Source organism: Streptomyces sp. NPDC025784, assembly GCF_055558435.1.
The window spans coordinates 57672-115342 of sequence record NZ_JBVHMN010000004.1 but is presented as its reverse complement, the minus strand read 5'-3'; the positions used below and the strand labels follow the sequence as shown (position 1 = coordinate 115342).

The 57671-nt window shown below is 70.7% G+C and carries 42 protein-coding genes (2 of these 42 cut by a window edge); 9 read left to right on the top strand and 33 right to left on the bottom strand.

Translation table 11 applies throughout. From position 1 onward, the window contains the following. The 3 genes in view from ACZ4IF_RS12235 to ACZ4IF_RS12225 are tightly spaced (at most 55 nt apart) and all read right to left on the bottom strand, a layout consistent with a single transcriptional unit that may run on beyond the window. On the bottom strand, positions 1-861 hold the 5' portion of the coding sequence (locus tag ACZ4IF_RS12235; protein WP_467561932.1) for an ABC transporter substrate-binding protein. It extends 198 nt beyond the left edge of the window; the window shows 861 of its 1059 coding nt (coding positions 1-861); it begins with the start codon at positions 859-861; its stop codon lies off the left edge, out of view. Between the two features lie 55 nt (positions 862-916). Further along, the gene (locus ACZ4IF_RS12230) at positions 917-1792 is read right to left on the bottom strand and encodes an ABC transporter permease (RefSeq protein WP_467561930.1); all 876 of its coding nucleotides are present in this window, start codon (positions 1790-1792) and stop codon (positions 917-919) included. Then, positions 1782-2597: an ABC transporter ATP-binding protein gene (locus ACZ4IF_RS12225; protein WP_432188416.1), complete on the bottom strand. Its 816-nt coding sequence runs from the start codon at positions 2595-2597 to the stop codon at positions 1782-1784. The genes ACZ4IF_RS12230 and ACZ4IF_RS12225 overlap by 11 nt, the downstream gene beginning before the upstream one ends. Positions 2598-2758: 161 nt before the next feature. Between ACZ4IF_RS12225 and ACZ4IF_RS12220 the strand changes: the two genes are divergently transcribed. Next, complete coding sequence (locus tag ACZ4IF_RS12220) at positions 2759-3451, top strand: response regulator (protein WP_359492936.1); 693 nt, start codon at positions 2759-2761, stop codon at positions 3449-3451. A 277-nt stretch (positions 3452-3728) separates the two neighbouring features. Here the strand turns inward: ACZ4IF_RS12220 and ACZ4IF_RS12215 are convergent, their stop codons facing one another. The 6 genes from ACZ4IF_RS12215 to ACZ4IF_RS12190 all read right to left on the bottom strand — a co-directional run bounded on the left by ACZ4IF_RS12215 (position 3729) and on the right by ACZ4IF_RS12190 (position 10915). Beyond that, positions 3729-5321 carry a solute symporter family protein gene (locus ACZ4IF_RS12215; RefSeq protein ID WP_467561928.1) on the bottom strand — a complete coding sequence of 531 codons (1593 nt, stop codon included), beginning with the start codon at positions 5319-5321 and terminating at the stop codon, positions 3729-3731. Continuing rightward, positions 5318-5806 (bottom strand): DUF485 domain-containing protein, encoded by a 489-nt coding sequence (locus tag ACZ4IF_RS12210; RefSeq protein WP_467561926.1) that lies wholly within the window; start codon positions 5804-5806, stop codon positions 5318-5320. The genes ACZ4IF_RS12215 and ACZ4IF_RS12210 overlap by 4 nt, the downstream gene beginning before the upstream one ends. Before the next feature lie 104 nt (positions 5807-5910). Beyond that, positions 5911-6600 (bottom strand): response regulator transcription factor, encoded by a 690-nt coding sequence (locus ACZ4IF_RS12205; protein WP_467561924.1) that lies wholly within the window; start codon positions 6598-6600, stop codon positions 5911-5913. Further along, positions 6597-7748: a sensor histidine kinase gene (locus ACZ4IF_RS12200; protein ID WP_467561922.1), complete on the bottom strand. Its 1152-nt coding sequence runs from the start codon at positions 7746-7748 to the stop codon at positions 6597-6599. The genes ACZ4IF_RS12205 and ACZ4IF_RS12200 overlap by 4 nt, the downstream gene beginning before the upstream one ends. Next, positions 7745-8266, bottom strand: a complete 522-nt coding sequence (locus tag ACZ4IF_RS12195; protein WP_467561920.1) for a DUF1453 domain-containing protein — start codon at positions 8264-8266, stop codon at positions 7745-7747. Before ACZ4IF_RS12195 ends, ACZ4IF_RS12200 begins: the two co-directional genes overlap by 4 nt. A gap of 525 nt (positions 8267-8791) precedes the next feature. After that, positions 8792-10915, bottom strand: coding sequence for a DNA gyrase/topoisomerase IV subunit B (locus ACZ4IF_RS12190; RefSeq protein WP_095937105.1), 2124 nt, complete (start codon positions 10913-10915; stop codon positions 8792-8794). A gap of 442 nt (positions 10916-11357) precedes the next feature. On the opposite strand from ACZ4IF_RS12190, the gene ACZ4IF_RS12185 reads away from it, so the two are divergent. Then, on the top strand, positions 11358-11588 hold the full coding sequence (locus ACZ4IF_RS12185) for a DUF7455 domain-containing protein (RefSeq protein ID WP_467561918.1): 231 nt from the start codon (positions 11358-11360) through the stop codon (positions 11586-11588). A 98-nt stretch (positions 11589-11686) separates the two neighbouring features. Here the strand turns inward: ACZ4IF_RS12185 and ACZ4IF_RS12180 are convergent, their stop codons facing one another. From ACZ4IF_RS12180 to ACZ4IF_RS12150, 7 genes are all read right to left on the bottom strand, one after another. Then, complete coding sequence (locus ACZ4IF_RS12180) at positions 11687-12505, bottom strand: serine protease (RefSeq protein ID WP_467561916.1); 819 nt, start codon at positions 12503-12505, stop codon at positions 11687-11689. A 132-nt stretch (positions 12506-12637) separates the two neighbouring features. Next, entirely contained in the window at positions 12638-14173 is a 1536-nt protein-coding gene (locus ACZ4IF_RS12175; RefSeq protein WP_467561914.1) for an RNA polymerase sigma factor, read from the bottom strand. A gap of 416 nt (positions 14174-14589) precedes the next feature. Beyond that, positions 14590-15477, bottom strand: coding sequence for a FadR/GntR family transcriptional regulator (locus ACZ4IF_RS12170; RefSeq protein ID WP_467561912.1), 888 nt, complete (start codon positions 15475-15477; stop codon positions 14590-14592). Positions 15478-15639: 162 nt separating this feature from the next. Then, complete coding sequence (locus ACZ4IF_RS12165) at positions 15640-17442, bottom strand: ABC transporter ATP-binding protein (protein ID WP_467561910.1); 1803 nt, start codon at positions 17440-17442, stop codon at positions 15640-15642. Between the two features lie 125 nt (positions 17443-17567). Further along, positions 17568-18326 carry an NUDIX hydrolase gene (locus ACZ4IF_RS12160; RefSeq protein WP_028802298.1) on the bottom strand — a complete coding sequence of 253 codons (759 nt, stop codon included), beginning with the start codon at positions 18324-18326 and terminating at the stop codon, positions 17568-17570. Between the two features lie 130 nt (positions 18327-18456). After that, on the bottom strand, positions 18457-20589 hold the full coding sequence (locus tag ACZ4IF_RS12155) for a glycogen debranching N-terminal domain-containing protein (protein WP_467561908.1): 2133 nt from the start codon (positions 20587-20589) through the stop codon (positions 18457-18459). A 284-nt stretch (positions 20590-20873) separates the two neighbouring features. After that, positions 20874-22403, bottom strand: coding sequence for a DUF4192 domain-containing protein (locus ACZ4IF_RS12150; protein WP_467561906.1), 1530 nt, complete (start codon positions 22401-22403; stop codon positions 20874-20876). A 535-nt stretch (positions 22404-22938) separates the two neighbouring features. On the opposite strand from ACZ4IF_RS12150, the gene ACZ4IF_RS12145 reads away from it, so the two are divergent. Next, complete coding sequence (locus ACZ4IF_RS12145) at positions 22939-25140, top strand: RecQ family ATP-dependent DNA helicase (RefSeq protein WP_467561904.1); 2202 nt, start codon at positions 22939-22941, stop codon at positions 25138-25140. 224 nt (positions 25141-25364) lie between these two features. Then, positions 25365-25988, top strand: a complete 624-nt coding sequence (locus ACZ4IF_RS12140; RefSeq protein ID WP_359492907.1) for a hypothetical protein — start codon at positions 25365-25367, stop codon at positions 25986-25988. 551 nt (positions 25989-26539) lie between these two features. Here ACZ4IF_RS12140 and ACZ4IF_RS12135 read toward each other — a convergent pair. The 3 genes from ACZ4IF_RS12135 to ACZ4IF_RS12125 all read right to left on the bottom strand — a co-directional run bounded on the left by ACZ4IF_RS12135 (position 26540) and on the right by ACZ4IF_RS12125 (position 28711). After that, positions 26540-27166 carry a hypothetical protein gene (locus ACZ4IF_RS12135; protein WP_467561902.1) on the bottom strand — a complete coding sequence of 209 codons (627 nt, stop codon included), beginning with the start codon at positions 27164-27166 and terminating at the stop codon, positions 26540-26542. Positions 27167-27234: 68 nt separating this feature from the next. Continuing rightward, entirely contained in the window at positions 27235-27936 is a 702-nt protein-coding gene (locus tag ACZ4IF_RS12130; protein WP_467561900.1) for a ribonuclease HII, read from the bottom strand. 151 nt (positions 27937-28087) lie between these two features. Continuing rightward, on the bottom strand, positions 28088-28711 hold the full coding sequence (locus tag ACZ4IF_RS12125) for a TetR/AcrR family transcriptional regulator (RefSeq protein ID WP_467561898.1): 624 nt from the start codon (positions 28709-28711) through the stop codon (positions 28088-28090). A 171-nt stretch (positions 28712-28882) separates the two neighbouring features. Here ACZ4IF_RS12125 and ACZ4IF_RS12120 point away from each other — a divergent pair, with 171 nt between their 5' ends. Beyond that, positions 28883-30430 (top strand): MFS transporter, encoded by a 1548-nt coding sequence (locus tag ACZ4IF_RS12120; protein WP_467561896.1) that lies wholly within the window; start codon positions 28883-28885, stop codon positions 30428-30430. Between the two features lie 336 nt (positions 30431-30766). On the opposite strand, the gene ACZ4IF_RS12115 is transcribed toward ACZ4IF_RS12120, so the two are convergent. The 4 genes from ACZ4IF_RS12115 to ACZ4IF_RS12100 all read right to left on the bottom strand — a co-directional run bounded on the left by ACZ4IF_RS12115 (position 30767) and on the right by ACZ4IF_RS12100 (position 35201). Continuing rightward, positions 30767-32503: a DUF4153 domain-containing protein gene (locus tag ACZ4IF_RS12115; protein WP_467562333.1), complete on the bottom strand. Its 1737-nt coding sequence runs from the start codon at positions 32501-32503 to the stop codon at positions 30767-30769. A 386-nt stretch (positions 32504-32889) separates the two neighbouring features. Further along, positions 32890-33819 carry an ADP-ribosylglycohydrolase family protein gene (locus tag ACZ4IF_RS12110; RefSeq protein WP_467561894.1) on the bottom strand — a complete coding sequence of 310 codons (930 nt, stop codon included), beginning with the start codon at positions 33817-33819 and terminating at the stop codon, positions 32890-32892. A gap of 12 nt (positions 33820-33831) precedes the next feature. After that, a complete protein-coding gene (locus tag ACZ4IF_RS12105) occupies positions 33832-34491 on the bottom strand; it encodes a histidine phosphatase family protein (RefSeq protein ID WP_028802307.1) in 660 nt (219 codons plus the stop codon). Between the two features lie 104 nt (positions 34492-34595). Next, entirely contained in the window at positions 34596-35201 is a 606-nt protein-coding gene (locus tag ACZ4IF_RS12100) for a YdbC family protein (RefSeq protein ID WP_028802308.1), read from the bottom strand. Between the two features lie 155 nt (positions 35202-35356). Here ACZ4IF_RS12100 and ACZ4IF_RS12095 point away from each other — a divergent pair, with 155 nt between their 5' ends. Beyond that, complete coding sequence (locus ACZ4IF_RS12095; protein WP_467561891.1) at positions 35357-35890, top strand: TerD family protein; 534 nt, start codon at positions 35357-35359, stop codon at positions 35888-35890. A 354-nt stretch (positions 35891-36244) separates the two neighbouring features. Here ACZ4IF_RS12095 and ACZ4IF_RS12090 read toward each other — a convergent pair whose 3' ends face one another. Both ACZ4IF_RS12090 and nrdR read right to left on the bottom strand, forming a co-directional pair. After that, positions 36245-39148, bottom strand: a complete 2904-nt coding sequence (locus ACZ4IF_RS12090) for a vitamin B12-dependent ribonucleotide reductase (protein ID WP_467561889.1) — start codon at positions 39146-39148, stop codon at positions 36245-36247. Between the two features lie 150 nt (positions 39149-39298). Beyond that, the gene (gene nrdR, locus ACZ4IF_RS12085; protein ID WP_467561887.1) at positions 39299-39853 is read right to left on the bottom strand and encodes a transcriptional regulator NrdR; all 555 of its coding nucleotides are present in this window, start codon (positions 39851-39853) and stop codon (positions 39299-39301) included. A gap of 519 nt (positions 39854-40372) precedes the next feature. Here nrdR and lexA point away from each other — a divergent pair. Then, positions 40373-41149: a transcriptional repressor LexA gene (gene lexA, locus ACZ4IF_RS12080; protein WP_095937079.1), complete on the top strand. Its 777-nt coding sequence runs from the start codon at positions 40373-40375 to the stop codon at positions 41147-41149. 202 nt (positions 41150-41351) lie between these two features. Here the strand turns inward: lexA and ACZ4IF_RS12075 are convergent, their stop codons facing one another. The 6 genes from ACZ4IF_RS12075 to ACZ4IF_RS12050 form a co-directional block, all read right to left on the bottom strand. Next, a complete protein-coding gene (locus ACZ4IF_RS12075; protein ID WP_359492887.1) occupies positions 41352-41798 on the bottom strand; it encodes a DUF1772 domain-containing protein in 447 nt (148 codons plus the stop codon). Between the two features lie 425 nt (positions 41799-42223). After that, complete coding sequence (locus ACZ4IF_RS12070; protein WP_467561884.1) at positions 42224-44200, bottom strand: ATP-dependent DNA helicase; 1977 nt, start codon at positions 44198-44200, stop codon at positions 42224-42226. A gap of 88 nt (positions 44201-44288) precedes the next feature. Continuing rightward, a complete protein-coding gene (locus ACZ4IF_RS12065) occupies positions 44289-46310 on the bottom strand; it encodes an IucA/IucC family protein (protein WP_467561882.1) in 2022 nt (673 codons plus the stop codon). Positions 46311-46367: 57 nt separating this feature from the next. Beyond that, on the bottom strand, positions 46368-47261 hold the full coding sequence (locus ACZ4IF_RS12060) for a GNAT family N-acetyltransferase (protein WP_467561880.1): 894 nt from the start codon (positions 47259-47261) through the stop codon (positions 46368-46370). A 39-nt stretch (positions 47262-47300) separates the two neighbouring features. Further along, positions 47301-49472, bottom strand: a complete 2172-nt coding sequence (locus ACZ4IF_RS12055; protein WP_467561878.1) for an IucA/IucC family protein — start codon at positions 49470-49472, stop codon at positions 47301-47303. Between the two features lie 823 nt (positions 49473-50295). Beyond that, a complete protein-coding gene (locus tag ACZ4IF_RS12050; RefSeq protein ID WP_467561876.1) occupies positions 50296-51816 on the bottom strand; it encodes a diaminobutyrate--2-oxoglutarate transaminase family protein in 1521 nt (506 codons plus the stop codon). Between the two features lie 422 nt (positions 51817-52238). On the opposite strand from ACZ4IF_RS12050, the gene ACZ4IF_RS12045 reads away from it, so the two are divergent. Beyond that, positions 52239-53468: a trypsin-like serine peptidase gene (locus ACZ4IF_RS12045; RefSeq protein WP_467561874.1), complete on the top strand. Its 1230-nt coding sequence runs from the start codon at positions 52239-52241 to the stop codon at positions 53466-53468. 187 nt (positions 53469-53655) lie between these two features. After that, a complete protein-coding gene (locus tag ACZ4IF_RS12040; RefSeq protein WP_467561872.1) occupies positions 53656-54831 on the top strand; it encodes a trypsin-like serine peptidase in 1176 nt (391 codons plus the stop codon). A 185-nt stretch (positions 54832-55016) separates the two neighbouring features. On the opposite strand, the gene hflX is transcribed toward ACZ4IF_RS12040, so the two are convergent. Beyond that, positions 55017-56510 carry a GTPase HflX gene (gene hflX / locus ACZ4IF_RS12035; protein WP_345656110.1) on the bottom strand — a complete coding sequence of 498 codons (1494 nt, stop codon included), beginning with the start codon at positions 56508-56510 and terminating at the stop codon, positions 55017-55019. A 169-nt stretch (positions 56511-56679) separates the two neighbouring features. Continuing rightward, on the bottom strand, positions 56680-57671 hold the 3' portion of the coding sequence (locus ACZ4IF_RS12030; protein WP_467561869.1) for a M1 family metallopeptidase. It continues 505 nt past the right edge of the window; 992 of the gene's 1497 nt are visible here — the last part of the coding sequence; its start codon lies beyond the right edge, outside the window; its stop codon occupies positions 56680-56682.

The window sequence follows — 57671 nt, the reverse complement described above, 5'->3', positions numbered from 1 at the left end:
GTAGTCGGCGGGCATCTTGTCGGCGATGTCCGCGGCGCTGTGCGTGGACATCCACTTGAGGGTCTTCACGAAGGCGTTGGCCAGCTTCTGGACCGTGTCCTTGTGGCTGTTCACCCAGTCCGTCTGCATGTACAGACTCGACGAGGGGTACGGTCCGCCGAGCGCCTCCTGGGAGCCCTTCGGCGTCCGCATGTCGATGAGCACCTTGCCGAGGTTCTTCTCCATGACCGTGGCGACGGTGGGGTCGGTCGTCATGCCGCCGTCGATGGCGCCCTTCTGGAGGGCGGAGATGAACGTGGGGCCGGCGCCGACAGCGACGGGCGTGAACTCGCTGACCTGCACGCCGTTCTTGACCGCGAGGTACTTGGTGAGGAAGTCCGTCGAGGAGCCCAGACCGGTGATGCCGAGCTTCCTGCCCTTGAAGTCCTTGGGCGAAGTGATGTCGTCCTTGCGCTTGTCGGAGACGATCTCCACCTCGCCGGGCGCGTGCGAGAACTGCACGACGGACTCCACGGACTTGCCCTTGGTCTGCAGGTCGAGGGTGTGGTCGTAGAAGCCGACGGCTCCCTGCACCTGACCGGAGACGAGGGCGGTCTCGGCCTGAACGCCGGCGGGCTCGCTCAGGAGTTGGACATCCAAACCCTCCTCCTTGAAGTAGCCGAGCCGCTGCGTGAGCATCGCCGGCAGGTAGATGACCTTGTCCAGTCCACCGACCATGATCTTGACGTGCTCACCGCCGCCACCTCCGTTGTCGCCGGAGTCGGCCGTCGTGCTCGCCGCGTCGTTGGCGCATGCGGTGAGCGAGGTGAGAGCGAGCAGGCCGGCGGCTGCCAGGGCGGAGTATCTGGCGGTCTTGCGCATGGTGGTTCACGTCCTTGTGAGAGAAGAGCGGGTGCGGTGCGCGGGTGCGACGGGTTCAGCGGTCGGAGTCCGACGGCTTCCAGCGGAAGATGCGGCGCTCGGCGAAGGTGAGCAGTCCCTCGGCCAGCAGGGCGACGACGGCGAGGATGACCATCGCGGCATAGACACCGGCGGCGTTGAACGTGCCCTGCGACTGCGCGACGAGCAGGCCGATGCCCTTGGTCGCGCCGATGTACTCGCCGACGATCGCGCCGATGAGCGCGAAACCGAAACTGACGTGCAGGCTGGTGAAGATCCACGAGGTGGCGGACGGGATGACGACCTGGAGCGTCACCCTGCGGTCACTGGCCCCGAGAATGCGGGCGTTGGCCACCAGGTTGCGGTCGACCTCCCGCGCGCCCTGGAAGGCGTTGAAGAAGACGGGGAAGAAGACGAGGACCACGGCCGACGCCACCTTGGAGGCCGGCCCGAGTCCGAACCAGATCACGAAGATGGGTGCGAGGACGATCCTGGGTATGGAGTTGAGCACCTTGATGTAGGGCCCCAGGACGTCGGCGAGGAACGTGATCCGGCCCAGCGCGATGCCGAAGACGACACCGGCGACCACTCCTATGATCCAGCCGAGCAACGCCTCGTGGAGCGTGAACCAGATCTGTTCGCCGAGCGAGCCGAGCGCCGTGCCATGGGTCGTCCACGTGTAGATCTGGTCCCAGATCTTCGATGGCATCGAGAAGTTGAACGGATCGATGACCTTGGCCCGGGAGAGCCCCTCCCACAGGCCGAGCACGGCGACCAGGAGCAGCGCGCGGGCGGCGGTCACGACGATCTTGCGGCGGCGAGCGGCCCGCGCGCGGGAATGCGTACGGTCCTGCTTGGCGGGCTCGGCGTCCCTCGGGGCGACGACCGTCTCGGGAAGGGTGTCAGGCGACATGGGCCGCGCCCCTCTCCCGGGTGATGCGGACCTCTTCGCCCAGCGACTCCCAGATCTCGCGGTAGATCTCGATGAACCGCGGCTCCAGGCGCACCGACTCGACCTTGCGCGGGCGCGGCAGGTCGATGTCGAAGACGTGCTTCACGGTCGCGGGGCCGGCGGTCATGACGACAACCTTGTCCGCGAGCGCGATGGACTCCTCCAGGTCGTGGGTGACGAAGACGACCGAGGCGCCGGTGCCCTCCCAGAGTTCCAGCAGTTCGTCCGACATGAGCGCCCTGGTCTGCACGTCGAGCGCCGAGAAGGGCTCGTCCATCAGCAGGATCTCGGGGTCGTTGACGAAGGTGGCGGCGAGGGCGACGCGCTTGCGCTGACCGCCGGAGAGCTGGTGGGGATAGCGGTCCTCGAAGGCCGCGAGCCCGACTCGGGCCAGCCATTCCCGGGCCCGCTGCTTCGCCTCCGACTTGGGCACGCCCCGGAAGCGGGGGCCGGCCATCACGTTCGACAGGACCGTGCGCCAGGGGAAGGTGGCGTCCTGCTGGAAGACGAAACCGACCTTGTCGCCGACGCCCGCGACGGGCTCCCCGGCGACCAGGACCTCGCCCTCGGTGGGCTCTTCCAGTCCGCTGACCAGGGTCAGCGTGGTGGACTTCCCGCAGCCGGTGGGGCCGACGACGGCGACGAACTCGCCCCGGCCGACCGTGAGGTCCAGCTCCCTGACCGCCGTGTGCAGACCCCCCGACGGCGTCTTGAAGATCTTGCTCGCGCCCCGCAGCTCGATGGCGGGGCTGATGTCTGTGCTCATGGCCCGGGACCGTAGGTGTGGCGGGAGCCACAGCATCAGTCTTCTGGGCGCAAGGCCTTCTTCTGCTTGCAAGAGTCTGTTGTGCTCATTTTGCTCGCGCTACAACAGCGGAGCCGAAACACGGGCTTGACGCCCGCCAGGCCTTGAGGGAAAGAGGCCCGATGATTGACGTCCTGGTCGTGGACGACGACTTCCGCGTCGCCGAGATCAACGCGAAGTACGTGGGGAAGGTTCCCGGATTCCGGGTGACCGCCCGCGCGCACAGTGCTGCCCAGGCGCTGGCCGCGGTCGAACGCGCGCCCGTCGACCTGGTGCTGCTGGACCACTACTTGCCCGACCAGACGGGTCTGGAACTGGTCCACCGGATGCGCGAACGCGGCCATGGCACCGACGTCATCATGATCACCGCGGCCAGCGACGTGGTGACCGTGCAGGCCGCGATGCGTCTCGGTGCCCTGCACTATCTCGTCAAGCCGTTCACGTTCGCCGCCCTGCGCGCCCGTCTCGACTCGTACGCCGCCCTGCGCCGCACCGTGGACCGGGTGGGCGGGCAGGGTGTGGCGGGCCAGGAGCAGGTCGACCGGATCTTCGGTGCCCTGCGCACCACGCCCGTGCCGTCGTCACCAGGGCTGCCCAGCGGTCACTCCGAGCCGACCACCGACCTCATCTGCGACGTGCTGCACCGTGCGGACCATCCTCTGTCGGCTCACGAGGTGGCCGCCGAGACCGGCCTCAGCCGCTCCACGGCGCAGCGCTATCTGCGCCACCTCGAACAGGCCGGGCGCCTGAGCCTGTCGCTCAAGTACGGCGACACAGGCAGGCCGGAACACCGGTACGCGTGGGTGGCGCCCTAGACCCCGCACGTGCGGTCCGGAGCCGCCCGGCGGACGAGACTGGTGGACACGCCCGGCGGGCGGGGCCGGCGGACACACACGGACGGCGGGTGAGACGCGCGAGTGCATCGGTCGACGAGACGGTCGAATGCGGCGGCCGGGACGTCGCACGGACGCATCGCCGACGGGGGCGCGCGGACGCCCCGGCCGGCCCCGGCGGCAGCCGCCCTGGCCCCGAGGAGCCGGCAGGTACCGTCCCTGTTCGACGACGAGCAGCGGGTACGCCCCACCGGCGCCCTCAGACGGCCCCGGCGCCGGTGAGTGCCCGCACCTCGGTCTCCGCGTGCTTGGCCTCGTCCGGTTCCTCCGCCGACGTGACCGTGCCGAGCCAGCCCGCGAGGAATCCCAAGGGGATCGACACGAGCCCCGGGTTCTGCAGCGGGAAGTACTGGAAGTCCACGCCCGGGAACAGCGATTCGGGGCTCCCCGAGACCACGGGCGAGAGGACGACGAGCACCAGCGCGGGCACCAGGCCGCCGTATACGGCCCAGACCGCGCCGCGCGTGGTGAACGACCGCCAGAACAGCGAGTACAGCAGAACCGGCAGGTTCGCGGACGCCGCGACCGCGAAGGCGAGGCCCACCAGGAAGGCCACATTGAGGTCGCGAGCGAGCAGCCCCAGCGCGATCGCCACCACGCCGACGCCGACGGCAGCCGTCCGCGCCACGGCGACCTCGCTGCGCGGCTTGGCATGCCGACGCCGCAAGGACGTGTACAGGTCGTGGGCCACGGACGCCGAGGAGGCGAGCGTGATGCCGGCGACGACCGCCAGGATGGTCGCGAAGGCGATGGCGGCGACCACCGCGAAAAGAACCGTTCCACCCGTCGAGTCGGCGCCGCCGCCCAGGTCGAGCGCCAGGAGCGGGACCGCTGTGTTCCCCGCCGCGTTGGACGCGCGCACCGTCTCCGGACCCACGATCGCCGCGGCCCCGAAGCCCAGCACGATCGTCATCAGGTAGAAGCCACCGATGAGCCCGATCGACCAGACCACCGAACGCCGCGCAGCCCTGGCCGTCGGCACGGTGTAGAACCGGGCCAGGATGTGCGGCAGCCCGGCCGTGCCGAGGACCAGCGCGAGCCCCAGACTGATGAAGTCGAAGCGCGCGGTCCAGTCGCCGCCGTACTTCAGTCCGGGTGCGAGGAACGCCATGCCGTGCCCGCTGCGGTCCGCCGCCGAACGCAGCAGTTCATTGACATTCCCGTGGAACCGCGCCAGGACGAGCGCCGTCAGCGCGACGGCTCCCCCCAGCAACAGCACGGCCTTGACGATCTGAATCCATGTGGTGGCCCGCATGCCGCCCAGCGACACATAGATCACCATGAGCGCGCCGACGCCGATCACCGTCCAGTTCCGCGCGGCGTCGCTCGTGCCTCCCAACAGCAGTGCGACCAGGCTGCCCGCTCCCACCATCTGCGCCACGAGGTAGAGCACGGACACGGTCACCGAGGACGTTCCCGCCGCGATCCGTACCGGCCGCTCGCTCATCCGGGCCGCGACGACGTCGGCGAGCGTGAAACGCCCGCAGTTGCGCACCAGCTCGGCGACCAGGAACAGCACGACGAGCCACGCGACGAAGAACCCCACGACGTACAGCAGGCCGTCATAGCCGTACAGCGAGATCAGCCCCGTGACACCCAGGAAGGACGCCGCCGACATGTAATCACCTGAAATGGCAAAACCATTCTCCATCGGCGAGAACAACCGCCCGCCGACGTAGAACTCCTCCTCCGAACCATGCCTGTTGCGGCTCACCCACGTCGTGATCGCCAGCGTCACCGCCACGAACGCGCTGAACAGCAGCAGCGACAGCGTCTGATGGTTGCCGGTCACCGCTCACCGCCTCTGACGTGCCGGGTCAGCTCCTGCGTGTCCCAGCGGAGATCCAGCGCTGCCCGGTCCCGGCGCAGCCGCGCGTGGCGCGCGTAAGCCCATGCGAGCAGGAACGTCGTGAGGAACTGCCCGAGTCCCGCGAGCAATGCCACGTTCACCGCGCCGGCGACGGGCCGCGCCATGAACCCCGGCGCTGTCGTCGCCGTCACCACATAGGCCACGTACCAGGTGAAGAAGACGGCGACGGCCGGGATCACGAACCTCCGGTACCGGCTGCGCACTTCCTGGAACGCGGCGCTGCGCTGCACCTCCAGGTAGACGTCGGCCGCTCCGCCCGCGCGCGGTTCGTGCGGCGCGCGCGCCGCCGGCACCGCGGGTGCGGGCGCTCCCGTGCCGTCCAACTCACCCCAGCCGGAGGCGAGCGCGTCGTACCAGGGGTCGTCGAACCGGACCTCTCCGGTATCGCCGCCGTCGTGCTTCTCCACCGATCTCTCCTTGTCCGCGGGCCGATGTCGCCGCGTGCCCAAGGATGGGCAGATCGGGAAGATCCCGGACTCTTCTCTCCGTGCTCTTCACCCCATCAGGTGACTCAGTCCACCGGTGGACGGACGAGTCCCTTCCCGAAGGCGTAACGCACCGCCTGAGCACGGTCCTTCAGCCCCGTCTTCGCGAACAGGTTGTTGATGTGGGTCTTCACGGTGGCCGTGGAGACATGCAGCTTGCGGGCGATCTCCTGGTTGGTGAGCCCCTCGGCGATCAGCAGCAGCACCTCCGTCTCGCGCGCGGTCAGCCCGTCCGGTCCCTCCGCCGGCGGCAACGGCTCCGCTGCCGGCTCCGACAGCCGCTCCAGGAGCCGACGTTGGATGCTCGGCGAGAGCCCCGCGTCCCCCGACAGCACGCTCTCCACCGCCCGTACGATCTCGTCCCCGCCCGCGTCTTTGGTGAGATAGCCGCGCGCTCCCGCTCTCAACGCGGGAAACAGCGACTCGTCGTCCGCGTACGTCGTGAGGATGACCACCTGTGTGCCCGGGTACTCGGCCCGGATGCGGCGGGTGGCCTCCACACCGTCGCAACGGGGCATACGCAGGTCCATCAGCACGACGTCCGGGGCCAGTTCTGCGACCAGTGCCACAGCTTCGTCCCCGTCGCCCGCCGCTCCGACGACCTCGACCCCGGGCAACAGGCCCAGCAGCATCACAATGCCCTCGCGCACGACCGTCTGGTCGTCCGCCACCACGACCCGCGCCGGCTTCCTGCCCGCCTCCTCCGTCTCCGTCATACGGGCACCCTCAGCGTCACCACGAACCCCTCCTCCTCAGGTCCCGCCTCCAACGAGCCGCCCAGCAACTCGGCACGCTCCCGCATGCCCAGCAGACCGTACCCGGCTCCCGAGCCGCTGAGATCGCCCGGCGGGCCTCCCGAATCCCGTACGTCCAGCGTCACTTCGCTCTCGCCGTAGTCGAGATGCATGTGCACCTTGGCTCCCCGGGCGTGCTTGCGCACGTTCGTCAGGGCCTCCTGCGCGACCCTGCGCACAGCCTGCGAGGTCTCGGCGGACAACGGCTGCCGTTCGCCCGTCACAGTGACGTCCGCTCCGTCCGCCGTGGCGACGAGTTCACTGAGGAAGTCCTCCAGGGGGGACATCTCCCCTCGCAGAGCGGAGAGCGCCTGCCTGGTCTCCGCGAGCCCCTCCCGGGCCATCCCCCGCGCCGCCACGACCCGTTCGAGGATCGCGTCGCGGTCCGCGCCCCGCTCGATCAGCAGGCGGGCCGCTTCCAGATGCACGAGTTGCGCCGACAGACTGTGGGCCAGCACATCGTGGATCTCCCGCGCGATCCTCGTCCGCTCGGCCAGCGCCGCCGACTCCGCCTCGGCCGCTCGCGCCGCGCGCTCCTGCGCCAGCAGTCGCTGTGCGCTCCCTCGTGCCTCCGCGTCCAGGCGCAGCACATACCCGGCGAGGGCGAGTCCCGCCGTGGTGGCCGCGGTGGTCAGCCACACGTCGTCGTTGACCGCCGCGTACGCACTCAGCGCCACGGAGGTGACGGGCAGTGCCGCCGCGAGGGGCAGCCGCTCGATGGCGCTGACGGCGCAGCCGCACCACAGCACCAGGGCCGGCACTCGGAAGCCCACGCCATGCCCCAGCGTCGCGATCGCCAGCAACAGGGTCAGCAGTCCCACGGAAGGCAGCAGGCGGTGTTCGAGCGTGGTCCGCCAAAAGGCCCACAGCAGGAACACGCACACCATGATCCCTGCGATACCCGCAGCGATCTCCCACCCGCTCAGGCCCGCCTTCGTGAAGGTCGTCGCGATGAGGACGCCCAGGGCGACGATCCTCGAGACCCATCCGAGCACGCGCCTCGGCCTGGACACCCCGAGCTGCAGGAGCGCCTCGCGGGACGGCCACCGAGTCCAAGCGTTCTCGCTCACACGCGCTCCTTCCACGAGGCGGGCACGCCGTCACCGTACGCCGGGGTCTGCGTCTGCGTCGGGGCCAGGAGCTGGGTCCGCCAGGCCAGGAACCCGGCGCGGACCAGCAGAGTGGCGGCGAGGCCCAGCAGCAGCGCCGAGGACTCCTGATGCACGCCGAACAGCACGCCTGTCCCGAAGAGGCCGGCACGCAGAGCGATGCCCCCGATCCAGACGGCCACGCTGGCCTTGGTGCTCCGGCTCCACACCGAACCGTCCGGTTCCGTCCATATGCGCGTCGTCCACGCCCAGCCGGCACCGGTCGCCAGGGCCACCAGCAGCTCCGCGCCCAGCAGCACGATCGCCCCCGCTCGATGGTGCGGGTCGATCAGCCCGGGATTGCGCAGCGCCATGACCGCGAGGACGACAGGCACGATCCACCAGCGCCTGTCGTCGCTGATCCTGCGGGTGCGGAACTGGCGGCCGATCACCAGTGCGGCAACAGCGCAGATCAACAGAGCATCGACGAGCCCGGACATCGCGGCCTCCGTGGGCGAGGGGAAGCGACAGCGGGTGCTGTCGACGCCTTCGACGCTACGGAAATCTGCAGGTCAGCAGATCGGAGCCGGGGTGGATCCCGGGTGGATCTCCCACCACCTCTTACCTCCACCCACGGGTGGAGCCCCCACCGCCGGCACGGCCCGCGACAAACGCCCTTCGCCTCCTCCGCCCCTACCCAGCCCATACCTCTGGGGGGCGCCCCGGACCCCCATTCGGCCTGAACGGCTCGTCCTCAAACGCCGGACGGAATGAAGGGTGCCCCTCGGCTCCAGAGGTGTGCGTGCATCTGTGATGGACGCGACCGCACCCGCCCTCTCGCAGAAGGGGCTGCCGGTGAATCACATGCCCATTGCGGACAGCACCACGCACCCACCGAGGTCCCACCAGCCCCGTCCCGCACAATGGCTGCAACGGGCGGATCACCGGCACGGACCCGACCCACCCACCGGACAGACGGCGAGACGGCGAGACGGCCCAGCAGACAGCCCCGCCCCGCCCGCCCGCTACGCGTCGATCCGCGACCGGTCCAACGTCGCCGCCGAACTCGCGATGAACTCCTTGCGCGGAGCCACGTCGTTCCCCATCAACAGGTCAAACACCTGCTCGGACGCTTCGAGGTCGGAGATGTTGATGCGCCGCAGGGTCCGGTGGCGCGGATCCATCGTCGTCTCGGCCAGCTGGTCGGCGTCCATCTCGCCGAGACCCTTGTAGCGCTGGATCGAGTCCTTGTACCGGACGTTCTTGCGCTGGAGCTCCAGCAGCGTCTCCCGCAGCTCCCGGTCCGAGTAGGTGTACAGGTACTTGTCCTGGCCCTTCTTGGGCTGGCTGAGCTCGATCCGGTGCAGCGGCGGCACCGCCGCGAACACGCGCCCCGCCTCGACCATGGGCCTCATGTACCGCTGGAACAGCGTCAGCAGCAGAATCCGGATGTGCGCCCCGTCGACATCGGCGTCGACGAGCAGAATGATCTTCCCGTACCGCGCCGCGTCGATGTCGAAGGTCCGGCCCGACCCCGCCCCTATGACCTGGATGATCGCGCCGCACTCGGCGTTCTTCAGCATGTCCGTCACGGACGCCTTCTGAACGTTGAGGATCTTGCCGCGAATCGGCAGCAGCGCCTGGAACTCGGAGTTCCGCGCGAGCTTGGCGGTGCCGAGCGCGGAATCACCCTCGACGATGAACAGCTCACTGCGGTCCACGTCGTCACTGCGGCAGTCGGCGAGCTTGGCGGGCAGCGACGACGACTCCAGAGCCGTCTTGCGGCGCTGCGCGTCCTTGTGCTGACGGGCGGCGATCCGCGTACGGGCGGCAGCGACGGCCTTCTCGAGGACGACCCGGGCCTGCGCGGCGGCGTCCCGCTTCGTGGAGGTCAGGAACGCCTTGAGTTCCTTGCTGACGACGTTCGTCACGATCCGGCGGGCCGCGGAGGTGCCGAGGACCTCCTTGGTCTGCCCTTCGAACTGCGGCTCGGCGAGGCGCACGGTGACGACCGCGGTGAGCCCCTCCAGGGCGTCGTCCTTGACGATGTCGTCCTCGGCGACGCGCAGCAGCTTCTTGGCCCGCAGCACCTCATTGACGGTCTTCATGACGGCCTGCTCGAAGCCGGCCACGTGTGTGCCGCCCTTGGGGGTGGCGATGATGTTCACGAACGACTTCAGAGTCGTGTCGTACCCCGTGCCCCAGCGCAGCGCGACGTCGACGCCGAGCTCGCGCGTGACCTCGGTGGGCGTCATCTGGCCGTGCTCGTCGAGGACCGGGACGGTCTCCTTGAACGTGCCCTGGCCCGAGAAGCGGAGGACGTCGCAGACCGGCTTGTCGGTGGCGAGGTACTCGCAGAATTCACTGATGCCGCCGTCGAAGCGGAACGACTCCTCGCCCTTGCTGCCGCCCTCGCCGAGCCCGTACTCGTCACGGACGACGATGGTGAGGCCCGGCACCAGGAAGGCGGTCTGACGGGCGCGCTGGTGCAGGTTCTCGAGGGAGAGCTTGGCGTCCTTCAGGAAGATCTGCCGGTCGGCCCAGTAGCGCACGCGCGTGCCGGTGCGGGTCTTGGGGATGCGCTTGAGCTTGCGCAGCCCGCCCGTCGCGTCGAAGGCCGCTTCGGGCCCGTCCGCCTTGAACGTCCCCGGGGTACCCCGCCGGAAGCTCACCGCGTGGGTGTTGCCGCCGCGGTCGACCTCGACGTCGAGGCGGGCGGAGAGCGCGTTCACCACGGAGGCGCCCACACCGTGGAGGCCGCCGGAGGCCGCGTAGGAGCCGCCGCCGAACTTGCCGCCGGCGTGCAGCTTGGTCATGACGACCTCGACACCGGAGAGGCCGGTCTTGGGCTCCACGTCGACGGGGATGCCGCGGCCGTTGTCCCGCACCTCGACGGAGCCGTCGTCGTGCAGGACGACGTCGATGTGGTCGCAGTAGCCCCCGAGGGCTTCGTCGACGGAGTTGTCGATGATCTCCCAGAGGCAGTGCATCAGACCGCGACTGTCGGTCGATCCGATGTACATGCCCGGACGCTTGCGTACCGCTTCGAGCCCCTCAAGGACGAGCAGGTGCCGCGCGGTGTAGTTGGAACCGTCACGGTCTGCTCCGGTCAGCAGGGCTGTGGACGGCACGGACGTCTCGGCGGTCACGCGGTTCGCTCCTCGCTGAATTTCAGATGGGACCCATTTGGGTAAGGCCCCGGCTTCGGTCGCCGCTCAGAGGGTACCGAGGCCTGGTAGAGCCGATGTAACGCCACCCTCGCATGAACTCAGACTAGTCCAGAGTCGCATGCGTGTTCGATCCCTCGATTGAGTGAAGTACATATCACGTTCCCTTCCAGGCATGAACCATTTAGGCTCCGGGCACGTCCTCATGAACAACCGGCAACCCAGCCGGGAGGGCAGACCACCTGACAAACAGCGCGAACCCGTACGACACGAAGACTTGCGATACGGCTCATTCGCCGCCACCCGGCAGCAGACAGCCGCCCCGGAGAGAAATTTTCGAGGAAAAGCCACGAGCGGGAACGTTTTCGGCCTGGTTGGATGTTGACCCTGGTACGACAGCTCGTCGAGCTAGAGAAGAGGCGACGTGACTACTGTTCTGACCCCCGCGAGCCCACTGACGGCCGCTGACCGCTGCGACCGTTGCGGCGCCCAGGCATATCTGCGCGTCGTCCTCCTGAGCGGCGGAGAACTGCTCTTCTGCGCCCACCACGGTCGCAAGTTCGAGCCGGAACTCAAGAAGATCGCCGCCGAGATACAGGACGAGACGGAGCGGCTCACGACCGCTCCCGCAAGCGCCAACGAAGAAGAGCGCTGACACTTCGCGTCGACGACGAGTGAGTGCCGGCCCAGGCCGGACGTCGGGCGGCCACCCCCTGGACACAGGGAGTGGCCGCCCGAACTCGTAGCGCGCCGTCAGCGGCGCTTGCCGAGCACCCGTGCGACGTCCGCGACCCGCGTGTAGACGCCGGGGCTGCCAGGCTGCCCACAGCCGCTTCCCCAGGACACCAGGCCGATCAGCCTGCCCTGGGCGACCAGCGGCCCTCCGCTGTCCCCCTGGCAGGCGTCGTGGCCGCCTGTGGCCTCTCCGGCGCACAGCATCGACGCCGACCGGTACGTGCCTTCCTCGCCACCGGGGTAAGCCGCCTCACAGGCGCTGTCGGGGAGCACCTGCACCCCTGCGGCCCTCAGGCTGTGCGGATAGGTCCCGAAGCCCGTCGTGTCCCCCCAGCCGTAGACCTCCGCGTCCGTACCCGGCTGGTAGGCGGAATCCCCGGACGGAGCCATGCGGATGGCCGAGCTCTCGGGAAGCGGCGAGGCGAGTGTCACCACGCCGTAGTCCCCCGCGTTCGTATAGCTGTCGTAGTCCGGATTGACCCAGACGTCACGCACAGCGATCTCCTTGCCGCTGTCCGACAGCAGGTCGCCGCGGCCCGCGATGACCTTCAGATCGGTCACCTGCTGCGGCGGGGTCCCCAACACGTCCGCACCCAGGCAATGGGCCGCGGTCAGGACCTCGGACGGGCTGATCACCACTCCCCCGCAGAACTGTCCCGCCCGCGTACCCCCGAACCGGTCACGGCTGGACAGCGCCACCGTCCACGGACTCTTCGAGATCTCGACGGGATACCCGCCTATGACGACACTGTCGGCAGCGGCCGGGACGGGGGAAGCCAGTGGTATCACGGCCGCTGCGGCCACAAGGGCCAGCGCTGAGGCAAAAGGACGGCGCATGCGCGCTCCTCACTCTGGGATGGTCATGGGAAACCCAGGGTGATCCAGCAGCCGGAAGCACGCACTCCGCACAGACGCCGAGGGCCCGGCTCCCCCACGGGAGCCGGGCCCTCGATGACGTGGCGCCGAGGCCTAGTCGAGGTAGTCGCGCAGCACCTGGGAGCGCGACGGGTGACGCAGCTTCGACATCGTCTTGGACTCGATCTGGCGGATGCGCTCGCGCGTGACGCCGTACACCTTGCCGATCTCGTCGAGGGTCTTCGGCTGACCGTCGGTGAGACCGAATCGCATGGACACGACGCCCGCCTCGCGCTCGGACAGGGTGTCCAGCACGGAGTGCAGCTGCTCCTGCAGAAGCGTGAAGCTGACCGCGTCGGCCGGGACGACGGCCTCGGAGTCCTCGATGAGGTCACCGAACTCACTGTCGCCGTCCTCGCCCAGCGGGGTGTGCAGGGAAATGGGCTCGCGACCGTACTTCTGGACCTCGATGACCTTCTCAGGGGTCATGTCGAGCTCCTTGGCCAGCTCTTCCGGGGTGGGCTCGCGGCCCAGGTCCTGGAGCATCTGGCGCTGCACGCGGGCGAGCTTGTTGATGACCTCAACCATGTGCACCGGGATACGGATGGTGCGGGCCTGGTCGGCCATGGCGCGGGTGATCGCCTGACGGATCCACCAGGTGGCGTACGTGGAGAACTTGTAGCCCTTGGTGTAGTCGAACTTCTCGACCGCGCGGATCAGACCGAGGTTGCCCTCCTGGATGAGGTCCAGGAAGAGCATGCCGCGGCCGGTGTAGCGCTTGGCCAGGGAGACCACCAGACGGAGGTTGGCCTCCAGGAGGTGGTTCTTGGCGCGGCGGCCGTCCTCGGCGATGATCTCCAGCTCGCGCTTGAGCTTCGGGGCGAGCTTGTCCGCGTTGGCCAGCTTGTCCTCGGCGAACAGACCGGCCTCGATGCGCTTGGCGAGCTCGACCTCCTGCTCGGCGTTGAGCAGCGGGACCTTACCGATCTGCTTGAGGTAGTCCTTGACCGGGTCGGCGGTGGCACCGGCAGCGGCGACCTGCTGCGCGGGCGCGTCGTCCTCGTCCTCGTCGGACAGGACGAAGCCCTGGGCACCGTCCTCGGCGGGCTCCTCGGCTCCGGGCTTGCCCGGGGTCTCCTCGACCGCCTCGTCGTCGATCAGCTCGACGTCGTCCTTCTTGGCGGTGGTCTTCTTGGCCGCCGTCTTCTTGGCGACCGTCTTCTTCGCGACCGCCTTCTTGGCGGTCGTCTTCTTGGCAGCGACCTTCTTGGCGGACGCGTCCTCAGCCGGATCGTCGGCGGCAGGCACGGCCGGGGCGGCGGGGGCGGCGGCCTTCTTGGCGGTCACCGTCTTCGCGGCCACCGTCTTGGTGGCGGTGCGCTTGGCCGGACTCTTCGCTGCGACGCTCTTTCGGGTGCGCTTGGGCTCCGCGGCACTGACCATCAGCGTCACACCCTCTTCCTCGAGGATCTGGTTGAGGCTGCGCAGTACGTTCTTCCACTGAGTGGCCGGAATCTGGTCAGCTTCGAAGGCCCGACGCACGTCATCGCCGGCGATCTGCCCCTCAGCCTTTCCCCGCTCAATGAGCGCCATGACAGAGACGGACTCGGCGATCTCCGGCGGGAGCGTACGGGATGTGCTGGCCGACACGAACAACCTCTCGGAACGTTGGAAAACGGCTTCCGGCCCCGTCCACTGCGGACAGGAGCCGACGACCGCCGACTGGGGATGGGCCGACGGCGCGGGCGGGGGCCGGGAAGAGGCACAGCGCCGCAAGCGGCGTCTGTATTCCCTCCTCGGCTGTCACCTCTTAGGTCATCGCGCTGTTCCGAGGAGCGTTACGCCCAATCTGCGTGGCCCGAGTCACACCCCGTAAGCGGTCAAAAGCTGCCAGATACGGTCAGACGAGGTCAGCCGATGGTCCGCGACCACCTCGCGCCGCCGGACCCCGCCGGATCCGGAAGGGATCCGGCGAGGTCCCGATGGGCGAGGGGGTCCGCCGACCGGGCGATGCCGCTCGAGGGCGCACGACGCATATCGTCGGCCGCGCCGCCCGCGGTGCGCGATCAGTGTTCGCGCGGCGCGGGCACCACACGCTCCACCTCGGGGTGGACGGTGAGCAGTTGGCGCATGGCCGTCTCGGCCGCCGCGCCGTCGCCCGACGCGAGGGCGTCGACGATGCGGGCGTGGTGCCCCAGCGTGGCGTCGTTGGGCCGGTCACAGCCGGTGACGGGTCCGCCGGAGACCTGGAGCGCGGCCGACACGATCCCGGAGAGGTGCTCCAGCATCCGGTTGCCCGCGAGCTGGATGAGCAGCGAGTGGAACTCGGCGTCGGCCCGGGAGAAGGTGAGCGAGTCACCCTGCCCCATGGCATGGCTCATGATCTCGACCATGTCGCTGAGCCGCTGCTGCACCTCCTCACGTCCGTGGCCGGCGGCGAGGCGAGCGGCGAGCGGCTCGATCGTCCAGCGCAGCTCGCTCAGCTCGCGCCGCTGGTCGTCGCGCTGCGGCCCGAAGGCGCGCCATTCGATGATGTCCGGGTCGAGGAGGTTCCAGTCGCTGACGGGACGCACCCGCGTGCCGACGTTCGGGCGGGCGCTGACCAGTCCTTTCGCCTCCAGGACGCGGAGCGACTCGCGGACGACGGTGCGGGAGACCTCGAACCGCTGGCCGATCTCCTCGGGGACGAGCGGCCGGTCCGCACCCAGGTCGCCGGAGACGATCATCTGTCCCAGTTGCTGGACGAGTTGGCCGTGCAGCCCGCGTCCGCGACTTCCGGCGGCACGCCGGCCCACGCGGCCGAGCTCGGGGTCCGCGCTCTCCCACGCGGGCGCACCCACGCGGTCGACGCCAGGGGTCTCGGCGTAGGGGTAGCGGTCGATTTCGCCCGGTCCGGCGAGGCCGGAGTCGGCGGAGCGGGCGGCGGTCATCATGGTCTGCGCAAGGGTACTCACGTGACCTTTGTCGGCGTCGTCTCCAACTCCCTTGAGGTCTTTGGTGAAAAGCACACGAAAGGGTGATCGCTCACCCCGTCGCAATTGACGCCTTATCGGAAAGAAATGGGCGTTCTTCGGGGAGTTGTGCGCACACCGGGAACGGAAGGGCGCGGACGGTCGTCATCGGACCCTGCTCCGCAGTGTGGTGAGCAGATATGCGCAGAGCAGGGCGGTCAGCGACAACATCAGGGCACCGCCCACGGGTTGGGCGACCATCCGCACACCGGCCGTCAGGAAACGCTCGCCCCCGAACGGCCACTGCATCATCACCAGCTCGCGCAGCCTCAGGGGGAATCCGGCGGCGGTCCGTACGGACGGCCCCTCCCAGACCTTCTGTACGAGCGGTACGACGAGGACCGGTACGGCGAGCACCGCGGCGAGCCCGGCGGTCGTGGAACGGAAGAGACCCGCGGCCAGTACCCCCGCCCAGGCGCAGCCCACCACCAGCCCGGTCCAACTCACCGTCAGGGAGAGCCAGTCCGCGGGGATCGCGGCGAGCTCCCGTCCGTAGACGAGGTAGAGCATCTCGAGGTCGCATCCGACGGCGAGGAAGGCCAGGGCCAGTGCGGTGACCGAGGCGAGCAGGAGTTTGGCCGCGAGCAGCCCCAGACGGCGGGGGACGGTGCCGCGGTCCGTGGCCAGCGCGGGGTGACGGAACTCCTCACCGAAGGCCACCGCGCCCAGCAGCCCGGCGCCGAGCGCGGCGGGCGGCAGGGGAAATTCCCGCGGCCACGCGGCCAGCAGGCGCGGCTGGGGCGTGTGACCGATCCTCGCCAGGATGACGGACAGGAGGGCCGAGGTGACGAGAACGGCTGCCGCGGTGAGGTAGCCGGTGCCCACCCCCGCGGCGCGCCGCAGTTCGTAGCGCAGCGGACGCAGCGGGCTCCGGGCCTGGCGTACCGCGATGGGAGGCGGCAGGGGGGAGGCGGCGTTCGAGGACGGCGTCCCGGCCGGACCCGAGGTACCGCCGTCACCCACGACATTTCCCCCGTCGACAACGCCGTCACCGTCACTGCCGCTGCCGCTGCCCTCCGCTTGTGCGCCGACCGGCTTCATGTCGCCGATCTCGTCGGCGAGTTGATGGACGAGGATGCCATGCCGGAAAGCCGTCTCGCCGACGTCTGCGCAGGTGCTGCCGTACACGGAGAGCCGGTTGCCGTCCTCCCGCACGACCTCCACGGAACGCTGGGCGGAGCGGGCCTCTTTGGCCAGCAGCGCGCCGAGCCGGGCGGCGTGCGGGCTGCGGACGGCGACCCTGGGGCGGAGCCGGGTGCGAGCGAAGTCGGCGGCCTCCTGGTCGGCGACGACCCGGCCCTGCTCCAGCGTGACGATCCGGTCGGCCGTGCGTGCGGCCTCCTTGGGGTCGTTCGTGGTGAACAGCACCGTGCCGCCCTGGGCGGCGTGGGCGCGCAGAATCCCGTGCAGCCAACGGGCTTCACGGGCGGAGAGTCCGTCGGAGGGTTCGTCGAGGACGAGCGTGTGCGGATCCGACAGGAGCGCACACGCAAGGCCGAGGCGGCGGTCCATGCCGCGCGACAGGGTGCCCAGGCGCTCGTCACGGAGGCCGACGAGCCCGACGACTTCGAGCACCTCGTCCGCGCGGCGCACGGGCACCCCGGCGGCCGCGCACAGCATGCGGAGTTGGCCGCTCACCGTGCGCGCCGGGTGGCCGGGCACCTCGCCCATGAGCACGCCGACCTCACGCGAGGGGTGGGCGATGCGATGCAGCGGCCGGCCTCTGAAGCAGGCGACACCGCGGCCCTGTTGGAGTTCGAGCATGAGCTTCAGCACCGTCGTCTTGCCCGCACCGGGGGCCCCGAGGACCGCTGTGACACGGCCCGCGAGCGCCTCGAAGGACACGTCGTCGACGGCGGCCCGAAGCTCCTTGCGGGGGTTGCTGGTCAGTCCGATGGCCTGGATCACTCACAGCAAGATAGCGCGACAATTCGGGTTTTCCGGGCACCTTGCGGCCTGTCTCGAGCGGGGCCCGACAACTCGCGCCGCCACCCCCTCGCCGCGGCGCCCCCACCTGCCTCTCCAGGCCTTGCTCAGACCTCGGGACGCAGCATCGGCGGATTGAGCAGCGTGGCGCCGCCCGCGCGGAAGAGCTGGGCCGGGCGACCGCCCTGGCGCGTGGTCGTACCGCCCGTGGGCACCAGGAAGCCGGGCGTGCCCGTCACCTTGCGGTGGAAGTTGCGCGGGTCGAGTGCCACACCCCACACCGCCTCGTAGACGCGGCGCAGCTCACCCACGGTGAACTCGGTCGGGCAGAACGCGGTCGCCAGCGACGAGTACTCGATCTTCGACCGGGCACGCTCGACGCCGTCCGACAGGATCTGCGCATGGTCGAAGGCGAGGGGCGCCGCCTGCTCTCCGTCCCGGCCGTATCCGCCCTGTTGCAACAGTTCCTCGACGGGTGCCCAGCGGGCACTGTTGGCGTCACCGCCCGCCCGGGGCGCGGGCAGATCGGGGGCCAGGGCGAGATGGGCGACGCTGACCACCCGCATCCGGGGGTCGCGCTTGGGGTCGCCATAGGTGGCGAGTTGTTCCAGGTGCGCGCCGTTGTCCTGCGCGGGCGCGGACGGGTCGTGGGCCCGCAGCCCGGTCTCCTCGACCAGCTCGCGCGCGGCGGCCTGCGCGAGGTCCTCGTCGGCCCGTACGAAGCCGCCGGGAAGCGCCCATCGCCCCTGGAACGGCTGCTCGCCCCGTCGTACCGCCAGCGCGCACAGGGCATGGCGGCGCACGGTCAGCACGACCAGGTCCACGGTCACGGCAAAGGGCGGAAAGGCCGACGGGTCGTAGGGCATGCCGCGATCATAGTCGTCTGCCTGACGATAAACACCTCCTTCGTCAGCCGCGTACGCAGTTGATCCACTTCGGTCCCGTACTCCGTCGATCGGCCCGCGTCAGCCTCCGTCCAGGAACGTGACCGCCGCGTCATACCCCCAACTGCAGTCCATCGGCCGCCTCCTCGACCATGACGAGACCGAGCCGGCTGACGCGCACGGAGAACGGGGCGCCGCAGACCCGCAGCCCCGTCAGCACGATCTCGCCCAGCGGTGCGCACCGGATCGGTCGCAGCGTCACTGTCCCGGCCGGGGCGTCCGGACGGATCCCGGCCAGCGAGGCGAGCAGCAGCACGCCGGCGCCGGCCGCCGTGGCCGCCGGCCGGGAGGCCGCCGGATGGGGCACCGGGGTGCCACCCTCCGTGCGCTGTTCCCCCGCGTACATCTCGGGCAGCCGGTGGCCGAACGCCTCGGCCGCCGCCAGTACGCCCCTGAGCAGGGAACTCGCCTCCTTCTCGTAGCCCGAGGCGGCGAGCCCCGCGACGGCGATCGCCGAGTCCTGGACGCGCACGGCACCGGCACGGTGACCGAACGCGTTGTACCCCGGCTCCTTGGTGCCCAGGCCGCGCAGCCCCCAGCCCGAGTCCATGGCCGGGCCACCCAGCAGCCGGGCGAGCTGTTCGGTCCGCACCTTGTCGAGCAGTCCGGGAGCCAGCTCCCCCGACCCCAGGAGGCCGGTGTCGAGGAGGTGCGCCGCGGCCGAACCCAGATACGGCACCAGGCGCCCGTCCCGAGTGCGGGCCGCGACCGGTCTGCCGCCGCCCAGGTCCTCGATCCAGAACTCATCACGGAACGCGGTCCGCAGCTCCTGGGCCCATTGCCGCAGCTCGGGGGCGCCCGGCCGGCCGACTTCATCGAGGAGGTCGGCACCCAGCAAGGCCGCACGGTGCGCGTGCACCTGTGTCTCGCAGCGCAGCGCCCCGCCGGGGTGCGGGTCGGACAGATAGACGCCGTCACCGACCATGGTCCGCAGCCACTTGAGACACTGCTCGGCCGTGGGCAGCAACTCCTCCACCTCTTGCTGCGGCAGTCCCCAGCGTCGGGCCTCGGCGAGGAGCACCGGGAACATCAGGGTCGCCTCTGTCGCCGTGCAGCCTGGCGGCAGGTGCGGTCCCGCGTCCCGGCGGGGCCCGGGAATCAGACCGGACCGGCCTCCCGGACCGGCGAGTTGGGTTCGGGCCAGTGTCCGCATGGTGCCCGCGGCCAGCCGCGTACCGAGCGGAAGCGTCATCCGCGCCGCGACGAGCGCCTCGGCCGGCGCCAGGCCACACCGCCAGGGAGCCCCCGCCGCGAGATGCACGTCGGCCGGATGCTCGGGGTCCCGCAGCAGCAACGCCTGAAGATCGTCGACGCATGTACGCATGAGTGCCCCGGCCCTGGGGTCGTCGCCCCCCGCACGGGGCGCGGCGAACGGCCCGGGGCCACGTCCGGCTGTCCTGATGGATCCCGCTCCGTCCGGCCGTACGCGCAGTTCCACGCTCCGGGTCGCGCCCGGCGGCAGTTCGAGCTCCCAGCGCAGCAGTCCGGCGGCGGCCAGCGCGTCGGTGGGCGGGGGGTCGGCGGTGACGGCCGAGTGTCCGGTGGCGCCGGACCAGCGAAGGCCGGAGTCGTGGACGCTGGCGGGCAGTTCGGGCCCGGACCGACCGAGGGCGACCGAGCCGAGTTCCGCGAGGTCCGTACCGAGGGCGACCTCGACGGGCAGACGCAGCGTGCGGGCGGCAGCGCTCTGCAACGTGATCCGCTCGGTGCCGTCCGCGTACCGCGTCCGCTCGACGATCACATCCGGGTCGGGGCCGGCGTCGGGGGATGCGCGCAGCGTCCCCACGAAACGCGCCGTGTCGGCCCCGACCATCCGCGCCTGCACGACGAGCGGCTCCCGGCCCGCGATCCGTACGTGGCAACGGGAGAGCAAGCGCCGCCCCGCTCGGTAGAACCCTTCCAGCCCTCGCCCCGTCAGCTGCCCCTGCTCCGTGGAGATCACCAGCCCCGGCAGCGCGACACAGATCAGGGCCGTATGAGCAGGCGGCAGGTTCCCCGCACCGCGCGGCACGAAGTGCGCGGCCTGGAGAGCCGCGGGCCCGCATGTTCCGGGGTGGGAGGACGAGGCAGCGCCGCTTCTGGCGAACGGGGTGGACGCGTTGTCCCCAGGTCTGACGGGCCTTGCCGTCTCGCGCGCGGGCGGACGGTCATCGCCGGAAGCCGGGGAGGGGATGGGCAAGGTCATGGACAGTTCCTCCGCGCTCGGTGCGCCTTGAGCGCGCTCGGCGCCGGGTGGTGGACTCCGTGGGGATCGGGGGCACAGGGGCGGCGGGGCCCGGCCACGGCTTCCGCCACTCAGGTGAACGGAACGCCCCCGCCCCAGGTCACGCCTTCGGCCGGGGAAGCCGACCGAATGGCGGTGTGCCCTGCGGACGGGCCCGGCCGAATGGCGGTGCGCCGCAGGACAGTGGCCCGCGCAGCCGACCCCGCACCGTTGCTCGGCTGTCCGCAACGGCCGCCGTGCCTGATTCAGTCGTCCTCGCCCGCCCCGCGACGACCGCCCTCGCGGTGCGCGCGTGGGCGACCGGGAGCCTGGGCCTCCGCGCGTCCTGGTCCGTCCCCGCTGGGCGAGGTCCCGTCGGTGGGCCCACGTCGGCGGGCGTTCGCCGCCTGTGCGCTGCGGCGGCCCGAGCGAGCCACGCCGCGGGCAGCCGAGCGTGACCGATGTCGACGTCGCGTGGCAGGGGCGAGCGCGCGGGACTTCGCTTCCTGCGCCCCTGCCGCGCGCACCCTCATGTCGGGTGCGGCCGAGGCTGGTGCGGGTGTCGCGCATCCGGTGGGCTGCTCCCCCTCCCCGCCTTCGGAGGCACGCCCTTCGGCGGCACGCTCCGTGCGCTCCGCACGTAGGCACCGCCGGACGGACTCGGGGTCCAGTCCCTCGTTGCACGCCTGGTGCAGGAGGCGTGCGAAGAGGTAGTCGGGGTCGGCGCCAAGAGCCATGGCCAGGGCTTCGCGGGCTTCCAGTTCGTCGCCCGTGGACCAGGCGACCCAGCCCGCGAGCGTGAGGGGTGCCGCCGCGTGCTCACGGTAGGGGCCGACGCAGCGGCGGGCCAGCGCCCGCCACAGACGCAGCGCCGGGCCGGCCTCGTCGCCCTCCATCCACTGGGCGGCACGGTCGCGAGTGGTGCGGTCCTGGAGACCGAGGATCAGCGTCGCGGCCTCCTCGTGCTCCAATAGCGAGTCGTCACGAAGGTCCGCGGGGCGTGTCCCCGACACCGGCGGGGTGTCGGTGAGGCGCTTCATGATCCGCCCCGCCAGTTCCAGGGACTGCTCGGCCACCGCCGCTCGGCCTTCCGCGTCCAGAATCCTCGGGACGAGCGCCATGCTCGCGGTGTCGAGCGCGGCTTCCTGTTCCCGGGCGGCCGACGTCTCCCAAGGGAGGAGCCGCTCGGTCAGTTCCTTCAGGGATCCGCGGACTTGGAGTCCCGCGTAGGTCGCGGCGGCGGCGAGGACGGACGTCCCGGGCAACCCCATCGTGTGCCCCTCGGGCGGACAACACCCCTGCCCGGGGCACACGTAGGACCAGAATCGGCCGTCGGAGATGCACAGGCCCTCGACCACGGGGACGTCCAGGCGACCGCACGCCGTCCGCAGCAGTTGCGCGAGCGGACGCAGACGCTCCACGACCTCTTGCCCGGACTCCCCGCTTTCCGGTTCACGGCAGAGGAAGAGGACCATGCTCTCGGGCCGGGCACCCCTGCGCTCGCTGCCCTTCACCAACCCCTGTGCCAGTTGCTCGGCAGCGGACGGCCAGTCCTCCGCGTGGCGAGGGATGCCGAGCCGGGCGCGCCCGCCGAAACGCCCTCGCCGGTCCCGGTCGTGCAGAGCGACCAGGACGATGCTGTCCTCGGGACGGTAACCGAGCAGATAGGGCAGGGCGTCGGCCAGCTCCGCGGGGGTGCGCAGGGTGACCTGGTGCTCCCCACCACCGCGACCGGGTCCGTGGACGGCTGCGGAGACTGCGTGACCGCCGAAGTGTTCGGAAGTGCCGAGCCCCACGAACCGACCGGATCCGGCCTGCCTCAGACCCTCGCCTTCACTCTCGAGTCGAGCCGACACGGCACCGCCAGACCGTCGAGCGGCGGGCCCTCCGTCCCCCGTGTCCTCCTCGAGCCCGGCACCGTCCGCGTCGACCGCAGCGCCGCCCGCGCTCCCGCACCGATCCACCACCTGTCCGCTGCTCCCCTCCCCGTCCGAGCCCCGCCCGGCATCGTCGCCTCCCGCTCGACCGTCGTCTCCGTCACACCCCGACCGCGCCACGGGCTCGGCCGCCGCCGCGGCCCCCGTGCGCGCTTCGCGTCCCGCGGGCAGGGTGTACTCGCGCTGTCCGCGGCACGCGCCGCCGAGCCCGCTGATGTCCTCGTCGCCGGACCTGCCGGTCGCTTCGTCGTGATTCGTCATGCCGTGACCATCCCGCGGATGCCAAAATTCCGCTTACCCCTGTGGATAACCACGAGCATGGCCACGACAGAATTTGTCCACAGCTCGTCCGGCTCGTTCGCGCGATGTCCGACCCATCGGGTTGCATGGGGTCATGACCAACGAAGACCCGCGACCCACAGCCCCCGACCCCGCGCCTGCCAAGGACGAGACCCTGCGCACGGCGGCCGACGCCGTACTGGCGCGACTCGTCGGTGCCCGCCCGGGCGAGGCCCGGCTGCGCGAGGACCAGTGGCGCGCCATCGAGGCGCTGGTGGCCGACAAGCGCAGAGCCCTGGTGGTCCAGCGCACCGGCTGGGGCAAGTCCGCGGTGTACTTCGTCGCGACCGCGCTGCTGCGCGAGAGGGGCGCGGGCCCCACGGTGATCGTCTCGCCGCTCCTCGCCCTCATGCGCAACCAGGTGGAGGCGGCGGCGCGCGCCGGAATCCACGCGAGGACGATCAACTCCTCCAACACGGAGGAGTGGGAGACGATCCAGGCCGAGGTCGCCGCGAGCGAGGTCGATGTCCTCCTGGTCAGCCCCGAGCGGCTGAACAACCCGGACTTCCGCGACCAGGTCCTGCCCAAGCTGGCCGCCGCGACCGGTCTGCTCGTGGTCGACGAGGCGCACTGCATCTCCGACTGGGGTCACGACTTCCGGCCGGACTACCGCCGCCTGCGCACCATGCTCGCCGACCTCCCGCCCGGCGTGCCCGTCCTGGCCACGACCGCGACGGCCAACGCGCGCGTGACGGCCGACGTGGCCGAGCAGCTGGGCACCGGAGCCAGCACCGACGCACTCGTGCTGCGCGGGCCCCTGGACCGCGAGAGCCTGAGCCTCGGTGTCCTCCGGCTGCCCGACGCGGCCCACCGGATGGCCTGGCTCGCCGAGCATCTGGGGGACCTGCCCGGCTCCGGCATCATCTACACGCTCACCGTCGCCGCCGCCGAGGAGGTCACCGCGTTCCTGCGCCAGAGCGGCCACACGGTGGCGTCGTACACCGGCAAGACGGAGAACGCGGACCGCCAGCAGGCCGAGGAGGACCTCCTCGCCAACCGGGTCAAGGCCCTGGTCGCCACGTCGGCGCTGGGGATGGGGTTCGACAAACCCGACCTGGGTTTCGTGGTGCACCTGGGGTCGCCCTCCTCCCCCATCGCCTACTACCAGCAGGTGGGGCGCGCCGGCCGCGGTGTGAAGCACGCCGAGGTGCTGCTCCTGCCCGGCATGGAGGACCAGGCGATCTGGGAGTACTTCGCGTCGATCGCCTTCCCGCCCGAGGAGCAGGTGCGTCGCACACTGGACGTGTTGTCACGGGCCGACCGCCCGCTCTCGCTGCCCGCCTTGGAACCACTCGTGGAGCTGCGCAGGTCCCGCTTGGAGACCATGCTCAAGGTGCTCGACGTGGACGGAGCCGTACGCAGGGTCCAGGGCGGCTGGATCTCCACCGGCAACCCGTGGACGTACGACACCGAGCGCTACGCCTGGGTCGCCAAGCAGCGGGCGACCGAGCAGCAGGCGATGCGGGACTACGTCACGACGACCGGGTGCCGGATGGAGTTCCTGCGACGTCAGCTGGACGACGAGGGTGCGGCGCCGTGCAGGCGCTGCGACAACTGCGCGGGCGCACGGTTCGAGGCCGTCGTGTCAGCCGCGGCACTCGACGCGGCCAACGGAGAGCTCGGCCGTGCGGGTGTGGAGGTCGAACCCCGGAAGATGTGGCCCACGGGCCTGCCCGCGGTCGGCGTCGACCTGAAGGGCCGTATCCCCGCCGGCGAACAGGCCGCGCCCGGACGCGCCTTGGGACGACTCTCGGACATCGGCTGGGGCAACCGGCTGCGCCCCATGCTCGCGCCCCAGGCCCCCGACGGCCCTGTTCCGGACGATGTCGCCAATGCTGTCGTCGGCGTGTTGGCGGACTGGGCGAAGGGCCCCGGCGGCTGGGCTTCGGGGCAGCCCGACGCGCAGCCCCGTCCGGTCGGCGTCGTGACCGTGGCATCGCGGCGACGGCCGCAGCTGGTCGGGTCCTTGGGGGCTCGGATCGCGGACGTCGGCAGGCTGCCGCTGCTCGGTTCCGTGGAGTACATCGGCGAGGCGCAGCAGATCTCTCGGAGCAACAGCGCGCAGCGGCTGAAGGCGCTCGACGGAGCGCTGACCGTACCGACCGAGTTGGCAGCGGCCCTGAAGGAGGCGCACGGTCCCGTCCTGCTCGTGGACGACGCGACGGAGACCGGTTGGACACTCGCCGTGGTCGCGCGCATGCTCCGCAGAGCGGGAGCCCAGGGAGTGTTGCCCCTGGTCCTGGCCGTTCAGGCGTGACGCGTGCATCGCCGCCCGAAACCTTGGGCAAGGATATAGGTCACACATAGCCCGAAAACGGTCCGCCGTCCCAATTGCTCGTTGCCGCAACCAAGTTCGACAGGAAGAATTGAAGTCCGCTCCCCGCACGGCTCGCCCGTGGTCCGGTAGGGCTCTGCTGCGGCGTGCGCTCCCCCAAGTCCGACCCCCGCCCGCTGTGTGGGCGCGTAGCCGAAGGGAGGACCGTGACCTTCGGATTCGCTCCGTCCTCGGCGGCGTCCATGTCGACGTCTGCCGACCCGTCCACCAACCCACTGGCCCGGATGCTCGAACCCGCCGAGTGGGCCTCCGCGGGGATTCCGCTGCTGCGCAATCCCCGGGAGGTCGTCAGCGGGCTGCACGCCAGGCATCGGCCCAAGCCTTCGACCGCGATCGTGGCCGTCCTGGATCCGGACGAGCGGCTGAACGCGAGTGCCTCGTTCATCCGGCGCCCGGCTCCGGCCGACGGCTGGATGTTCCGCAACGCGCTGCTGTCGCAGCTGCGCCGGGTCATCCCGCACGACCTGCGCCGCCGCACGCCGGTACGCACGGCCGTACTGATGTACTGCCGTGACGGCGACGCGCGTTGGACGGAGGAGGACGGGGCCTGGATGTGGGGGCTGCGGGACGCCTGCACGCTGCACGGGCTGCGCTGCGGGGCGTACATCACCCTGACCCGCGACGGGTGGCAGGTGCTCGGCGAGGGCCGTGGCGGACGCCGCCCCAATGCGGACTCGCCGCCGGAGCCCTTCGCGCTGTCCGAGGTGCCACCGCTGCCGCGCACCGGAGGCGCCGCGTCGGAGGTCCTTCGCAGGGCAGCCGCGCGCTGAGCCATGGCGCCCCTGTGGGGCGCCCGCTCCGGGCCGGGGCACCACGAAGGCAAGGAGCAGTGGTCGCGACCGTCGGCAGACTGGATGGTGGCCACCTCGCGCCCGTCGAGTGCGGGAGGGGATGATCCGCCGGCCGAGGCTCATGAGCACAGACCACGGTCAGCCGAGGTGCAGGCGCACGACCATCCGTCCGAGGGCACCGCCTCCACCCGGAGACACCAGGGTCAGTCCCGGTTGCCCCGGGACGACCGAGCCGCCCTCCGGGATGTGTGGTGCTCCAGAGACCGGAGCAGGCGCTCACCGAAGGACGAAGACGTACGCCGAGGACGCACTCCGTTCTCGGCGGCACATGGCGAGCCGTCCGCGAGACGTCTGCCGGCCGCGGCTGCGCACCGAGGGTGCGGCACGCGGCACAGCCCGTCACCCGCGCGCGGGTACGCCGAAATGACCGCCGTGCAGGTCTCGCCGCGACAAGGACCGCCGTACAGGTGCCGCCGCGGCGGCACCTCAGCGTCCCTCCGAACGATTCCCGGACCGTGTCCGGAAGTCGGTCAGACGCCCGCGCCCAGCACCGAGTTGATCTGCTGCGGGTCGCCGCAGACGATCAGCAGGGCACCGGCCCGGCCGTGGGCCAGGGGCAGCGCGGTGGCGGCAGCGGTGTCAGGACCGCCGTTGACCGCGACCACGACCACGGGACGGGACGCGGCCCGGCCCGCGACGGAGGCGTCGGCGTAGAAGACGTCGTCGCCCGCGTCGTGCTGCGTCCAGTACGCGGCCTCGCCGAAGGAGAGCTCGTGCGCGGCCCACGGGTGCGGGTCGCCGGTGGTGATCACCAGCACCTCACCCGGAGCGCGGCCCGACTCCAGCAGCAGGTCGACGGCCTCTTCGGCGGCGTCCAGCGCACCCTCGGCCGAGGCCGGGATCAGCTGGATCTGCGGGGCGACCGCAGCGGCTGCGGCCTTCGGGGCGGCCGGTCCCGGCGTAGGCACGGCCGACTCGCGCGGCGTGCGTTGCGCCGGCATCGGCCGGACAGGACCCGGTCGGCCGGGACGCGGCGGTGCCGCGGGACGGGGGCCGGGTACGGGGCGGGGGGTCTGCGCGCTGCGGCCGGTGGCCGGAGTGACGCGGGGACCCTGGGCACTCTCGTGAATCTGAGGCTCCTCGGGAATGAGAGGCATGAGCTGATATCTATCAAACGCCGGTGCGACTCGCGTCGGCGGGTGGCACATGAGTACGAGCGGAATCGTCAGAAATCGAAGCCGAGCTGGCCCTCGATCTCCGGAACGCTTCCGTCCGCCCAGCTGCGGACCTTCTTGAGGTGCCGCCACTGGGGCAGCGCATCAAGATACGCCCATGACAACCGGTGGTACGGGGTGGGGCCCCGCTCCTCCAGCGCGGCCTTGTGGACCGGCGACGGGTACCCGGCGTTGGCCGCAAAACCGAAGTCTGCATGGTCGATACCCAGTTCGGCCATCATTTTGTCGCGCTGAACCTTGGCGATCACCGACGCAGCCGCGACAGCGACGCACGACCGGTCGCCCTTGATCACCGTACGGACCCGCCAGGGAGCACCCAGATAGTCGTGCTTCCCGTCGAGGATGACCGCGTCGGGACGGACCGGCAGGGCTTCCAGGGCGCGCACGGCGGCGAGGCGCAGCGCGGCCGTCATGCCGAGGTCGTCGATCTCCTCCGGGGAGGAGTGCCCGAGGGCATACGACGTCACCCACTTCTCCAGTTCCGCCGCGAGCGAGGTCCGCCGCTTGACGGTCAGGAGCTTGGAGTCGGTGAGGCCCTCGGGCGGCCGGCGCAGTCCGGTGACGGCGGCGCAGACGGTGACGGGGCCTGCCCAGGCACCGCGCCCCACCTCGTCGACACCGGCAATGATCTTCGCTCCGGTCGTTGCGCGAAGGGAGCGCTCGACGGTGTGAGTGGGTGGTTCGTACGGCATGGCGCCCTCAGCCTACGCCGCCCGGAGCCCCTCGCGACACCCAGGTTTGCCCGAGCGACGCGGGGGGCGGGACGGGGGTCGCTCAGCCGTCCGCGCGGGCCACCCCGGGAGCATCGGACGAATGCTTCCCCGGCCGCCGCCGGGGGGCCACTCAGGCGGCCCGGCTGCGCAGCAGCGGGACCATCAGCTGGTCGATCATCTCCGCCAGGTCCTCGTCGCTCCATTCGCTCGCGCACACCTTGGAGCGGTACATCATCATCGCGGGGATGGCATCGAAGACATAGGAGTTGGCGGCGTCGGGACGCACCTCCCCCCGCTCGATTCCCCGGTCGATGACCTCTCGCAGCAGATGCATGGTCGGCTCGACGACCCCGCCGATGATCACTCGGTGGAAACGTTCGGCCTGCGCCGCATCGCATTCGTAAAGGACCGATCGGAGTGCGAATCCGGGCTGCGAGAACATCGCGTCACGCACCCGCCGGCACAGCTCCAGCAGGTCCTCCCGGACACTTCCCAGGTCGGGCGCCTCGGCCTGGTTCGGCAGCCCGGCCTGGAGCGCGTCGGCGACGAGATCCTCCTTGGACGGCCAGCGACGGTAGACCGCGGCCTTGCCGGTCTGGGCGCGCGCCGCGACACCCTCCATCGTGAGCCCGTTCCAGCCGACCGTGCCGAGCTGTTCCAGCGCAGCCTCCAGGATCGCGCGTTCGAGTACGGCACCACGCCGACGCGGAGAGGCCGCCTGAGCGGGGGCGGCCGTCCAACGCGAACTAACCATCTGACTGTCTCCGTTGTGCAGGGGGAGCGGGTTTTCGGGGGGTTTGAGCGGTCGAGTTGACGCCACGCGGCAGCGACTTCAGTGAACGCTTGCGTTCACTGTCGGGGACTCACTACCGTTGACGCGACAGTGAACGCGAGCGTTCACTAACGCACTTGTGGGGGACCCATAGTGACAACCTCTCAGTTGATACAGGAATCAAAGCCAGGAGCGGCCCGCCGGGAGGGGCACCCCGGTATCGCGCTCACCGTCATCGCGGCCTGCCAACTCATGGTGGTACTCGACGCGACGATTGTGAACATCGCGCTCCCGCACATTCAAGACGCGCTCAACTTCAGCACGACCGATCTGACATGGGTGATCAGCGCGTACACCCTCACCTTCGGTGGCCTGCTGCTTCTCGGCGCCCGCGCCGGTGACATCCTCGGCAGGCGCCGGGTCTTCATGACCGGCATCCTGCTGTTCACCTTCGCCTCGCTGCTCGGTGGACTCGCCCAGGAACCCTGGCAGTTGCTGGCCGCCCGTGCCCTGCAGGGCGTCGGTGGCGCGATCGCGTCACCGACCTCGCTGGCGCTCATCACCACCACGTTCCCCGAGGGCCCGGAGCGGAACCGGGCATTCGCCGTCTTCGCCACGGTCTCGGCCGGCGGTGGCGCCGTCGGTCTGCTGGCCGGCGGCATGCTCACCGAGTGGCTCGACTGGCGCTGGGTCCTCTTCGTCAACGTGCCCATCGGCGTTCTGATCGCGGTGCTCGCACCGATGTACATCAGCGAGTCCGAACGCCACCCCGGACGCTTCGACATCGCGGGTGCCCTCACCTCGACGGCGGGCATGGCGTCCCTGGTGTACGGCTTCATCCGCGCCGCGGAGGAGGGCTGGCGGGACAGCCTCACCATCGGGTCGTTCGGTGCGGCCGTGGTGCTGCTGGTGGCCTTCGTGATCGTCGAGACCCGCGCGAAGGAACCCATCACCCCGCTGAAGATGTTCGCCGACCGCAACCGGTCGGGCACGTATCTGATCATGCTGAGCCTGGCCGCGGCGATGTTCGGCATGTTCTTCTACATCGTGCTGTTCGTGCAGAACGTGCTCGGCTACAGCCCGATCTCCGCCGGTGTGGCGTTCCTGCCGGTCACGGTCGCGATCGCGGTCGGCGCGGGTCTGTCGCAGCGGTTCCTGCCGGTGCTCGGCCCCAAGCCGTTCATGGTCGTCGGCTCGTCGCTCGTCGCACTCGGGCTCCTGTGGCTGACCTTCATCAGCTCCGACAACTCGTATGTCGGCGGGGTGCTCGGCCCGATGCTGCTGTTCGGCTTCGGCATGGGCCTGAACTTCGTGACGCTGACGGTCACCGCGGTCTCGGGTGTCGCCCAGCACGAGGCGGGCGCCGCCTCGGGTCTGCTCAACGTCACTCAGCAGGTCGGCGGTTCGCTGGGGCTCTCCATCCTCACCACGGTCTTCGGCTCGGCCAGCCGTGACGAGGCGGAGAAGCAGATGCCGAAGTTCCTGACGGACGGCTCGGCCGGGCAGAAGGCGGAGTTCGCCAAGACCCACCAGCTGCCCGCGCCCTGGGGCCACGAGGTGCTCGCCCAGGGCATCTCGACCGCCTTCATCCCGGCAGCAGCGATGGCCCTGCTGGCACTGATCACCGCGGCGCTGGTGATCAGGGTCCGCAAGAGCGACCTGGAGGCCCTTTCCGGTTCGGCAGGACCGGTCGCGGGCTGACGAGGGAGCCGCGGAGGCCGGGCCGGGACCCGGGGGTCCGACAGCGAGGATCCCGGCCCGGCCGTCCGCCCGACGAACGGCCGCGGCCTCCGGTGCAGGTCACCGGAGGCCGCGGGCGTACCTCGGGTACGACGCCGTCGGCGCCCGTCCGGTACGTCGTCGGCCCTCATCGGACGCGTCGACGCCCGCCATCGGGTACGACGCCCGAGGCCAGCATCCGGTACGACGCCTTCGGCGAACTTCAGGCCTCCTGAGCGCCCCTGCCTGGAGCCGCCCAGAACCCTTCCGCCGGGCCGGCCCTCCGGGCCTTCTCCACCCTGCGGGACCCGGCCCCTCTCAGCGCATGTACATGACGTCGTCGCTCATCCGGCGGCACTCGGGCCAGGCCACGTCGGTCGCCGGCGGCCGGGCACGCAGGATGTCCCGGGCGCGGGCCTCGCCCCAACTGGTCGCGTACCAGGGGTCGTCGCTCTCCCCCAGGTCGTTCGCGATGGGCCGCAGCGCGCACGAACGCAGCGGCTCCTTCAGTTTGTCGAGCGCCGGTACGGCGTCGGCGGACAGGCTTCCCGCGTAGTCGAGGTCGAACTTTCCCGTCTCCTCGTAACGCTGGACATTGCGCTCGGCGATCAGACCGTCCGGCGACATGAGCCCGAAGGCCAGCACTCCCACGGCCGCACTGGCCGCGACCGCGCGCGGCAGCCATCGGGCGCCCCACACACCGGCCGCCATGATGAGCACGATGACGACGCCGAGCCACACCTCCACGGCCAGCACGGAGACCCTCAGCCGCGTCAGACCGTAGGCCTCCACGTACATGTCCATGCGCCGCACCGCCGAGGCCACGACCACGATCGCCAGGGCGCACAGGGTTCCCAGCACGCCCCGCACCAGGGTCCAGTCGCGGGCGTCGCCGCGGGGTGCCCAGCGGAGCGCGAAGACCACGACGAGCAGGGTCAGGAGGGTCACCAGCAACAGCTGCCAGAACCCCTGGCGTGCGTACTCGGAGTACGTCTGGCCGGTCTTCTTCAGGACGGCCTCGTAGCCTCCGAAGAGCACGGCGAGCTGCACTGCGTTGAAGGCGGCGAAGAGCGCCGTGAGCACGACCAGCGGCAGAGCCCACTCGACGCGGCCGCGGGGGCGGCCGGCGGGTACCTGGACCCGGTCCCACTGGACGGGTGCGGCCGCGGTGTGGGCCGCCGCGAGCGCTCCGAACACACCGAAAGCGAGGAGCACCAGGCGCCACGGGCCGCCGGAGACGGACGCGTCGGGCATGAGGTCGCCCAGCAGATCGGCGAAGGCCGCGTCGGCCCCCGCGAAGAGGGCCCCGAAGACCAGCAGCAGCACCGCGGTGACCACGAGCGCGCGCAGCATCGCACCCACACTGCGGCGGCGCCCGCCGAACCGTTCACGCACTCCGCGCCAGCCCCAGGCAGGACCGGTGACCAGGGAGTTGAACATGCCGATGGGGCCCAGCAGGACGGCGGGCCAGGTACGGCCGCCGTGCAGTGCGAGCGAGCCCAGCGCGATCGCGCTCACGACGGCGAGGAACGAGGGCCAGTCCGCGTCACGCAGGGCCGGAACGACCAGCAGCCCGATGCCGCCGGCCGCCCAGACCACCGTCCAGGCGCGCATACGTCGTCCCGCCGCCTGTGCGGCGAAGTAGGCGGCGACAGCGGCCGGGATGGCGACGAGCAGGAGATTGACCGCCACGCCGTCGCCGAGCAGGAACATGCTGAGCAGCCCGGTGGCCAGCACGGCCCACAGCGTGGCCGTACGCACGGGGGCGGGCTCCCTCACCTGAAGGTCGGCCGTCCAGGGAGTGGGCGACGGCGGCACGGCCCAGTCGGCGCCCCCGCCCGCGGTTCCCTTCCCGTCACCGTCGTCGTCCCCGCCTTCGCCGCCGCCGTCGTCCGCGTCCGATCCGGTGCCCTCACGGTCGGAAGCGTCTTCCGGGGCGGTGGCCTTCGCCATGGTCACGGGAGGCTCCGTCGACGCCGTCCGATCCCTGACGTCCTCTGCCTCCCTCGCTTCCTTCGCCTCCGGCGTTCCCGGCTTCGGCGGCCCCTGCTCCATCGGCTCGGGCGTGGACGGTATGTCGGACACGGGACCCCCTCCCCACCGGCAGCGGACAGCCCACGGCACGCCGTTGCGGCGGAGGCTGACGACCGGTGTCTTGTTCGGCGCTCGCCCGCGATGATCAACGGGCCGCGTGGCGGACAGGGTATCCACGGGCAAGACGCTCGGCGGTGCGGCGGCGTGGCTGTAGCAAGCCTGTGACAGACACGGTCGGCGCTCGGTGCCTCAACGGCACGGCACCCGGGGATTCCGCAGCGCTCAGGGGTACGCGGTGGCTCCGCAGCGACCCACCCAGCGGCCCCCGGCATGAGGCCGGGCAGCACCACAGCACCGGCACTGGCACTGGCACCGGCACCGGCACCGAAAGCACCCGGCTGACGGACCTACGAGCCGCCCGCCGCTGCCCCGTACGCGGCCCCCGGCACCCAGTCCGGCAGGGACTCCGTGGCCTCCACCCAGGTCGCGGGGGGCGCGCCCGCCCGCCCGGAGGCGATCACGCCGCCGACGATGGCGCACGTGGTGTCCACGTCGCCGCCCACCTGGGCGGTGCCCCAGAACGCCTTCTCGTAGTCGCCCAAGGACCGGGCGGCCGACCACAGCGCGAACGGCACGGTGTCGTGCGCCGACGTGCGCCGGCCGCAGCCCAGGACGGCCGCCACGGTCCCGGCGTCCCCGTAGTCGAGCATGTCCCGGGCTCGTCGCAGACCGGCGCCGACCGCGCTGCGCGGTACGAGCGCGACGACGCCGTCGAGCAGGGCCTCGGGGGTCGGGGGTCCCGCCGGGTCGGCGGCCAGCGCGGCGGCCGCGGCGACGGCCATGGCGCCGACCACGGCCTCGCGGTGCTGGTGGGTCGGGTAGGCCGAGATCTCCGCCTGGTGAGTGGCCTGCTCGGGGTCGTCCGCGTACCAGGCGCCGAGGGGCGCGATGCGCATCGCGGCGCCGTTCCCCCAGGAGCCCTGGCCCTTGAACAGGGCGGACGCGAGCTCGCGCCAGTCGCCGCCCTCCCGGACCTGGCGCAGCAGCCGGTTGACCGCGGGGCCGTAGCCGCGGTCGAAGTCGTGGTGCTCGGCGAAGGAGCGGGCCAGTTCGTCCTGGTCGATACGGCGGTGCGCGGCGAGCACGCTCACCACGGAGCAGGCCATCTCCGTGTCGTCGGTCCACTGCCACAGTTGGGGCGGCAGCTCACGGCGCTTGAGCAGCGGGTAGTTCGCGGGCACGAAGAACTGCGAGCCCAGCGCGTCTCCCACGGCGAGTCCGCGCAGGCTGGCCAGGGCGCGGCCGAGGCGCCCTTCGGTCGAGGAGTCAGCGATCATCGCCCTGCCACTCTATCCGGTGGCTCCGTACGACTCAGGGTCACGCCACCGCTCGAAAGGTCGGTCAAGCGTGTACTTGCCGTCGTCTCCCAGAACGAGCATGCGCGTCTCCCCGTTCCCCGGATTGGACAGCGACTCGAATTCCGCCACCGTCCAGTGGAACCAGCGCATGCAGAACAGCCGCATGGCCAGGCCGTGGGTCACGATGAGCACGTTGGGCGGGTGGTCGGGAGCCTCGAAGCTCCGGTAGAGGCTCTCCAGGAAGCCGCCGACCCTGTCGTACACGTCGGCACCGGACTCGCCCTGCGCGAAGCGGTAGAAGAAGTGCCCGTAGGCGTCGCGGTACGCCTTCTGCAGGCGGACGTCGTCGCGGTCCTGCCAGTTGCCCCAGTCCTGCTCGCGCAGCCGCGGCTCCTCGCGCACCCGGACGAGCGCGGGGTCGAGGTGGAAGGCGCGGAACGTCTCGTGCGTACGACGGTACGGCGACACGTAAACGCTTACGCGCTCCTGTCCGAACAGTTCCCGCAGTTTCTTGCCCGTCTCCTCCGCCTGCTGCCAGCCCTTCTCGGTGAGCGGCAGGGCGTGGTCGGGTTCGCGTTCGTACACGGTGTCATCGGCATTGCCCACCGACTCGCCGTGCCGGACCAGAACGATGCGCCGTGGTCGTGCCATGCCAAAACCCTAGATCGTGTCACCCCGGATCGAGCAGCCGTACGGGCTCCATACGGCGTAGGTCACACAGCTTCCCCACGCGATGACGACGTACGGGAGCCTTCTCAGACCGTCCAGGCGGGCTCCAACTGCACGATGTCGCCCGCGAGGGCCGCCACGTCGGCCTCGATCTGGGCGCGCAGCGCGAGCCTTTCCACCCGCTCCGCGCGGTACTTGCCGTGCTCCGCGGCGGACTGCCACATCGACAGGACCAGGAACTCGCTGCCCGGCGCCTCGCCGAAGAGGCCCCGCACCATCCCGGGCGAGCCCGCCATGGCGGGATTCCAGACCTTCTCCTGCATCAGTGCGAAGTGTTCGGCCCGTTCCTCGTGGACCCGGCAGTGCGCGACCCGCACCAGGTCCGCGTCGCTGAAGCGCGGCTCGAAGCCGGTCTTCACGTCGAAGCGGTGATCGAACAGTTTGACCTGGGAGTCCTTGAAGGTGCCCGACTGGGCTGCGGCGAGCCTGTCGTGGGAGCGGGCCATGAAGGAGTCGTAAAAGGCACGGCTCTCCCAGAAGGCGAAGATGTGCGCGACGCCGGACCGGCCCGTGCTCCATCCGCCACCCTGTCCCCGGAAACCCGGCTCCCCCAGAAGCCCCGCCCACTTTCGCTGCCCCCGTTCGAAACCGCGGCGGTCGACCACGGTGCAGCGAATCCACTTGACCAGCACCGCGCCATCGTAAGGCCACGGAGCGTGGCGCCGGTCACGCTCCGGCGGAGTACATCCGCGCGAGCGCCCCGGCGCGCGTGGCACGATGGACAATCGGCGCTGCCAGCAGGGCAGTTGGGCCGAAGAGCAGTTGGGGAACGGGGAGGGGAGATCCGGTGAACGGCCTCAACAAGGGCATCCGCAAGGTCGAGCTGGCGGTGAAATGGGATCCGAGTCCTGTGGGTGAGCCCGCGACCGATCTCGACGTCATCGCGGCGACCTACACGGCCGGAGCGCCGAGCGAAACACCCGAGTACGTAGTGCATTTCGACAGCCGTTCGCCGGACGGCACCATCTATCTGAACCGGGACAGCAAGGACGGCAAGGGCTTCGGCTGGGACGAGGTCATGACGTTGGAGCTCGACCGTCTCAACAGCCGCTACGCGCGCGTGGTGGTCGGCGTCCTCATCCAGCAGCATGCCGGCCACAAGAGCTTCGTGGGGGTGCTGAACCCCGGTTTCCGGATGCGGGAGAACTACACGGTGCTGGCGGAGGGCGATTTCGCGGACGTCCTCGGGTCCACCGCCGCGACCCTCGGGGAGTTCGTGCGCGAGGACGCGGGCGGGTGGACCTTCCACCCCGGCGTCCGCGGCTACGACACGGACCCGGCGACCTTCACCAGGGTCATGGGCAGCGCCCAGGACGCCTGAGCGGGCCTTCCTGGGACCGTCGCGCTCCTACGGGCCGGGATTTCCCGAAGTGCGCCCGCTGGGGCAGTGAGAATCCTGAAGGGCGTCACGGCTGCGGGCCGCGCCGCCCTTCAGGAGCCGTCTCGCTCATCGGCGGACGGAGGACTCGATTCTCTTGATCATGGGCCGGAGCATGTCACTACGGCCGGAGCCGCGACAAGCCTGTTGCCCGGCCGCCGCACGAGGCGCCACGGCCTGCTGCACGGCCGCCGCACCAGGCCGCGCGGCCGGGCGTCACAAACGCCGAGGGCGGTGGAGCCGAGAACCGGCTCCACCGCCCTGCACAGGCAATTCACGCCTCAGAGGCGCCCAGGATCAGCTGCAGCCGCTGGTCGAGCCGCAGCCCTCGCAGATGTAGCAGGATCCGGCCCGCTGCATCTTCGTGCCGCAGGAGAAGCACAGGGGGGCGTCCGCCTGGATGCCCAGCTGCATCTCGACCAGTTCGGCACTGGTGTGCGCCTGCTTCGGGGCGGGCTTGGCCGCCTCGACCTCGGCCTTGGGGGTGGCGACGGCCTTCAGCTCCTGCGCGCGCGGCGCGGACTGGGCCAGCCCCTCCACGTCGACCTCGACATCGTCGATGGTCGGCTCGTAGGAGCCCGTCTCCAGGTGGCGCTGGCGCTCCTCGGCGGAGTGGATGCCGAGCGCGGAGCGCGTCTCGAAGGGCAGGAAGTCGAGCGCCAGGCGGCGGAAGATGTAGTCGACGATCGACTGCGCCATCCGCACGTCCGGGTCGTCCGTCATGCCGGCCGGCTCGAAGCGCATGTTCGTGAACTTCGAGACGTACGTCTCCAGGGGCACGCCGTACTGGAGACCCACGGAGACCGCGATCGAGAAGGCGTCCATCATGCCCGCGAGGGTGGAGCCCTGCTTCGACATCTTCAGGAAGACCTCGCCGAGACCGTCGTCCGGGTAGGAGTTGGCGGTCATGTAGCCCTCGGCGCCGCCCACCGTGAAGGAGGTGGTGATGCCGGGACGGCCCTTGGGGAGGCGCTTGCGGACCGGGCGGTACTCGACGACCTTCTCGACGGCCTCGCGGATCGTCGCCTCGGTCTTCGCGGTCACCTCGGCCTTCTCGTCCTCCTTCTTCTTGGCGGAGAGCGGCTGGCCGACCTTGCAGTTGTCGCGGTAGATCGCGAGCGCCTTGACGCCCATCTTCCAGGCCTCGAAGTAGACCTCCTCGACGTCCTCGACCGTCGCCGTCTCCGGCAGGTTGACGGTCTTGGAGAGGGCGCCGGAGATCCACGGCTGGATCGCGGCCATCATGCGGACGTGGCCCATCGCGGAGATGGAGCGCTCACCCATGGCGCAGTCGAACACCTCGTAGTGCTCGAGCTTGAGGCCGGGAGCGTCGATCACATTGCCGTGCTCGGCGATGTGGGCGACGACCGCCTCGATCTGCTCCTCCTGGTAGCCCAGGCGACGCAGGGCCTGCGGCACGGTGCCGTTGACGATCTGCATCGAGCCGCCGCCGACCAGCTTCTTGAACTTGACCAGAGCGAGGTCGGGCTCGAGGCCGGTGGTGTCGCAGGACATCGCGAGACCGATGGTGCCGGTCGGGGCGATGACGGACGCCTGCGCGTTACGGAAACCGTTCTTCTCGCCGAGGCGGACGACGTCCTGCCAGGCCTCCGTGGCGGCGGCCCAGATCGGGCTGTCGAGGTCGTCCATACGGACGGCCGCGGTGTTGGCGTCGGCGTGCTGCTTCATGACGCGCTGGTGCGGGGTCGCGTTCTTGGCGTAACCCTCGTAGGGGCCGACGACCGCGGCGAGCTCGGCGGAGCGCTTGTACGACGTACCCGTCATCAGCGACGTGATGGCACCGGCGAGGGCACGGCCGCCGTCGGAGTCGTAGGCGTGGCCGGTCGCCATCAGCAGGGCGCCGAGGTTGGCGTAGCCGATGCCGAGCTGACGGAAGGCGCGGGTGTTCTCGCCGATCTTCTGGGTCGGGAAGTCCGCGAAGCAGATCGAGATGTCCATCGCGGTGATGACCAGCTCGACGACCTTCGAGAAGCGCTCGACGTCGAAGGACTGGTTGCCCTTGCCGTCGTCCTTCAGGAACTTCATGAGGTTCAGCGAGGCGAGGTTGCAGGACGTGTTGTCCAGGTGCATGTACTCGCTGCACGGGTTCGAGCCGTTGATACGGCCGGACTCCGGGCACGTGTGCCAGTGGTTGATCGTGTCGTCGTACTGGATGCCCGGGTCGGCGCACGCCCAGGCGGCCTCGGCCATCTTGCGGAAGAGCGCCTTGGCGTCGACCTCCTCGATGACCTCGCCGGTCATGCGGGACGTCAGCCCGAACTTGCCGCCCGACTCGACGGCCTTCATGAACGTGTCGTTCACGCGGACCGAGTTGTTGGCGTTCTGGTACTGGACGGACGTGATGTCGTCGCCGCCCAGGTCCATGTCGAAGCCCGCGTCACGCAGGGCGCGGATCTTCTCCTCCTCCTTGACCTTGGTCTCGATGAAGTCCTCGATGTCGGGGTGGTCGACGTCGAGGATGACCATCTTGGCCGCGCGGCGCGTGGCGCCACCCGACTTGATCGTTCCTGCGGAGGCGTCGGCACCGCGCATGAAGGAGACGGGACCCGAGGCGTTGCCGCCCGAGGAGAGCAGTTCCTTGGAGGAGCGGATGCGGGAGAGGTTCAGGCCGGCGCCGGAGCCGCCCTTGAAGATCATGCCCTCTTCCTTGTACCAGTCGAGGATCGACTCCATGGAGTCGTCGACGGACAGGATGAAGCAGGCGGAGACCTGCTGGGGCTGGGGCGTGCCGACGTTGAACCAGACAGGGCTGTTGAAGCTGAAGATCTGGTGCAGGAGGGCGTACGCCAGCTCGTGCTCGAAGATCTCGGCGTCAGCGGGCGAGGCGAAGTACTTGTAGTCCTCACCGGCCTTCCGGTAGGTCTTCACGATGCGGTCGATGAGCTGCCTGAGGCTCACCTCGCGCTGCGGGGTGCCGACGGCACCGCGGAAGTACTTGCTGGTGACGATGTTGACCGCGTTCACCGACCAGAAGCCGGGGAACTCGACGCCACGCTGCTCGAAGTTGACCGAGCCGTCGCGCCAATTGGTCATGACGACGTCACGACGCTCCCACTCCACCTCGTCGTACGGGTGCACCCCGGGGGTGGTGTGGACGCGCTCGATACGCAGTCCCTTGCTGCCCTTGGCCCCGCCCTTGGCGCGGGAACCTCGTGCCGGACCGCTCGCCGTCTCTGTCATGCCGCCTCCCTGTATCGGGCTAAAACGCCCTGAAGTGCCTCGTTCTTCCCGTGGCACGGTGTGTGTCTGGTGCTGCGCGCGCCGCTGTGCGGCCGCCCGCAACGGGTCTGTGGTCGCCGCCGACGGGGCCGATCCGTGTCGGCCCGTCCGTCAGTCGGCGGCGGTGGCGGGCACGGGGACCTGGACGGCCCCTCCGGACCCGCGGTCGTCTTCCGGGCGCTCCGCGTCCGTGTCTTCGTCGTCCACGGCGGGGCGCTGCCTCGTGCCTTCCCTGAGTTCCGCGATGGCGGCCTCGAAGTCCTCGAGCGAGTCGAACGCCCGGTAGACGGACGCGAACCGCAGATAGGCGACGAGGTCGAGCTCCTGCAACGGGCCGAGTATCGCCAGCCCCACGTCGTGCGTGGTCAGCTCGGCGCTCCCGGTGGCGCGCACCGCCTCCTCGACCCGCTGGCCGAGCTGGGCGAGTGCGTCCTCGGTGACGGGCCGGCCCTGGCAGGCCTTGCGCACGCCGTTGATGACCTTGGTACGGCTGAAGGGTTCGGTCACGCCGGAGCGCTTGACCACCATCAGCGAGCACGTCTCCACGGTCGTGAAACGACGGGAGCAGTCGGGACACTGGCGGCGCCTGCGGATCGACGTGCCGTCATCGGTCGTACGGCTGTCGACGACGCGGCTGTCGGGGTGCCTGCAGAAGGGGCAGTGCATGGCTCCAACCCTCCTTCACAGCACGACTCATAGACCTCGGGAGACCTCACGGGCCCCTCGAAGCAGCCCCAAGCATAGGCGATTCCCGTGGGCCCGAAGACCCGGGGGACCACAACTTCTGGGCCGCTGCCGCAATCCAACCACTAGATGTGGGACTCGGTCCTCAAATTCACACACGACGCGCGTGTCGCACACGTAATGGCATGTGCCGCATGGACATACCCATCACGGACACGCGGGGGATAGCGTGGGCGACGCACGGAAGGGGGGCCGGTCCCCGGCCGACCGGGTGCCGGATGGCAGACTGGTCGGCGCCCGCATCGGCTGTCGCAGCCTCCGCCCCCGGCGGTGAAGAGTACAGCAATGGGCCCTTTTGTCCGCCAGGCATCGTGCGAGCTATACACCCGGATTCATGATCACGTCAGCTACTTCACGGTTTTTCACTCGAACGTGTGTTTGGCGCAACCTTTCGAAAGCAACTACCGTTGTCCAGCAGGGAGACCATCGAGAGGGGCCGACGTGACCACGACCGCAGACAGTGCCACCATCACTGCCCAGGACCGCTCCCAGGGCCGATTCGAGCCGGTGCATGCGATGAACGAAGCCGCGAATCATGAGGGACCCAAGCGCTCCCTGCCGGGTCGACCTCCAGGCATCAGGGCGGACAGCTCCGGGCTCACGGACCGGCAGCGCCGGGTCATCGAGGTCATCAGGGACTCCGTGCAGCGGCGCGGCTACCCGCCGTCGATGCGGGAGATCGGCCAGGCGGTCGGCCTCTCCAGCACCTCCTCTGTCGCGCACCAGCTGATGGCACTGGAGCGGAAGGGCTTCCTGCGCCGCGACCCGCACCGCCCGCGCGCCTACGAGGTCCGCGGCTCCGACCAGGCGTCGGTGCAGCCCACGGACACGGCAGGCAAGCCGGCCGCGTCGTACGTCCCGCTCGTCGGCCGCATCGCCGCCGGTGGCCCCATCCTCGCCGAGGAGTCGGTCGAGGACGTCTTCCCCCTCCCCCGACAGCTGGTCGGCGACGGCGAACTGTTCGTCCTCAAGGTCGTCGGCGACTCGATGATCGAGGCCGCCATCTGCGACGGCGACTGGGTCACCGTCCGCCGCCAGCCCGTGGCCGAGAACGGCGACATCGTGGCCGCCATGCTCGACGGCGAAGCCACGGTCAAGCGCTTCAAGCGCGAGGACGGACACGTCTGGCTCCTCCCCCACAACTCCGCGTACCAGCCGATCCCCGGAGACGAGGCGACCATCCTCGGCAAGGTCGTGGCCGTCCTGCGCCGCGTGTAACACCCTGCGAGGGGCGAGACGGTCCGCCCCACCCATGACCGGGCCCCGGAACCAACTGCGCCGGTTCCGGGGCCCTGCGCGTTCACCGCCTCCGCGGCCGGGACGCGCTCCTCGCCTGCGCCGCCGCGGGTCCAGTTGATGCTTTCGCCGCGCGCGAGGCCTTCGGCGCGTTCACCGTCCCCCGTGGTCGGCCGTCGACTCGTCACGCGAGGCCGACGACCAGCAGGACGAACGCCGCGACGATCACAGCGACCCGCACATAGTGGAACCGGTCCCAGCGGCCGACCTGCTGCTTCCAGTCCGCCGGGACGCTCTCCCTGGTCCACTCGGCGACGCGGGAGTTGATCGGGACCAGCAGAGCGATGGACATCAGGACGCTCAGCACGAGCAGCGCGGTAGCCGTGACCACGAGACCCGCCTCCGCGTCACCCCACGCCGAGGCCGCCCAGACGGCACCCAGCACGACCGACCCGATGTACCAGAACGGCATGACCTTGCCAAGCACCCGGGCGCCGTCGCTGCGGGCCGCGAGACCGCCGTCGTTCGGCAGCCGGTCGAGGATCGGATTGACGAAGGCCGCCACCGCGAACTCCACGCCCACCATCAGGCCGACGACCACCACGGTGACGATGGCCAGTATGTGCTGCATATCCACTCCCGAAGTTCTCCGCGATTTTTTCTAGCGCTGCTAGGTGACGAGGCAATGCTATTCATAGCGTCGCTTGAATGTCTAGCATTGCTAGCAGAATGGTGTACGAGGGCACCGAGAGGTGGAACTCCGGCGGGCCGGGTGCGCGTGGGGGACGGGGCGGCAAGACGCGACAACGCCCCTGGCCGACGACGGGTGGGGACTGCGGGTGAAGTGGGCGACCTTCGGCCGGGCGAAGGCGGTGCGGGTGCCCACCGGCCGGCCGTAGGGGCGCAGGCGGCCGGGCGGCCACCGGTCGAGGGAAGGCGTTCAGACGGCCACCGGTCGGCCGGAGGGACGTGCACGGCAACCCGGCGGCAAGAGACGCGCGGACGGCCCTGGGCCGGTGCGTGGGCCGCCGCCGTGTTCGGCGACCCGCCCCCGTGTTACGCCTCTTGCGCCTTCCGGGCCGCCTCGTCGATCGCGGCGAGCGACCTGCGGACCTGATTGCGATCCGTCGTGTACCAGAAGTCCGGCAGCGACGCCTTCAGATAGCTGCCGTAGCGCGCCGTGGCCAGGCGCTGGTCCAGTACGGCAACGACGCCACGGTCCCCCGACGCCCGTACGAGACGGCCCGCGCCCTGGGCCATGAGGAGCGCGGCATGTGTGGCGGCGACCGCCATGAAGCCATTGCCGCCGGCGTCCTCGACGGCCTTCTGGCGGGCGCTCATCAGCGGATCGTCGGGGCGTGGGAAGGGGATCTTGTCCATGACGACCAGCTGGCAGCTGGGTCCCGGGACGTCGACGCCCTGCCACAGGGACAGCGTGCCGAACAGACAGGTCTTGGGGTCGGCCGCGAAGTTCTTGATCAGCTCGCCGAGCGTCTCCTCACCCTGCAACAGGATGGGGTACTCCGGGATGCGCGACCGCAGTTCCTCGGCCGCGAGCTGGGCCGCCCGCATCGAGGAGAACAGCCCGAGCGTACGACCGCCGGCGGACTGGATCAGCTCGGTGAGCTCGTCCAGCATGTCCCCGCGGTCGCCGTCCCGCGCGGGGCGTGACAGGTGCTTGGCGACATAGAGGATGCCCTGCTTCGGGTAGTCGAACGGCGAACCGACGTCGACGCCCTTCCACTGCGGGAGGTCGTCGCCCTCCGTGCCCTCGGGGGCGAGTCCCAGCGAGGCCCCGACGCCATTGAAGTCGCCGCCGAGCTTCAGCGTCGCCGAGGTCAGCACGACGGAGCGGTCGGCGAACAGCTTCTCCCTGAGCAGCCCGGACACACTCATGGGAGCCACCCGGAGCGAGGCACCGAAGCGGTCGTGGCGCTCGTACCAGACCACGTCCCACTCGGAGCCGTTGGTGATGCGCTCCGCGACGTCGTGCACGCTCTCCACGGACGCGAGGGCCTGCTTGCGCACGGCGTCCTCGTCCTGGACGGACTTGTCACGGGTGCCGCCGATCGCCGAGATCACCGTACGCGCGGCGTCGCGCAGTGCCATCAGGGCGTACCCGAGGTCCTCCGGGATCTCCTCCAGGCGTCCCGGCAGCGCCAGCTCCATGAGGCGCTCGAAGCCCTCGGCGGCGGTCTGGAGCTGGTCCGCGGCCTTTTCGTTGACGAGTTTGGCGGCGCGGCGGACCGCGCGGTTGACCTGGCCCGGGGTGAGCTCCCCCGTGGCGACGCCGGTGACCCGGGACACCAGTTCATGGGCCTCGTCGACGATCAGCACCTCGTGCTGCGGGAGCACCGGCGCGCCTTCGATGGCGTCGATCGCGAGCAGCGCGTGATTGGTGACGACGACCTCGGCGAGCTTGGCCCGCTCGCGCGCCATCTCGGCGAAGCACTCCGCTCCGTACGCGCACTTGCTCGCGCCCAGGCACTCGCGGGACGACACGGACACCTGGGCCCAGGCGCGGTCGGACACGCCGGGCGTGAGGTCGTCGCGGTCGCCCGTCTCCGTCTCGTCCGACCAGTCCCGCAGCCGGAGCAGGTCCTGACCCAGCTTGCTGGTGGGCGCGGCCGCCTCGAACTGGTCGAAGAGGCCCTCCTCCTCGTCCTGCGGCACTCCCTCGTGCAGGCGGTGCAGGCACAGATAGTTCGACCGGCCCTTGAGCATGGCGAACTCCGGCCGGCGACGCAGCAGCGGGTGCAGCGCGTCCACGGTGCGCGGCAGGTCCCGCTCCACGAGCTGCCGCTGGAGCGCCAGGGTGGCGGTCGCCACGACGACCCGCTCCCCGTGCGCGAGGGCCGGGACCAGATAGCCGAGGGACTTTCCGGTGCCGGTGCCCGCCTGGACCAGCAGATGGGAGCTGTCGTCGATGGCATCGGCGACTGCTTCGGCCATGGTCACCTGGCCGGGGCGCTCCGTGCCGCCGACGGCGGTGACGGCGGCATGGAGGAGTTCGGGGAGTGAGGGCTTCGTCATAGCGCTGCCACCCTACGGGGCTCCACTGACAATCGGGCGATCACGGCGACCGCGACGGATGTGATCGGGACGGGTACGAGATGTGTGATCAAGGCTGGTGCAGGGGGTTCGGGACGGTGCCGTGGACGGCGGCGTGCGGGCGGTCGGGGCGGTCACGGTAGCCGTCCAGGTGCAGCCGGTTGCGGTTGAGGCAGAGGCGCTCGATACGGGGCGTGAGCAGGTCGAACATCTCGTAGCGGTCCTTCAGCTCCGGGAACCGCGTCTGATGGCGGACGATCTCCGCGCGCACGAGGGACCAGAACTCGTCCTCCGGGACGCCCAGTTGTTCCTCGCACAGTGGCGCGAGGAAGCGGAACACTCCCACGAAGAGCCCGGAGTGGATGAACTGGATCAAGAACTCGGGCGGCTCGGAGAGCAGCACCCGTCGTACTTCGTCGGGCATGGACGCGTGCTCGGGAAGCGGCTCGGCGCTCACGTTGACGTCGTCCACGAAGTCCTTCACGGCGAGCCGGACCGGTACGTCGTGGTCGTCGAAGACGACGATCGCGTTCTCTCCGTGTGGGCTGAACACAGTGCCGTACCGGTAGAGGAAGTGCAGCAGCGGCGGCAGCAGTGCGCCGAAGAGGCGGCGCAGCCAGGCTTTCGGCGCGAGCCCCGAGCGCCCGACGAGCTGTGCGGTGAAGGCGCGGCCCCGCGGATCGGTGTGCAGCAGCGCGGCCAGTGTGCGGGCGCGTTCGCCCGGGGCGAGCCGACGGGACAACGGCTCGCGCCAGATCGCCCCGAGCAGTTCCTTGTACTGGTAGGGCACCTCCGGGAGGCCGTCGTAGACCGGATGCCCGACGGTCACGGAGGCGACCTCGCCGAGGAGGATCACCCCGCAGGTGTCCCGCAGGAACGAGTCGGTGTCACGCAGGCTGTGCATCCAGGAGGTGACAGCCGGGGCCGCGAGCGTCCGTACCGTCGGCAGGCCCCGCCACACCAGGGTGTTGAGGACGGACAACGGCAGCTTCAGGGTGTGCCGGTCCGGGCGCGAGACGTTGAGGAACGTACGGATCGACTGCTGCGGCAGGCGCAGGTCGCCGTCCGAGTGCAGGGGCACGATCCGGTCCGCGGCGACGTCGGACGTGAACAGGGGCAGCACGACGTCGTCCCACTGCCAGGGGTGCACGGGCAGGTAGAGGTACGACTCCGGGGCCAGCCCGCGCGCGCGGAGGACGCCGTCGAAGGACTCCCTGACCGTGGGGGCGAGCTCGCGCGCGTAGAGCTGCTCCGCGGTGTCGAGGCCCGGAACGCCCCGGTAGGCGGCCAGCGAGCTGTGCACGGCGATCCAGGGCAGGGCCGTCGCCTTCCGGGCCTCCGGTGCCCAGTCGCCCGCGTCTCGTGCGGAGAAGCCGAGCCGGCCCTTGTTCAGCACGAGCCACGGGTGCCCGGTCTGGTGGCCCTCCAGTTCGGCGTACCCCAGCTCGGCCAGCTCGGCCGCGGTGAGGGCGTCGTGGTCGAGGCGAGCGTCGGCGGCGAGGGTGGTGCTCATCTCGCGGACGGCGTGGCCGAGCGTCGCCCCGTCGAGTCGCAGCGCGCCGCGGGCACGGGTGAGGAACCGGAGCGGGTCGGTGAAGGGCCGTGGTTCCCCGTCCCGCTCCGTGAGAGTGAGCGAGCCGGGGTCCACCCGCCAACTGTCGTACGCGGTACGGCGGGCGCGGAAGGACAGGATGTCCCGGTCGTCGAGCGGGAGGAAGTAGCGGGAGAGGGGGGTACGCGGGCCTTCGGTCGCGACCGGGTGTCCGTCCCTCGGCCCCGCCTCGTGCCCATGGGACTCCGGTACGTCGCCGCGCTCCCGCTCTCGCCCGGCGCCGGGCTCCAGCCCGTCCCCTGGCCCATGGTCGAACTCTGACCCGTGGCCGAGCTCGGCCGCGGGCGCGGCCTCCGGCTCCGGCTCCGGCTCCGGCTCCGGCTCCGGCTCCGGCTCGATGATCCCCTCGTACGCGAACTCACCGATCATCTTGGCGAGCAGGCGGCGGCCGGCCTGCTCCCATCGGTCGTCGCGCAGCTCAGGCGGGTCGTACAGGGAGGGCGTCGCTGCGGAGGCCGGGTTTGCGGAGAAATTCGGCACGGGGACTCCTCGACAGGGAACCGGAACGGGACGAGCGGTGTACCAAGAGTGACGGCGCTACAACAGATCGCGCAGGGCCCGGTCTCGGACCATGAGGGCTGCCCGCTTGTCGGGCAGGTCGACCTCGGCGGAGAAGCGGAAGCCGGCGCTCAGGAAGGCGGAGACGGAGGGGGTGTTGCGAAGGTCGGGTTCCGCGACGACACGCGCACATGAGGGGCGGCAGTCGAGCGTGTGGTCGGCCACGGCTCTGAGCAAGGCGGAGCCGAGCCCTCGCCCACGGTGGGCGACGCCACCGATGAGGAGGTGAATTCCGGTGTCGTGCGGTCGGGCGGGGTAGTGGCGGGCCAGGGGATCGAGATCCGCGCGGTAGATCTCCCAGTAGCTCATCGGGGTGCCGTCCAGCAGTCCGAGGCAGGGCACGCTGCGCCCGTCGCCGTCGAGTTGGAGGCGCAGATGTTCTTCGGTGACGGCCCCGGGCCCGGCGAGCTTCCAGAATTCGGCCACGACCGGGTCGTTCATCCAGCGGGTGATCAGGGTCAGGTCGCGTTCGACTCGGACGGGGACGAGCTGGAAGACGCCCACGGGGGTGCTGGTCGGCCCCCAGCCGCCCACACGATCGAGCAGGTCGTCGTCCGCCGACGCGACGTAGGTGCTCTCCGTCGCGCCGACCTGCGGGATGCCTGCGCCACCGCCCCGGCCCTCTACGGCTCCGTCCACGGCCCCCGGGACGGACCCGCCCCGTCCGTCGGCCGTCTCCGCGAAGTACGCGAGGAGCTCTTCGGGGAGGCGCAGGTCGAGGGTGTCCTCGACGTCCGCGCTCACGCAGGGGCCCAGGTCGGAGTCCGAGGGCGGACTCGTGTCGGTGCCGGATTCGTAGCCGGATGCGTCGGCGCGTCCCGGGACGGGTGCCGGTGCGGTGTCGGCGTCGGTGCTCGCGTCGGTGGGAGGCACGGCGACGCTCCTCTCAGGAGACGGGGTGGGGCATGTTCCTCAGGAATGAAGGGGGTTGGAGATGGTGACGTACACGGACTGGGTGTCGACGGGCCCGACGAGCTCGTCGAGGCCGTGCAGTCGGGTCAGCAGGTTGGCCTTGCAGCGCAGGACCGGTGATTCGAGCAGCCGGGCGGGAAGGGGGGTGCGCAGACGGGCGGGTCCGGTGGCCACGTCGGCGAGGAATCGGCGGAAGGCGGCGAGCAACAACCCCTCGTCGGCGAGGTGCTGGGACCCGAACGCTCCGATGAGACCGAACACGTTGTTGATGCCGAGGTAGTAGGCGAAGCGTTCGTCGGTGACCTCGTCGGAGACGAAGGTGTCGCTGTGGGTGCCGATGCCGGGCAGCCTCGCGTCGAGCTCCGCGCGCCGGGACTCGCGGAAGTAGTAGCCCTGGTTGTCGCGGTAACGGCCGCCCCGCGGCCAGCCTTCGGGGTCGAGGAGGAGCAGCGTGTTCTGCTGGTGCGCCTCCAGGGCGATGCCCGCCTCGCTGTCCAGCCAGAGCACGGGGCGTACGACGTGGTGCAGATAGCGCAGGAACCACTCGGTGGCGACGGCGCCGCGGGGACGACCGGTGCGCCCGGCGAGCCCGGTGATGATCTCGGTGAGCCTGGACCGCATCGGGGGCCGGTCAGCGAGCGCCCTGCCGCTGCCGGGCAGGCCGGCCGGCCGGGGTGACACCAGCCCGGCGATGCAGCCGGCGTCGTCCGTAGGGCTGAAGGGGTTGTGGCGGATCACGACGTCGAGCCCCGGCAACGGGCTGCCGTCCGGGCTGTCGACGGCGAGCCAGGCCGGGTCCCGCACGATGTCGAAGCCGGGGTGTGCGGCCTGCCACTGCTCGGACAGACCGCCGCGCAGCAGGCGGTGGACCTCCACTCCGCGGTGGAGCTCCTTGCGGAGGTTCTCACGGCGGGAGTTGGTGATGCGCAGGCCCAGGGACAGCTTGAGCATGGCCGGGGCGTCGGAACGGTGGACGGTGCGGACCGAGGAGGTGGGGTGCCACGGGGCGCCCTGCGCGCCGAGGTCCTTGAGCAGGCCGGCGTCCATCAGTTCGGCGGTCTCGCGCCGGTGCCGGACCTCGCGCATCTGCCAGGGGTGCAGAGGCAGGGCGGCGGTGTACCCGGCGGGCAGCGGGAGTTCCGCGCCCGCCAGCCGCAGGGTGAGCTGCTCCGCGGAGACGGGGCGGCCGCGCTCCGTCCATGCCGAGTCGGTTGCGAGCACGGAGGGGGCGATCGCCATCCAGTGCAGGGGGAAGGAGCCGCGCAGTTCGGGCGAGTAGAGCCGGGCCTCGGCCTCGGACAGCCCTTCGCGGCCCTTCGGGGTGGGGTGCAGCGGATGACCGAGCAGGAGCGCCTGCTCCGCGGCGAGGAAGAGGTGGGGCGCGTCCGTGGGCCGCTGTCTGCGGTCGCTGATGAAGGCGGCGGTGCGGTGCACGGAGTCGGCGACGCGGCCGACGAGGTCGGCTCCCGCGAGGCCGACGCCGTATTCCGCACGGGTACCGGGCCCGGGCTCCCCGGCTGCTCCGGTTGCGTCGGCTGCCCTGGTTCCCTCGGCTCGCCCAGCTGTTCCGGTTCCCTCGGCTCTCCCGGCTCCTCCGGCTCCTTCTCCTTCCGCTCCCCGGGCTGCTCCGGTTCCCTCGGCTCGCCCAGCTGTTCCGGTTCCCTCGGCTCTCCCGGCTCCTCCGGCTCCTTCTCCTTCCGCTCCCCGGGCTGCTCCGGTTCCGTCGACCGGCCCGGCTGCCGTGGCCGTTTCGCGGGTGATCAGGGCGGCCACGGTCATCGCGTCCGCGGGCGGTGCCCCCTCGGGGGCGTCGGCGAGACAGGGCAGGCCGAAGCGGTGCCAGCCCGTGGCCGACCAGTAGTGCACGGGGACCAGGAGGCTCGTGCCGCTGGCAGGGAGGGGGATGCGGAGCGTGCCGTCGTCCGGGGCGGCCAAGTCGTTCTCCCGCACCCAGCAGCGCAGCAGGTTCTCGACCGCCGCGGCCTGGGCAGCGGTCTGCGCGTCAGGGTGTTCCAGCAGATCGGCGGTGGCGCCACGCAGACGCTCGGACACCCTGACGCCCTCCTTCTGCCGGGGCACCGTTTCGGCTCCCGCCATCGGCGGGGTCTGTGTGCCGCGGACCGCGCGCTGGTTGCTGTCGGGGCGGCCGTCTGGTGCGGGGGTGGCGTTCACGGGAGTCCTTGTGGGGTCGTTCGGACTCGTGCGGCGACGAGTCGGTCGTTACGGGTAGGTGGGCCTTCGGCATTCCTGGTCGGTTCGGACGGGGCCGGCTCTTCCGGGACGGGCCGGTGGTCCGGGCTGGGCCGGCGGTCAGGCTCAGGCAGGCGCTCCGGTCGCCCTGGTCGTCCTGCACGGGCCGGTCGCCCTGCAGGGACCCGTCGCCGTGCACGGCGGGCCAGTCGTTCAGGCCGGGCTGGTCGCCCCGCTCGGGCTGGTCGTTCAGGCCGGGCGGGACGTTCAGGCCGGCCGGGTCGCTCCGCGCGCGCTGGTGATGGCCTCGGGCCGGCGCCCGGACGCGTGAGGGCACTCGGCCTTCGTGCTCGGCCCCCGAGCTCGGACGCCGGGCGCGGCCCCTGCCCCACTGCCGTCCCACCCCGCTTCGCCCGACGCACCGCGGACACCTCGCCGACCGACCGGAGCGCGTGCCCCAGCGCCGACTCGACCGAACCCCCGGCGACCGGCCGGGACGCGCACCCCACGCCGTGGCGGGACACGCACCCCACGGGCGGGCGGGCCGGGCGACCCAGGCAGGAGCGAAACGGGCGGACGGCGTCGAGGCAGGACGGGCGAACCGCGTCAGCGTGGGACGGGCTTCCCGGCCTGCTCTGCCGATTCGTCGGACGCTGCCGACTCGTCGGATTCTGCCGAGTCGGCAGGCTCTGCGACTTCGACCGGCCCGGCCGCGCCCGCCGCATGCTCCGGCCGCACCGGACGCACCGCCCGCTCCCGCGCCCCGGTCCCGGCCCCACCGAGCGCTGCCCGCAGCCCCCGCCCACTATGGGCTCCGCCACCGCCCCACGCCCTCGTCGCGCGGCGTGCCCACTGTGCGTGGCGGGCACACGCCCGGCGGACCGCATGCGTCGCCGGGTGGTCCCTCCTCGTCTCGGGGACCACCGATGGGTGCGCGGGCCGCACCCTGCCCCTGGTCCCCTCGCGCGACGGCCGCCACGGCGTCGGCGAGCCGGTCGAGGACCGCGGTGGCCTGTTCGTCGCTGATGGTGAGGGGAGGAAGGAGCCGCACCACGCTGGAGTGGCGACCGCCCAGCTCGACGATGAGCCCTCGGCGCAGACACTCCCGCTGGACGGCGGCGGCGAGTTCGGGTGCGGCGGGCCGGGGGCCTCCTGCGGTGTCCGGGGCCGCATCGGGGTGCACGAGTTCGACGCCGACCATCAGGCCCCGGCCGCGCACATCGCCGACGCAGGGGAACTCGTCGGCGAGCACGCGCAGTTGGGCCAGCATCTGGGCTCCCACGGTGCCCGCGCGCTCGGCGAGACCGTTCTCGCGGACGTGGGCGAGGGTCGCTGCACCCGCGGCCATGGCCAGTTGGTTGCCGCGGAACGTGCCGGCGTGGGCGCCCGGTTGCCAGACGTCGAGGTCGTCGCGGTAGACGATGACGGCCAGCGGCAGGCTGCCACCGATTGCCTTGGACAGGACCATCACGTCGGGCGTGATCCCGCTGTGCTCCACGGCCCAGAAGGTACCGGTGCGGCCCACGCCGGTCTGGACCTCGTCAGCGATCAGGGGGATGGACCGTGCCGCCGTGATCTCGCGCATTCGCCGCATCCAGCCGTCGGGCGCGGGAATCACCCCGCCCTCGCCCTGGACGGGTTCGAGGATCATCCCGGCGGGCTGCGGTACACCCGACTTGGAGTCGTCGAGCACGGACTCGGTCCAGCGTGCGGCGAGTTCGGCACCGTGATCGCCGCCGACGCCGAACGGGCAGCGGTAGTCCTGCGGATACGGCAGGCGTGCGACACGTACGTCGGTCGCGCCCCCGGATGCTTCGAGCGCCCCCGCGGTCATCCCGTGGTAGGCGCCGGTGAAGGCGAGCATGCCTGCGCGGCCGGTCGCCGTGCGCACCAGTTTGAAGGCCGCCTCGACCGCGTCCGTCCCGGCCGGACCGCAGAACTGCACCCGGGCACGGTCGGCGAACTCGCGGGGCAGTGTGCGGAACAGCTCCGTGGTGAACGCGTCCTTCACCGGGGTGGCGAGGTCGAGAACGTGCAGCGGGGCGCCTGAGTCGAGGACCCTTCTGATCGCCTCCAGGACCACCGGATGGTTGTGCCCCAGGGCCAGGGTGCCCGCGCCGGAGAGGCAGTCGAGGTACCGGCGTCCGTCGGCGCCTTCGATGGTCAGGCCTCGCGCCCTCACGGGAACGATCGGCAAGGCACGCGCATAGGTGCGGGCCGCCGACTCGCGCGCCGATTGGCGCCGCAGAATCCCCTCGTGCGCCGCGCGCGCCCCCTCGGACGCTCCGGGAACAGCTTCGGGCGCCGTGTCGGGGGTTCCGGGCACAGCGACCCGCTTCCCCCCGGACGGCCCAGTCGCTCCCACCGGCACCACCGCAGACTCGGTCACGGCCACTGGTACAGGTCCTCCCGCTGTCCACAGGCGAGTTGGCGAGGGGTTCTGAACACAGGCGGCAGGCCCCCCGTACGTATCAACGACGCGGCGCGTCCGGGGAAGCGGGTGAGTCGAAGATCCTTGCCGTGACGGAACCGTTGCCGTTCCGTCGGATGTCCCCCACGGCGACCGCATAAGGTGTGGTGCCGTTCGGCCTTGTCGAACGATCAAGGTCGATCGGCTCCCCGAGGTCCCGAACCGGGGGTCCGGTTCGGCCGATCCGTACGAAGCCGCACGTACGCACGCGTACGACGGACACGACGACGTACGCACCAGCAGCGCACAGTTCTCTGACGTCCAGGGGGAGTTACACCATGCGATCCATACGTCCGCCCTTCGCCGCCCGTCGAGGGAGGGGCGCGCGCCGCAGAACCTCCCCCGTGCTGGCCGCGATCGGCCTCACCGCGGCGCTGGCACTGACCGCCACCGCCTGCAACTCGGGGGACGACAAGGCAGGTGGCGAGCCCAGCGCGGCCGCGACCCAGGGCGGCGACGACAAGATCAAGATTCCGGACGACATCAAGAACAAGCTCAAAGAGCACGGCATCGATGTCGACAAGTGGAAGAACGGGGCCTGGAGGAACTGGGACAAGGACGACTGGCTGCGCGAGGCGGACGACTTCATCAACCCGATCATCAAGGGTCTGTGGGACCCGGACCGGATGCGTGGTGCCGACGACCCCGACAAGGACAAGGGCGTCGACGACAGCGACCTCTCCGGCGACCAGGGTGTCACCGACCCGACCCCGGCTCCCGTGACGGCGCAGGCCGTGAAGCCCGCGTACCACGGCAGCGTGCCGGTGGCCGGCAAGGTGTTCTTCGACGCCCCCGAGGGCACGATGGTCTGCTCGGCGACGGTGGTCGAGGACCCGGCGCACCCGGGCAAGTCCAATCTCGTGTGGACCGCGGGCCACTGCGTGCACGCCGGCAAGAAGGGCGGCTGGTACCGCAACATCGCCTTCGTGCCCTCGTACAACGACTCGGGGATGACCTCCGCGCAGCTGGAGAAGGCCGGCCGGCAGCAGGTCGCGCCGTACGGCGTGTGGTGGAGCGACTGGGCGCAGACCTCGGACCAGTGGATCGAACAGGGTGGCTCCACGGGCGGCCAGGGTGCCCCGTACGACTTCGCCGTGCTGCATGTGACGCCGGAGAAGGGCAGCGACGGCAAGTCCCTCGAGGAGACCGTCGGTTCCGCGCTTCCGGTGAACTTCAACGCTCCGGCCGTGCCGAAGGTGTCGAGCATCACGGCGACGGGCTACCCGGCGGCGGCGCCGTTCGACGGTCAGAAGCTGTTCCAGTGCACGGACAAGCCGGGGCGGCTGTCGGTCGCGCAGGCCGACCCGACGATGTACCGCATCGGCTGCACCATGACGGGTGGCTCGTCCGGCGGCGGCTGGGTGGCCGCGGGATCGGACGGCAAGCCGGCGCTGGTGTCCAACACCTCGATCGGCCCGGTCAAGTTCGGCTGGCTGGCGGGCCCGCGCCTGGGCAGCGTGGCCAAGGGTGTGTACGACTCGGTGAGCAAGAAGTTCGCCGGGCAGTGACGCGAAGGACGTAGCGGCACTCGGACGGACGGCGGTGGGCCGACTCACGGGAACTTCACCCGCTCACCGCCGTTCGTCCCAGGCCGCACGGGCACAGTGGGGTGTCGCGTCCGGGCAGGTTACGTGCACGGCCACCCCACGCCTGACCAGCACATGACACATCAGCTCCAACGGGGGTTTCAGCACCATGCTTTCCACTCACCGGCGAGGGCGCCTGTTCGCCGCCACCGGACTCGTCGCGGCCCTGGCGCTCACCGCCACCGCCTGCGACTCCGGTGACGACAAGGCGAGCGACAAGCCGAGCACGCCCGTCAGTCAGGGCGGCGACGACAAGATCAAGATCCCGGGGGACATCAAGGACCGGCTCAAGGAGCACGGCATCGATGTCGGCCAGTGGGAGAACGGCGGCTGGAAGAACTGGGACAAGGACAAGTGGCTCAGTGAGGCCAAGGACTTCGTCAACCCGGTGATCGACGGGCTGTGGAAGCCCGAGCGGATGAAGTCGGCCAAGGATCCCGACAAGACGATCTCCGCGAAGGACGCGGCCGCCGACCAGGGCGTCAGCGACCCCGACCCGGCGCCCGTCGACGCCAAGGCCGAGAAGACCCCGTACCACGAGTACGCCGCCCCGGTCGGCAAGGTGTTCTTCGACTCCCCCGAGGGCTCGATGGTCTGCTCGGGCACGGTCATCAAGGACGTGAACCACCCCGGCAAGTCCAATCTCGTGTGGACCGCCGGGCACTGCGTGCACGCAGGCGGCAGCGGCGGCTGGTACCGCAACATCGCCTTCGTGCCCTCGTACAACGACCAGGGCAAGTCCGAGTCCGAGCTGGGCAGCGCCACGGCGTCGGAGATCGCGCCCTACGGCCAGTGGTGGGCGGACTGGGCCTCCACGTCGAACGAGTGGATCTCGGGCGGTGACGAGACCGGCGGCGCCGGCGCGCCGTACGACTACGCCGTGCTGCATGTGAAGCCGGAGCAGGGCGGCAAGTCCCTGGAGGAGACCGTCGGCAACGCTCTGGCGGTGGACTTCTCGGCGCCGTCCGCCCAGGACGTCGACGCGATGGGGGCCTGGGGCTATCCGGCCGCACCGCCGTACAACGGTCTCGACATGTTCAAGTGCGTCGACCGGCCGGGCCGCCTCTCGCTCGACCCCGCGCTCCCGACGATGTACCGGATCGGGTGCACGATGACCGGCGGTTCCTCCGGAGGCGGCTGGTTCCGCGTGGTCGACGGAGAGACGAGGCTCGTCTCCAACACGTCGATCGGCCCGTCCGACAACACCTGGCTGGCGGGCCCGCAGCTCGGCAAGGGCGCCGAGGCTCTCTACCGGAGCATGAGCGAGGAGTACGGCGGCCAGTAGGCACCGTCGCGTGCGGCGCCGGCGGAACGCCGCGGCACACAGCCCGGTGCAACGCCGTCGCACGCGACGCCGGTAGGCACCGCACCGTCACCGCACACACCTGGAACGACGAAGGCCCGCCCCCTGCGAGAGGAGGCGGGCCTTCTTGCTCGTCGGTCTCCGGCGCCGCGGAGCCCGGAGTGCGACTACAGCGCCGGTGCCGGAACGTACGGCGCGAGGTCCGCCGCCAGTTCCTCGTGCACGCGCGCCTTGAGCAGCGTGCCCTCCGGGGTGTGCTCCTCGGAGATCACCTCGCCCTCGGTGTGCGCGCGGGCGACCAGCTTGCCGTGCGTGTACGGCACGAGCACCTCGATCTCGACCGAGGGGCGCGGCAGATCGTTGTCGATGAGCGCGAGCAGTTCGTCGATGCCCTGACCGGTGCGGGCCGAGACCGCGATGGAGCGCTTCTCGATCCGCATCAGCCGCTGGAGCACCAGCGGGTCCGCCGCGTCCGCCTTGTTGATCACCACGATCTCCGGCACATGGGTGGCGCCGACGTCGCGGATGACCTCGCGCACGGCGGCCAGCTGCTCCTCCGGCGCCGGGTGCGAACCGTCCACCACGTGCAGGATCAGGTCGGAGTCGCCGACCTCCTCCATGGTGGAGCGGAACGCCTCGACCAGGTGGTGCGGCAGATGCCGTACGAAGCCGACCGTGTCGGCCAGCGTGTACAGCCGGCCGCTCGGGGTCTCCGCCCGGCGCACGGTCGGGTCCAGGGTCGCGAACAGCGCGTTCTCGACCAGGACGCCCGCGCCGGTGAGGCGGTTGAGCAGGGAGGACTTGCCCGCGTTGGTGTAGCCGGCGATGGCCACGGAGGGCACCTTGTTGCGGCGGCGCTCCTGACGCTTGATCTCGCGGCCGGTCTTCATGTCCGCGATCTCCCGGCGCATCTTCGCCATCTTCTCGCGGATACGGCGCCGGTCCGTCTCGATCTTGGTCTCACCGGGACCACGGGTGGCGAGGCCGCCGCCCTTGCCGCCGCCCATCTGACGGGACAGCGACTGACCCCAGCCTCGCAGTCGCGGCAGCATGTACTGCATCTGCGCGAGCGCGACCTGCGCCTTGCCCTCTCGGGACTTGGCGTGCTGGGCGAAGATGTCGAGGATCAGGGCCGTACGGTCGATGACCTTGACCTTGACGACGTCCTCGAGGTGGATCAGCTGGCCGGGGCTCAGCTCACCGTCGCAGATCACGGTGTCGGCACCGGTCTCCAGGACGATGTCGCGCAGCTCGTAGGCCTTGCCGGAACCGATGTACGTGGCCGCGTCGGGCTTGTCGCGGCGCTGGACGACGCCGTCGAGCACGAGCGCTCCCGCGGTCTCCGCGAGGGCGGCCAGCTCGGCGAGTGAGTTGTCCGCGTCCTGAATGGTCCCCGTGGTCCAGACACCGACGAGTACGACCCGCTCCAGGCGGAGCTGCCGGTACTCGACCTCGGTGACGTCCTCCAGCTCGGTGGAGAGGCCCGCCACGCGGCGCAGTGCCGCGCGCTCGGAGCGGTCGAACTGCTCGCCGTCCCGCTCTCCGTCGATCTCGTGGCTCCAGGCGACGTCCTCTTCCATCAGGGCATCGGCCCGAAGACCTTCGGGGTAGTTCTGCGCGAAGCTCTGCGCGTCCTGGGAAGGGGAAGAAGAGGAGGTCATTGGATCCTTACGTCGATGGGAACACTTGTTCGGCGGACGTCGTCCGTCATAGAGGAGAACGTCCCCGGCCACCGGGAGATTCCCGGAATCCGCCGGGCGAACCCCTGAGGGGCCGGGCCGGCGACTCGAAGATGGTCGCACGGCACGGCACGTCTCGTCACGCGAGTTGTCAGGCACCCTTGCGCGCCTTCGGCGGGTCGCTCTTCCAGTCCTCGTGCCCCGGCATCGGCGGTGTCTTCGTGTCGTACAGCCATGCTTCGAAGAACCCGCTCAGGTCACGGCCGGCGACGGCGGTCGCGAGGGTCACGAAGTCGTCCGTCGAGGCGACGTCGTCGCGGTGGGCGCTCACCCAGGTCCGCTCCAGGCGCTCGAAGGCGGAGCGCCCGATCTTCTGACGCAGCGCGTACAGGACGAGCGCCGCTCCGTCGTAGACGCTCGGCCGGAAGATGCTGATCTTCTGGCCGGGGGCGGGCTCCTTGGGTGCCGCGGGCGGGCCGCCGGCGGCGCGCCAGGAGTCGGACGCGCGGTACGCCGCCCGCATCCGCTCCTCCATCGGCTTGTGCGCCTTCTCCTCCGCGTACAGGGCCTCGTACCAGGTGGCGTGACCCTCGTTGAGCCACAGGTCGGACCAGGCGCGCGGGCTGACGCTGTCGCCGAACCACTGATGCGACAGCTCGTGCACCATGATCGACTCGATGTACCACTTCGGGTACGCGGGCTCCGTGAACAGCTCCTTCTCGAACAGGGAGAGCGTCTGCGTCTCCAGCTCGAAGCCGGTCTGGACCTCGGCCAGGAGCAGCCCGTACGTCTCGAAGGGGTACCGGCCGACCTTGCCCTCCATCCAGGCGATCTGGTCGGGGGTCTTCTTCAGCCAGGGTTCGAGCTTCTTGGCGTCCTTGGTGGGCACGACGTCCCGTACGGGCAGACCGTGCGGCCCGCTCCGGTGCAGCACGGAGGACCGGCCGATGGAGACCTGCGCCAGCTCGGTGGCCATGGGGTGCCGGGTGCGGTACGTCCAGGTGGTGGACCGGCGGGAGCGGTCGGCTCCCGCCGGCAGTCCGTTCGCCACGGCCGTGTACCCGTCGGGCGCCGTGACGTGGAAGGTGAACATCGCCTTGTCGGAGGGGTGGTCGTTGCACGGGAAGACTAGGTGCGCGGCGT

What these genes read in the sequence shown, in the direction of transcription:
- ACZ4IF_RS12230 (WP_467561930.1), bottom strand. Translation starts at nt 1,792, where the DNA reads ATGTCGCCTGACACCCTTCCCGAGACGGTCGTCGCCCCGAGGGACGCC.
- ACZ4IF_RS12225 (WP_432188416.1), bottom strand. Translation starts at nt 2,597, where the DNA reads ATGAGCACAGACATCAGCCCCGCCATCGAGCTGCGGGGCGCGAGCAAG.
- ACZ4IF_RS12220 (WP_359492936.1), top strand. Translation starts at nt 2,759, where the DNA reads ATGATTGACGTCCTGGTCGTGGACGACGACTTCCGCGTCGCCGAGATC.
- ACZ4IF_RS12205 (WP_467561924.1), bottom strand. Translation starts at nt 6,600, where the DNA reads ATGACGGAGACGGAGGAGGCGGGCAGGAAGCCGGCGCGGGTCGTGGTG.
- ACZ4IF_RS12195 (WP_467561920.1), bottom strand. Translation starts at nt 8,266, where the DNA reads ATGTCCGGGCTCGTCGATGCTCTGTTGATCTGCGCTGTTGCCGCACTG.
- ACZ4IF_RS12180 (WP_467561916.1), bottom strand. Translation starts at nt 12,505, where the DNA reads ATGCGCCGTCCTTTTGCCTCAGCGCTGGCCCTTGTGGCCGCAGCGGCC.
- ACZ4IF_RS12160 (WP_028802298.1), bottom strand. Translation starts at nt 18,326, where the DNA reads ATGCCCTACGACCCGTCGGCCTTTCCGCCCTTTGCCGTGACCGTGGAC.
- ACZ4IF_RS12155 (WP_467561908.1), bottom strand. Translation starts at nt 20,589, where the DNA reads ATGACCTTGCCCATCCCCTCCCCGGCTTCCGGCGATGACCGTCCGCCC.
- ACZ4IF_RS12145 (WP_467561904.1), top strand. Translation starts at nt 22,939, where the DNA reads ATGACCAACGAAGACCCGCGACCCACAGCCCCCGACCCCGCGCCTGCC.
- ACZ4IF_RS12135 (WP_467561902.1), bottom strand. Translation starts at nt 27,166, where the DNA reads ATGCCTCTCATTCCCGAGGAGCCTCAGATTCACGAGAGTGCCCAGGGT.
- ACZ4IF_RS12130 (WP_467561900.1), bottom strand. Translation starts at nt 27,936, where the DNA reads ATGCCGTACGAACCACCCACTCACACCGTCGAGCGCTCCCTTCGCGCA.
- ACZ4IF_RS12125 (WP_467561898.1), bottom strand. Translation starts at nt 28,711, where the DNA reads ATGGTTAGTTCGCGTTGGACGGCCGCCCCCGCTCAGGCGGCCTCTCCG.
- ACZ4IF_RS12115 (WP_467562333.1), bottom strand. Translation starts at nt 32,503, where the DNA reads ATGGAGCAGGGGCCGCCGAAGCCGGGAACGCCGGAGGCGAAGGAAGCG.
- ACZ4IF_RS12110 (WP_467561894.1), bottom strand. Translation starts at nt 33,819, where the DNA reads ATGATCGCTGACTCCTCGACCGAAGGGCGCCTCGGCCGCGCCCTGGCC.
- ACZ4IF_RS12105 (WP_028802307.1), bottom strand. Translation starts at nt 34,491, where the DNA reads ATGGCACGACCACGGCGCATCGTTCTGGTCCGGCACGGCGAGTCGGTG.
- ACZ4IF_RS12090 (WP_467561889.1), bottom strand. Translation starts at nt 39,148, where the DNA reads ATGACAGAGACGGCGAGCGGTCCGGCACGAGGTTCCCGCGCCAAGGGC.
- nrdR (WP_467561887.1), bottom strand. Translation starts at nt 39,853, where the DNA reads ATGCACTGCCCCTTCTGCAGGCACCCCGACAGCCGCGTCGTCGACAGC.
- ACZ4IF_RS12075 (WP_359492887.1), bottom strand. Translation starts at nt 41,798, where the DNA reads ATGCAGCACATACTGGCCATCGTCACCGTGGTGGTCGTCGGCCTGATG.
- ACZ4IF_RS12070 (WP_467561884.1), bottom strand. Translation starts at nt 44,200, where the DNA reads ATGACGAAGCCCTCACTCCCCGAACTCCTCCATGCCGCCGTCACCGCC.
- ACZ4IF_RS12045 (WP_467561874.1), top strand. Translation starts at nt 52,239, where the DNA reads ATGCGATCCATACGTCCGCCCTTCGCCGCCCGTCGAGGGAGGGGCGCG.
- ACZ4IF_RS12040 (WP_467561872.1), top strand. Translation starts at nt 53,656, where the DNA reads ATGCTTTCCACTCACCGGCGAGGGCGCCTGTTCGCCGCCACCGGACTC.
- hflX (WP_345656110.1), bottom strand. Translation starts at nt 56,510, where the DNA reads ATGACCTCCTCTTCTTCCCCTTCCCAGGACGCGCAGAGCTTCGCGCAG.